Below are 57,671 nucleotides of genomic sequence, written 5' to 3' on the forward strand. Positions count from 1 at the left end.
GAAATTCGCGATCCAGCCGGTTCTTGGATCGGCCTTTGCCCGCAAGCTCTACAACCTGACCAGCAACCTGAACGGTGGCCGCCGCGCGATGGTACCCACGGGCACGTTCGAAGAGCTGATGCCGCAGGACTATCTGCCGACCCAGCTGCTGCGGGCGCTGCTGGTGATGGACACTGATACCGCTCAGGCACTGGGCGCGCTGGAGCTGGACGAAGAGGATCTGGGCCTTGTGGGCTTTGCCTGTCCGGCGAAATATGAATACGGGCTGGCGCTGCGCGACTGCCTGACCAAAATTGAAAAGGAGGGCTGATCCGAATGGGTTTGCGCAGCTTCTTTGACCGGATTGAGCCGAACTTTACCAAGGGCGGCAAGTACGAGAAGCTTTTCCCCATCTACGAGATGGTCGAAAGTTTCATCTACACTCCGAAAACCGTAACCACCGTCGCCCCACATGCGCGGTCCTATGTGGATATGAAGCGGATCATGACCTACGTCGTGATCGCGACGATCCCCTGTATCCTGTGGGGGATGTGGAACACCGGCTATCAGGCGAACTCGGCCATTGCCACGCTGGGGCCGGAGTCGGCCACCGGCTGGCGGATCGCGCTGCTGCAGATGTTCGGCATTTCACTGGACCCGTCCAGCATCTTTGCCAATGTCATGCACGGGCTTTTGTACTTCCTGCCGATCTATATCGTGACACTGGTCGCAGGCGGTATTTTCGAGGTCATCTTCGCGACCGTACGCGGGCACGAGGTAAACGAGGGTTTCCTTGTGACATCAATGCTTTACACGCTGATTATGCCCGCAACGACGCCCCTGTGGCAGGTGGCATTGGGCATTATCTTTGGCGTCGTGATCGGCAAAGAGGTGTTTGGCGGGACCGGCAAGAACTTCCTCAACCCCGCGCTGGTGGGCCGCGCGTTCCTGTATTTCGCCTATCCGGCGCAGATGTCGGGTGATGCGGTCTGGACCCCGGTTGACGGGTTCTCGGGCGCCACGGCGCTGGCCGTTTCTGCGGCTGACGGGATGCAGGCGCTAGCCGCCGAGGGCATCACCTGGTGGAGCGCCTTCTACGGCACCATTCAGGGCAGCTTTGGCGAGACCTCGACGCTGGCCTGTATTATTGGTTTGGCCTTCCTGCTTGTAACCAAGATTGCCAACTATCGCCTGATCGTGGGCTGTCTGGCCGGGACGATCGTGTTCACCTGGCTGCTGAACCTGATCGGGTCGGACACCAACCCGATGTTCGCCATGCCCTGGTACTGGCACATCGTGCTGGGCGGATATGCGTTCGGTCTGGCCTTTATGGTGACCGAACCGGTATCGGCAAGCCACACCAATCTGGGCCGCTACATCTATGGCGCGCTGATCGGTGTCATGGTTGTGCTGATCCGTGTCCTCAACCCGGCTTTCCCCGAAGGCATGATGCTGGCCATCCTGTTCGGCAACGTCTTTGCACCGCTGATCGATTATTTCGTCGTTCAGGCCAACATCAAACGGAGGGCGCGTCGCCATGTCTGATACGCAATCCCAAGAACCAAAAGGCGCGATTGCCAAGTTTCTGGCGGCCTCGCCGGATTCGGTTGGCAAGACGATCTTCATCGCCGTGGCTGTCTGCCTTGTGGCCTCGATGGTTGTGTCCGCCGCTGCGGTTAGCCTGCGCCCGGTGCAGGAAGCAAACGCGCTGAAGGACAAACAGGTGAACGTTCTGCAGGTGGCGGGCGTTTACGAGCCCGGCATCGACGTGTCCGAAGCCTTTGCCGCATTTGAGCCGCATGTGCTGGAGCTGGCCACAGGCGAGTTCGTCGATGATCAATTCGACCCGACCACGTTCGATGATATCGCCGCCGCCAGCGACCCCGAGCTGAGCGTCGCGCTGGATGACGATCCGGCAGGCATTGGCCGCAAGGCAAAGTACCGCGTGATCTATCTGCTGCGCGACGATGCAGGCGCGCTGGACAAGGTGATCCTGCCGCTGCACGGCTATGGCCTGTGGTCGACGCTCTATGGCTTTATCGCGCTCGAAAACAACGGCAACGATATCTTCGGCCTGCAGTTCTATCAGCATGGTGAGACCCCGGGCCTGGGTGCCGAGGTGGATAACCCGCGCTGGAAAGCGCTGTGGAGCGGTAAGAAACTGCGCGATGACGCAGGCGATCTGCAGATCACCGTTGCCAAATCGCAACCCGCCGCAGGTCCCGACTTCTATGTCGACGCGCTGGCCGGTGCCACGCTGACGTCCGTGGGTGTCGATAACCTGGTGAAATTCTGGATGGGCGATGCGGGCTACGCTCCGTTCCTGGCCAAACTGCAAGCAGGAGAACTCTGATGTCTCAGACCAAGAAAGAGATGCTGGTCGACCCGCTTGTCGACAACAACCCGATCACGCTGCAGGTTCTGGGCATCTGCTCGGCGCTGGCGGTGACCTCATCGCTGCAGGTGGCCTTTGTGATGGCGCTGGCGGTGACCTTTGTGACCGCTTTCTCGTCGATGTTCATCTCGATCCTACGCAATCAAATCCCGGGCTCGATCCGGATCATCGTGCAGATGGTGATTATCGCCTCGCTGGTGATCCTGGTGGATCAGGTTCTCAAGGCCTATGCCTTTGAGATTTCAAAAACCCTGTCGGTTTTCGTTGGTCTGATCATCACCAACTGTATCGTGATGGGCCGCGCCGAAGCGTTTGCGATGAAGAACCCGCCGATGGCGTCCTTCATCGACGGTGTGGGCAACGGCATGGGCTATGGCCTGATCCTGATGCTGGTTGGCTTCATTCGTGAGCTGTTCGGTGCCGGGTCGCTGTTTGGTGTCACCATTCTGGAGACCATCAACAACGGTGGCTGGTATGTGCCCAACGGCATGTTGCTGCTGCCGCCGTCGGCGTTTTTCATCATCGGTCTGATCATCTGGGCCTTCCGCACATGGAAGCCGAACCAGGTGGAAGAGCGTGAATACAAAATTCAGCAGGTAGAGGCCCACTGATGGAAGGTCTGATCTCACTGGCCGTAAAGGCCATCTTTGTCGAAAACCTTGCGCTCAGCTTCTTCCTGGGGATGTGTACCTTCATCGCCGTGTCGAAAAAGATTTCGACCGCGCTGGGTCTGGGCATCTCAGTCATGGTCGTTCAGGCGATCACCGTGCCTGCCAACAACCTGCTGCTGAACTACCTGCTGAAGCCCGGCGCGCTGGCCTGGGCCGGGTTCCCGGATGTGGACCTGACCTTCCTCGGCCTGATTTCCTACATTGGCGTGATTGCGGCGATGGTTCAGATTCTGGAAATGGTGCTCGATAAGTATTTCCCGCCGCTCTACAACGCGCTGGGGATTTTTCTGCCGCTGATCACGGTGAACTGCGCCATTCTGGGCGGTTCGCTGTTCATGGTCGAACGCGACTACAATTTTGCCGAGGCCACCACCTACGGTCTGTCCTCCGGCTTTGGCTGGGCGCTGGCGATCACCGCAATGGCCGGGGTTCGGGAAAAGCTGAAATACTCGGACATTCCCGACGGATTGCAAGGTCTGGGCATCACCTTCATCACCGCGGGGCTGATGGCGATGGCCTTCATGTCCTTCTCGGGCGTGAAACTGTAAGGAGGGCGCAATGGAAACTTTTAGCCTTGGCGTAATCCTTTTCACGCTGATCGTTCTGGCGCTGGTCGCCATCATCATGGCCGCACGCTCGCGGCTGGTCTCGACCGGCAACGTGAACATCACCATCAACGGTGAGAAAACCATCTCGGTGCCGGCAGGCGGCAAGCTGCTGCAGACACTGGCAGCCGAGAAACTGTTTGTCCCGTCGGCTTGTGGGGGCGGCGGCACCTGCGCGCAATGCCGGGTGAAGGTACATTCCGGTGGCGGCTCGATCCTGCCGACCGAGGAAAGCCATATCACCAAGCGCGAAGCCTCCTGCGGTGACCGTCTGTCCTGTCAGGTTGCGGTCAAGCAGGACATGGATATCGAAGTTCCGGAAGAGGTCTTTGGCGTTAAGAAGTGGGAATGCACCGTACGCTCGAACGAAAACGTTGCGACCTTCATCAAGGCACTGACGCTGGACCTGCCCGAGGGTGAGGATGTGAATTTCCGCGCCGGTGGTTACATCCAGATCGAGGCCCCGGCGCACGCGCTGAAATACACTGATTTCGACGTGGAGGAAGAGTACCGTGAAGATTGGGATCGCTTCAATCTGTGGCAGTATGAATCGGTTGTGAACGAACCGATCGAGCGCGCCTATTCGATGGCCAACTACCCGGATGAAAAGGGCATGATCATGCTGAACGTCCGGGTCGCCTCGCCGCCTCCGGGCTCCGAAGGTATCCCTCCGGGTCAGATGTCGTCATACATCTTCAACCTGAAGCCGGGCGACAAGGTTACGATCTCAGGCCCGTTTGGTGAATTCTTCGCCCGCGAGACTGAAAAAGAGATGGTCTTTATCGGCGGTGGCGCCGGTATGGCGCCGATGCGCAGCCACATCTTTGACCAGCTCAAGCGTCTTGAGAACCGCAACCGCAAGATCAGCTTTTGGTACGGTGCGCGCTCGAAGAAAGAGATGTTCTTTGTCGAGGATTTCGACACTCTCGCCAAGGAATTCGACAATTTCGAATGGCACGTGGCCCTGTCGGACGCGCAGCCCGAGGACGATTGGAAAGGCTACACCGGCTTCATCCACAACGTCCTGTTCGAAGAATACCTCAAGAACCACCCCGCGCCCGAAGATTGCGAGTTCTACATGTGTGGCCCACCGATCATGAACCAGTCGGTCATCAACATGCTGCTGGATCTGGGTGTGGACCGCGAAGACATCATGCTCGACGATTTCGGCGGGTAAGGAACAAAGAGCCGGCGCATCCAGCGCCGGTTTTTTACAGGCGCAGGTCGCTAGCCTCTTTGGGAAGGCAGGATTTGACGTCGAACACGACGCTCTGACCTTTGCCGTAGGCGCGCACCTGCGCAGGATCGAGGTCCAGAAACTCCCGATGCGCCACCGCCAGCACCACGCCGTCATAGGTGGCGTTCTGGGGGTCATCGATCAGTGAGATCCCATACTCGGCCTCAGCGGCGCGCGGATCGGCGTGGGGATCATAGACATCCACGGTAACGCCGTATTCCTGCAGTTCTTCGATGATATCGACAACGCGTGTATTGCGCAGGTCCGGGCAGTTTTCTTTGAAAGTCAGCCCCATCACCAAAACCCGCGCCGCGCCCACGTTGATCCCGTCGCGCATCATCCGCTTGACCAATTGTGAAACCACATAGCCGCCCATGCTGTCATTCAGCCGCCGTCCAGCCAGAATGATCTGCGGATGATGGCCGACGGCCTCGGCCTTGTGGGTCAGGTAATAGGGATCGACCCCAATACAGTGCCCGCCAACCAGACCGGGACGGAAGGGCAGGAAGTTCCATTTGGTGCCCGCCGCCCGCAAAACGGCATCCGTGTCGATATCCATACGGCCAAAGATCATCGCCAATTCATTGACCAGCGCGATGTTCAGATCGCGCTGTGTGTTCTCGATCACCTTCGCGGCCTCGGCCACACGGATGCTTTCGGCCTTATGGGTGCCGGCCGCGATGATCCGGGCGTAAAGCGCGTCCACCAGATCGGCCACTTCGGGGGTCGAGCCGGAGGTCACCTTGCAGATATCGGAAATCCTGTGCGTCTTGTCGCCGGGATTGATCCGCTCGGGGCTGTATCCGGCAAAGAAATTGCGGTTGAAATCCAGCCCCGATGCGCGTTCCAGAACCGGCACGCAGTCTTCCTCGGTCGCGCCGGGATAGACAGTAGATTCATAGATCACCAGATCACCGGGTTTCAGAAGCCCGCCAACCATTTCAGACGCCGCAAGCAAGGGGGACAGGTCCGGCTGCTTGCCGTCGGTGATCGGCGTAGGGACCGTGACGATGTACGTGTCGCATTCCGCCAGGTCGGACCTGTCGGTTGTGAAAATCAGCCCGGAGGCTGCCGTCAGGTCTTCGGGCTCGACCTCTTGCGTTGCATCCAGCCCCACGCGCAAAGCTTTGATCCGGTCCGGGTTGATATCATAGCCCACAACCGGGCCGATCTTGCCGAAGGCCACAGCCAGCGGCAGGCCGACATAGCCCAGCCCAATAACAGCGATCCGACGGGAATTCGGGTTGGTTTCAAGCATCACAGCCCCTCGGGTCACTTTTGGTGATAGTCGCGGAACCATTCAACAAATCGTGCGATTCCGTCTTTGAAATCCGTCTGCGGCCGGTAGCCGGTCAGCCGTTGCAACAGGTCGTTGTCGGCCCATGTCGCTGGTACATCACCCATCTGCATCGGCATATAGTTGCGGATGGCCTTTTTCCCCAGCGCTTCTTCGATGGCTTCGACAAAGTCCATCAGCCGGACCTTGTCGCCGTTGCCGATATTGACCACACGCCACGGCGCCGCGGGGGAAAGGCTGTCGCCTTCCTCGATTTCCTCGGCGCTGGCCGGACGCTCGGGCGGGACATCGATTAGCAGCCTGATCCCGCGCACGAGGTCTTCCACATAGGTGAAATCCCGATACATGTCGCCGTGGTTGTAGATGTCGATGGGTCGCTCATCCAGAATGGCGTCCACGAATTTGTAGAGTGCCAGATCGGGCCGCCCCCAGGTGCCGTAGACGGTGAAGAACCTGAACATCGTGGTCGGCAGGTTCCACAGATGGGCATAGGAATGCCCCATCGCCTCATTCGCCTTTTTGGTCGCGGCGTAGATGGTCAGGGGGGCGTCGGCCTTTTCCACCTCGGTAAAGGGCATGACCTCGTTGGCGCCATAAACCGAGGAGGTGGAGGCCATCAAAAGATGTTCGACCTTGTGCTGCCGGGCGGCCTCCATCACGTTGAACGTGCCGACCACGTTCGAGCTGACATAGCTGCGCGGATCTTCGAGGCTGTATCGCACCCCGGCCTGCGCGGCGAGATGGACGATCACCTCGGGCTGGAACTCATCAGCGACCTGCATCAGGCGTTCGTGGTTTTCCAGCAGGTCCTCGGTCGCGGAAAAACCGGGCGTCTGCAACAGCATCTGGTGCCGGCGTTGTTTTAGGGTGACGTCATAATAATCCGTCATCCCGTCATAGCCATGCACCCGGAATCCTTCAGACAGCAGCAGCTTTGTCAGATGGAACCCGATAAATCCCGCCGTACCCGTGATCAGAACTCGTTTCATGTAACCCTCGACCTTAACGCAATCTTTGACGCATCAGGGATACCGTCGCCGGGGCAAGGTCAAGGGGATTCTGGGCGAAATCGCTTAGCCGACGATCATCTGTTTCATTCGAAGCGCTTCGTATTCCAGCTCTTTCAGGCGGAAATGCACAACGTCTCCGATGGTGATGACACCGACAAGGGTGCCGTCGCGCAGAACCGGCATGTGGCGGAACCGGCCTTCGGTCATGGATTTCAGAACGTCGTTCAGATAATCATCCGGCGTACAGGTCTTGACCTCGCGGGTCATCAGGTCTTCGACCGCTTGCGGCAGGGTCTGGCCCGGCGTGTCCGCCATGCGCCGCACGATGTCACGCTCGGACAGGATGCCCTGCAACGCGCCGTTCTGATCAGTCACCAGCACCGCACCGATCCGCTTTTCCTTCAGCGTATTGACGACCGAGTGGATCGTCTCGTTCGGGCGCACCGAAAACACCGCATCCCCTTTACCTTCCAGCAACTTGGCCACGGTTGTCTGCGAGTGCGACAGGTTCGAGTCCGTCGATTGGCTGTACGTGGACTTGTCAGCCTTGTCGCCACGCGATGGCGATTGGTAAGAGGTTGGGGCCATGGGCAATCTCCTTCATGGTTATTGCAAAGTCTTTCCCTTTCACCTTAGCGCAGCTAAACGACCTGTATAGGGTGCATTTGCACTGATCGGCGGAAACTGCCGCCAGCAGAGGAACCTTAAGCCTTTGAACGAACTGTATCTCACCCCGCCCCTGGCCGCGTTGATTTTCTTTGCGGTGGTCGTATGCGGCCATAATTTCCGCATGGCGTGGAAACAGCAGGTGCCGGGATGGCAGAAACGGGCATGGCTGTTCGGGGTGCCGGCGGGGATCGGCCTTTTGGTTCTGGGCTTTTTGCCGCTGAAGCTGTGACGCCGGTTTGACTCCGGCAAGGGTGGCTGGCATATGCCGGGCACTGAATTTTCGGAGACCACCCCATGCGTCTTGTGCCTGTACTGGCTGTTGTCACACTCCTGTCCGGCTGCCTGTTCGATAAAGAGCCCGAAGTGGTCCGCCTGTCGGGCGAGACCATGGGAACGACGTTCAACATCACCGCGATTGGCGAGGATCTGGACGAGGGCGCCTTGGCTGCCGCAGTCCAAGAAACCCTGGCCGAGGTCAACGCCAAAATGTCGAACTGGGACCCGAATTCCGAGGTCTCGACCTTTTCCGCCGCAACCGGCACTGACCCGATGCCGGTATCCGCCGAATTCGCACAGGTGCTGACGGCGGCGAATGAGGTTCATGAGAAAACCGGTGGCATTTTCGACGTCACCCTTGGCCCGCTGATCGAACTGTGGGGCTTTGGCCCGCGCACGCCGGAAGATCCTGTGCCCTCGGATGCTGATATTGAGGCCGCGCTGAGCGGTGTCGGCCAAACCCGGTTGCTGTCCCTGGATGCCGAAGCCGGTACACTGGCGAAATCCGAACCCGGCGTCGGCATTAACCTGTCTGCGATCGCCAAGGGCTATGGTATCGACGCCGTCGCCGAGACCCTGCGCGAAGCGGGGATCGAGGACTATCTGGTCGAGATTGGCGGCGATCTGGTCACAAAAGGCCAGAACGACAAGGGTGAGGCCTGGCGCATCGGCATCGAAAAACCGCAGGCCGGTGCGCAGACCCCGCAGTTGATCGTATCGGTGGGTGATCTTGGGATGGCCAGCTCGGGCGATTACAAGAATTTCTTCGAACAGGATGGCGTGCGCTATTCGCATATCATCGACCCGACGACGGGCCGCCCGATCACGCACCGGACCACATCGGTCACCGTTCTGGCCGAAAACGCGATGATGGCGGATGCCTGGGCCACGGCGATGCTGGCTTTGGGGCAGGAAAAGGGCCTTGAGCTTGCCGAAAAGCATGAACTTGCCGTGTATTTCATCTCGCGGGATGTGACAGGCGGCGAAGAAGCCTATATCACCGTACACAGCACCGCATTCAAAGACGCGCTTGGCACCAACTAACCGGTAGGACCCACGATGAGCACTTTTATTCTGGCCTTCATTTTGCTGACCCTCGTCGTGGTGGGCATGTCGTTGGGCGTGATGCTGATGGGCAAGACCATCAAGGGCAGCTGCGGTGGCCTGAACGCGATCTCGGGCGCAGATAAATGCGTGGTCTGCCAGAAAGACGTCGATCCGAACTCGCCGCTGCGCGACAAGCTCCAATGCAAACGCGCCAGAAAGATGCAGGAGCAGATGGAACGTCAGGCCGAAGCGTAATTTGCACTTCGCCCCAAGCCGGGAATTGGCTAACTAGGTCCCTGAATACTGGGGGTACCGCATGGCCAAAGCCAAAAACATCCTGTTCATCATGTTCGACCAGCTGCGCTGGGATTACCTGAGCTGCTACGGCCACCCGCATCTGCATACCCCTAATATTGACCGTCTGGCCGCGCGGGGTGTGCGCTTCGAGCGGGCCTATATCCAATCCCCCATTTGCGGCAGCTCGCGTATGTCCACCTATACCGGGCGCTATGTGCATTCGCATGGGGCCTCGTGGAATGGCATCCCGCTGAAAGTGGGCGAGATCACCATGGGCGATCATCTGCGCAAGGCGGGCATGGGCTGCTGGCTGGTTGGCAAAACCCATATGAAGGCGGATGCCGAGGGGATGGCGCGGCTGGGGCTGGAACCCGACAGCCTGATCGGCGCCCGCGTGGCGGAATGCGGGTTCGACGTCTTTGAACGTGATGACGGAATGCGCCCCGAAGGCCCGGATGGGTTCTATGACCCGGACGGGGCGAAGAAATACAATCAGTACCTCACTGACAAAGGCTATGAGAGTGACAACCCCTGGCACGACTTTGCCAATTCCGGATTGGATGCGGATGGCAACGTGTTGTCGGGCTGGTTTCTGAAGAACTCGTCCGAAGCGGCCAATATCGCGGAAGAGGATAGTGAAACGCCCTATCTCACCGGCCGCGGCATCGAATTCATGGAAAGCCATGACGCCCCGTGGTGCTGTCACCTGAGCTTTATCAAGCCGCATTGGCCCTATATCGTGCCGGAACCCTATGCCTCGATGTACGACCCCGAGCATGTGCTGCCTGTGGTCCGGTCCGAGGCCGAGCGTGAGAATGCCCACCCGGTGCTGCGCGCATTCATGGATACGAAAATCGGCCAGACCTTCTCGCGCCAGGACGTGCGCGAGGCGGTGATCCCCGCCTATATGGGCCTGATCAAACAGGCCGACGATCAGATGGGGCGCCTGTTCGACTGGATGGAGAAAACCGGCCGGATGGAGGACACGATGATCGTGCTGACCTCGGATCATGGTGACTTTCTGGGCGACCACTGGATGGGCGAGAAGACCTTCTTCCACGACGCCTCGACCAAGATACCGCTGATCATCTACGACCCGTCGCCCGAGGCCGACGCGACGCGCGGCACCGTCAGCGATGCGCTGGTGGAATCCATCGACCTTGCCCCAACCTTTGTGGAGATGGCGGGTGGAGAGGTCGCTTCGCATATCCTCGAAGGGCATTCTTTGCTGCCGATCCTGCATGGCCGGCAAGATGAAACGCCGCGCGACTTGGTGATCTGCGAATATGACTACTCGGCCTCGCCCATCGCTGACATGCTGAACGCCTCGGTCCGGGATGCGGTGATGTTCATGGTCGCCAACAAGAAGTGGAAGCTGATCCATTGCGAAGGCGGCCACCGGCCCATCCTGTTTGATCTGGAAAACGACCCGGATGAACTGACCGATCTGGGCGATAGCGCTGACCACGTGGATGTCATCGCGGAAATATACGACCACCTCTTTGCCTGGACCCGCCGCCCGTCGCAGCGCACCACCCGGTCCGAACAGCAACTGATCGAGATGCGCACAAAAAGCCGGGGCAGGGGGGTTGTTCTGGGGATCTATGACGAAAACGAGGCTCCGCTGGACCTGACGGTCAAATACCGCGGGCGCAAAGCCTGGCCGTTTGCTGAATATATCGGCAAGGACAAATCGTCCGAGCATTAAATCTGTCCGGACGTGACCAAAAGGCGGTTCACCCTAGGCAGGTCAAGCGATACAAGACGGGCCAAGAGCAGAAATCCGGAGAGCCGAAATGACCGCCCCCAAACCCGTTGTCCTGTGCATTCTTGATGGTTGGGGCCTGTCCGAGGACACCAAGGCCAACGCACCTTATCTGGCCAAGACGCCGACCTTCGACGCGATCATGGCCGACGGTCCGCACGCGACCCTGATCACCCACGGGCCGGATGTGGGCCTGCCCAGCGGTCAGATGGGCAATTCCGAGGTCGGCCACACCAATATCGGCGCGGGCCGCGTTGTCGCCATGGACCTGGGACAGATCGACCTGGCGATCGAGGATGGCTCGTTCTTCGATAACGCGGCGCTGCAGGATTTCATTGCCAAGGTGAAGGCTTCGGGCGGCACGGCGCATCTGATGGGGCTGGTGTCGGATGGTGGGGTGCATGGTCACCTGAACCACATCGTTGCTGCAGCCAAAGCGGTCACCGACGCGGGCGTGCCTGTTGCGTTGCACACGATCACCGATGGCCGCGACGTGGCCCCGAAATCCGCCTTCACTTATGCCGCCGAACTGGAAGACCGCCTGCCTGAAGGCGCGCGCATTGTCACCGTCAGCGGGCGCTATTTCGCGATGGATCGCGACAACCGCTGGGAACGCGTCAGCGAGGCTTATGAGGCCATGATCAAGGGGCAGGGCCGGACGGCTGCCACTGTGCACGGTGCGATTGACCACGCCTACAACCAATCGGAAACCGATGAATTCATCGTGCCCACCGTGCTGGATGGCTTTGACGGGGTGAAAGACGGCGACGGAGTCTTCTGTCTCAACTTCCGCGCCGACCGCGCCCGTGAGATTCTGCGGGCGATCGGTGAGCCCGGTTTTACAGATTTCGACACCGGCGCGCGCCCGCAATTGTCTGCGCTGCTGGGCATGGTCGAGTATTCCGACGGCCACAACGCCTATATGACCACCGTGTTCCCCAAACGCGATATCGTGAACACCCTGGGCGAATGGGTCGCCAAACAAGGCCTGCGTCAGTTCCGCCTGGCCGAGACCGAGAAATACCCGCATGTCACTTTCTTCCTCAACGGCGGCAAGGAAACACCCGAGGTGGGTGAAGACCGCTTCATGCCGAAATCCCCCAAAGTTGCGACCTATGACCTGCAGCCCGAGATGTCCTCGGCCGAGGTGACCGCCAAATTCGTCGAAGCGATCGAGGCGGGCTATGACCTGATCGTCACCAACTATGCCAACCCGGATATGGTCGGCCACACGGGCGACCTGCAGGCCGCGATCAGGGCCTGTGAGGCCGTGGATCAAGGTTTGGGACTGGTCGTAGCGGCGTTGAAAAAAGCAGGCGGTGCGATGATCGTGACCGCCGACCACGGCAATTGCGAAATGATGGTCGATCCGGAAACCGGCGGGCCGCATACCGCACACACACTTAACCCGGTCCCCGTGGCATTGGTGGGCGGGCCAAACGGCGCCACGCTGCGTAACGGGCGTCTGTCTGATCTGGCGCCAACCCTGTTGCAACTGATGGGTCTGGAACAGCCGCCGGAAATGACTGGAAAGAGCCTGCTGTCATGACCATGCGCGCGCTTGTTCTGGCGCTGCTGTTTGCGGCCCCGGTCCATGCACAGACCGACCCGTCCACAGCCGCGCTGAATGCGGCGCAGATGCTCGAGGACGCCTCGGTCGCATTGACCGAAGCCGACAGCGCCCGTGATCGCGTGCGCGCCCTGACCGAAACCATTCAGGCCTATGAGGCCGGTCTGACCGCCATGCGCGAAGGCCTGCGCCGCGCCGCCACGCGTGAGGCGCAGTTGACTGCCGAGCTGCGCGCCCGCGAAAAGGAAATCGCGCAGTTGCTGGGCGTGTTGCAGACCATTGAAACCACCGCACCTCCGGTTCTGATGCTGCACCCGTCGGGGCCGTTGGGATCGGCCCGGGCAGGGATGATGCTGTCCGAGGTCACACCGGGCCTCAACACCCGCGCGCAGGCTTTGGCCCATGATCTGCAAGAAGTGCAGACCCTGCGCCAATTGCAACAGAGTGCTGCGGAAACCCTGACCGAAGGGCTGACGGGCGTCCAAACCGCTCGCACGCAGCTCAGCGCCGCGATCGCCGATCGCACCGATTTACCCAGCCGTTTTGTCGAAGACCCGGTGCGGACCGCAATCCTGATCTCGTCCACTGAGACACTGGAAGGGTTTGCCAGCGGCCTGTCCGAAATTTCCGAAGGTGAAATCGCGGAAACCAATGCAGACATCTCGGACCGCAAGGGTGAGATTGCGTTGCCCGCGCAGGGCGTTCTGCTGCACCGCGCAGGGGAAACGGATGCGGCTGGTGTCAAACGCCCCGGTGTGATCTTGGGCACGCGACCCCGCGCGATTGTGACTTCGCCGACAGCCGCCACGATCCGCTATCGCGGACCCCTGCTGGATTTGGGGAATCTGGTGATACTTGAGCCTCAACCCGGGCTTTTGTTCGTGTTTTCGGGCCTGCAAGAGGTTTACGGCAACACAGGGCAGGTGATCCCCGAGGGCACGCCGGTCGGGTTGATGCCCGGTGAAACACCCGAAATAGGCGCTATTTTGTCAACAAGCGGTGATGGCACTGGAACTGACCGGTCAGAAACGCTCTATATAGAGGTAAGACAGGATAACAGCCCCGTGGACCCGGAATCGTGGTTTCGGACCAGCAAGGATGGATGAGTACGTATGAAGAAATTTGTGATGGCCGCTCTGGCCGGAACCGTGGCAGGCGTAATCGCAACCACTCAGATCGCAGGCCCTTTGCTGGCGCAGGAGGCCGAGAACAATGCCACCGTCTATGAGCAGCTGGATCTGTTCGGCGACATTTTCGAACGCATTCGTGCGCAATATGTCGAAGAGGTCGAACCCGAAGAACTGATCGAAGCCGCGATTGACGGCATGCTGACCTCGCTGGATCCGCACTCCAGCTATCTGTCGCCGGATGATGCCGAACAGATGCGCGTGCAGACCCGGGGTGAGTTCGGCGGGTTGGGCATCGAGGTTACGCAGGAAGAGGGCTTTGTGAAGGTTGTCTCGCCCATCGACGATACGCCCGCGGATGCGGCGGGGATCGAAGCCGGGGATTTCATCACCCATGTCGATGGCGAAAGCATTCTGGGCCTGACGCTGGACAAGGCGGTTGATCTGATGCGCGGCCCGGTCGGGTCCGAAATCGTGATTACCGTCGTGCGCGAAGGTGAACAGGAACCCTTCGACGTCACCATCATCCGCGACACCATAAAACTGACTGCCGTGCGCGCCCGCACCGAAGGCACCAGTGTCGTGCTGCGGGTCACCACGTTCAACGATCAGACCTTCCCCAACCTTGAGGAAGGTTTGAGCGAACAGATCGAAGAGGCTGGCGGCATCGACAAGGTCAACGGTTTTGTTCTGGACCTGCGCAACAATCCGGGCGGTCTGCTGACTCAGGCGATCAAGGTCTCGGATGCGTTCCTGAACGAAGGTGAGATCGTCTCGACCCGTGGCCGTGATCCGGGCGAAGGCGAGCGGTTCAACGCGACCCCCGGCGATCTGGCCGAAGGCAAGCCGCTTGTGGTTCTGATCAATGGCGGGTCGGCTTCGGCCTCCGAGATCGTGGCCGGTGCGCTACAGGATCATCGCCGTGCCATCGTGGTCGGCACCAAGAGCTTTGGCAAAGGCTCGGTGCAGACGGTCATGCCGCTGCGCGGAGACGGTGCGATGCGCCTGACTACATCGCGGTATTACACGCCGTCTGGCCGCTCGATCCAGGCACTCGGCGTAAGCCCCGACATCATCGTCGAACAACCACGCCCGGCGCCCGCAACGGACGACGAGGACGCGAACCGTCCAACCCGCTCCGAGGCCGACCTGCGTGGCAGCCTGAACAATGACAGCCTCAGCGAGGATGAAATCCGTCAGATCGAAGAAGACCGCGCCCGCGCCGAAGCAACTGCGGAACTGCGGGAAGAGGATTATCAACTGGCCTATGCCATCGACATCCTAAAGGGTCTGTCGGCCTTCAACCCGAACGGGCCGTCTCAGTGATATACTGAGGCCGCCTCATGAGCGGCCTCTGATACAGGATATTGAAAGCCCCGCTCGTTTTCGGCGGGGCTTTCTGTTTGGTTTGGTTTGTCCGGGACGCGTTCTCTGACAGGCTCAGATTGGCTTCCAGCCAGCTTTCACCCAGTTTGCAAACTCTGTTTCATCAATTTGACCTGCCGCCAGACCTTCCATCATCAGAACACCCTTGGTTGGGTCAGGAAGGAAGGCATGCCCGTTAAGTCGCAGAAAAGTAAGAGCAGTCACAAAGGCTGTTCTCTTGTTGCCGTCGACGAAAGCATGCGCCTTGGCGATGCCAAACGCGTAGGCGGCTGCAATTTCGGCAAGATCGGCATCGGCATAGGCCGCAAGGTTCATGGCTCTTGCACAGCCCATCTCCAAAAGGGCGCGATCCCGCATTCCGGGGGCGCCGCCATGTCGTGATATCTGTCTGTCGTGAATAGCGACAACCGCCGCCCGAGGAACCCAGGTCAGGGGCTTCACGCCAGCGCCTGAAGCAGATCGCGGTTCTCATCCATGACAATTTCTGCGGCCTCAAGCGCCTCGACGACCGAAGGGTCGTGGGCCATGATTTTCAGCGTGCCATCATCACCGCGCAAGACGAAAAGGGTATCACCCTCTTTGGCATCAAGGATGGTCAACATCTCGGTGGACAGCGTCATGACGGCCGAATTTCCGACCTTGCGGATCTTGGTTTCGATCATTGGGTTCTCCTGGTATATATTAATGTATATACCCATCTGAAGTGAAACTGGCAAGTTTCAGCTGACTCATCCGGAATTGACCTTTGGCCAGAGGGGTCAGCCTTCCACCTTATGCAGCTTTTCCTCATCCAGCATTATTGCCAGCAAGACCCCGACCGAAACGGAAAGGGTCGCGAAGATGAAGGCCATGTTCATTCCGGTGTCAAAGGAAGCGGCGATGGCGGATTTAACCTTTTCGGCCTCGGCGGAACTGAGTTTTTCCATGACGACCTTGGCTGAGGGCGTGGTCAGCGTTCCCCCGTTTATGGCTCTCTGGCTGGCTTCCGAGAGGTCAATTCCGGCGGATGTCAGCCGCTCACCCAGGCTGCGCAGGCTTACCAGATACATGATCGCGGTGGCGCAGGCGACCGAGATGGCGCCGTAGACCAGATGGGTCATGAAACTCAGCCCGCCGACCAGACCCGCCCGTTCCGGTTTCACCGCACAGACGGCGGCGGTGCCGGATGGCCCGACCGTCAGCGTCGCGCCCAAACCGATCATCGCCATGCCCGGCAGGATCTGGAAATATCCGAGCCCTGCGGGCATCACCACAACGCTGGCGGCCCCGGCTGTGGCACAGAGATACCCCCAGAGCAAAAGCCGTTTTGGGCCGAAATCGTTATACAACCGGCCCGACAGGATGGACCCCACAGCCAGAAGAACCGTCAGCGGTGCCAGCCCAAAGGCTGATTGCAAGGTCGACCAGCCCAGAACCTTTTGCATGTATTGCGGGAAATACATCAAACCGACGAAGGCTGCCGACACGTTGAACATGTTCAGCCCCAAGGTGATGCGAAATTCGCGGTTCGCCATCATCTGCGGCAGCAACAGCGGCTCTTTCACCCGCTTTTCCACCCGCGGGAACAGAACGAACAACACCGCGCTGACGAAGAACAGCAACAACAACGGGGCCGAGGTCCAGCCCCAATCCGCGCCCACATCCAGCCCGTAGAGCAACAGCAAAACGGCAAAGGACAGCACGGCCATCCCGGCAAAATCGATATGCTCTCCCTGCTTGTGCTGGGTTTCGCGCTGCATCAGCAGCAGAGCGGTCAGCATCGAGATGGTGGAGAACACCACATTGGCGAGGAAAAACAGCCGCCAGTCCCCCAGGTTGACCACCATTCCGCTGATCAGAGGCCCAAAGACGTTGCCGCAGGTCACACCAGCCAATATCAGCCCCATGATCATGGCCCGATGTTCGGGCCGCGAGACCTTGGTCGCCCCGAACGCCAGCGTGCAGGGCCAGACACATCCCGCGCCGATCCCCTGCAGGGCGCGTGCAATAATCAGAAAGTCCAGGCTGGGCGAGACAAAGCACATGACGGACGAGAACAGAAAGATCGACAGCCCGATCAGCATCATCTTGCGGTGTCCGAACATATCGCCCATGCGTCCTCCGGCGACCATGGTCATGGCGAAGAACAGCGCGTAGATGTTCAGAACCCACTGTGTGCTGGTGATATCCGCATCAAAGCTGTTTTCGATGGCCGGAACCAGAATCAGCGCGCCGGTAAAGTCGATGCCGATCCCAAACCCCGTCACCATCAATGCAATGACTTTGACGATGCTGCTGCGATCCATGAGCTTGCCCAGACTGCTGCGGGTCACCCTAGGATGCACGGAATCTCACTGAAAAGATAGAGACTTGCCCGGAAAGGATCACTTGTCGGCGCTTTGCGCCCGGCGAAACGCGCGTTTCAGCATGTCCAGCTCGGCGCGCAACAGCTCGACCTCGGCACGCAGATCATCCGCGGCGGGAGTACCTGCGATGATTGTGAAATCGCCAAGCTTTTCCGAGGTCGCCGCATCCACGATCACAAAACAATGCACACCGTCGGACAGCGCAGCCACGGGCACGGGAACCGTCAGGTTCCACCCGTCCTCAGACGCCGAAATACGCGCATCATCGACATTCTCACCCAAATAGCGCACTTCGACCTGCGGCTCGGTGTCGGCTTGCAGAAACCCCTGCCAGAGGCCGTTTTCAAACCGGATCGGCGTCAATGTCGGCAGTGTCATGGTTGGATCTCTCACAAATCGGCGCGGTGGTGGCGGCAGAAGGTCAGGTCGCGCAGCGTGGCACGGTTCATCCGGGGATTGTCAAAAATCAGGTCCAGCCAGATCTTCTCGATCCGCGACTCGTTCAGGGGCAGGTGGGCCAGATCAAAGTCAACAGAATTGGACGGGGTGGGCAGGTCCAGCTTGCGCAGCACCTGTTCGGTGTTGGGGCCGTGCTGGATGTTGAGGCGGGCAAACATCTCGAGCGGCTGTTCCAGTTCGATCTGCACGTCAACGCGCATCAGATGCTGCTTGGTCAGACCCTGCGCGGCTTCGGACGGCAGCTCAACGGACAGCGACAGGAACGAGCCTGAAAACCCGAACACATCGACCGTCAGCCCGAACGCGGCCAGATCCTTGTCGCGGGAATTCCGGGTCTGCCGCATCCCGATCTCGGCCAAGGGGCAATCGTGGAACAGCGTCACCTGCCGATCCATCTGCGCCCTGCGCGGGGCCGAGGCCACACCGGGGCGCGGCAACGGTCCACGCCACAAATCCGGCCGCCAGCACCAATCCGTACCCAGAGGTTTGGGAAACTGCAGCGACCCGATTCTGGGCCGGGCCAAACGGCCATCGGCTTCGTGGATCAGCATGTCCAGTTGGGTGCGCAGCTTGCGAGCTTCGTCACGCTGTAGTCGCAGCTGCGGCTCGGGTGCTTCGGCCGCGCCACGCAGCGCCGCGCGCCAACGCGCGACAACCCGGTGGTGAATATAGCGATCCAGAAGTCTGCCCATGGTCCTATCATTCAGAATGTGACCCTGTTTAGTCAAAGACCGCGCAGGGGTTAAAGGTGAATAAACGATATTGAGGATCAAAACTCTCAAATTCGTGAACGGCCGGGCGGATGGTCAACCCGGCGGCAATCTGTTACCGCGCCGTATTCTTGCAATCGCCGGGGTCAGTGCGTACCGTCTGTCACCTGATTGCGTTGGATCATCCCAAAATCGCATCCAAGAGATTTGAGGCACGACCGGGGCATGGAACCCACTCTGTTCGCATTCATCTGGAAACATTCCAGGAAACAACAGCTTGTCCTGCTGTTGCTGACGATCCTGTCGTTCCCGTTCCTTTATGCCTCGCTTGAGCTGCCCAAGCAGATCATCAACGGAGCCATTGGTGCCCCGGGTGACTCGGTCACGGTGCTGGGGTTCACGGTGACGCAGGTGCAGTATCTGATGATCCTGTGCTTTGCCTTTCTGGGTACGGTGATCGCCAGCGGGTTGATGAAGATGCGCATCAACACGATGAAGGGCATTCTGGCCGAGCGTATGCTGCGCCGCCTGCGGTTCACCCTGATCCACCGCACCATGCGATTCCCGAAATCCTATTTCGCCACCACCAGCCAGGGCGAGCTGGTGTCGATGATCACCTCCGAGGCGGAACCGATGGGCGGGCTGATGGGCGACGCCATCGCTCAGCCGGTGTTCCAGTTCGGTCAGATGATGACCATTGTCACCTTCCTGTTCATGCAAAGCGTCTGGTTCGGGCTGGCCAGCATCGCGCTGATCCCCTTGCAGGCGTGGCTGATCCCGAAATTGCAACGTCAGATCAACCTGCTGAACAAGGAACGTATTCAGGAGGTTCGGAACCTCAGCTCCGAGATTGGCGAAAGCGCGGCAGGCATCAGCGATCTGCGCACCAATGGCGGCTGGCGGTATCGGCTGGCGCAGTTCAGCCACCGGTTGGGGCTCTTGTTCGAGATCCGGTTCAAGATCTACAACAAGAAATTCTTCATGAAATTCCTCAATAACCTGATCACGCAGATGACGCCGTTCCTGTTCTATTCGGTCGGCGGCTATCTGGCGATTACGGGAGAGGTGACGGTAGGCGCACTGGTTGCGGCGCTTGGGGCCTACAAGGACCTGAGCGGCCCGTGGAAGGATTTGCTGACCTATTACAATCAGGTTCAGGACATGTCCCTGCGGTGGGAGGTGGTGACCGAACGCTTTGCGCCCTCGAACATGATCCCGGAAGAACTGTTCGTGGGTCAGCCCAAAGTGATCCCGCATCTGACCGGCGAGATTGAGCTGCGCAACGTGACCGTGCGCGACGATGACGGCAAGACCGTTCTGGAAGATATCGACCTGACCATTCCGAAAGGCGCCCGCGTCGCCATCCAGTCCGGTCAGGCCTCGGAACGCAACGCGTTGGCGCAGGTGCTGACCCGTGAGGTTCTGCCGGTGCAGGGTGAGGTCATCATGGCGGGTCATAACCTGAAAGACCTGCATCAGGCGGTGATCGCAGCCCGGATCGGCTATGCCTATTCCCGGCCTTACCTGTTCAACGGCACGCTGGGCGACAACCTGTTGATGCCGCTGCGCCCGCATCCGCAACACGAAACCGACGCCGCACAATCGCCGAACCGCTGGCAGATCGAGGCCGACCGGGCGGGCAACCCGACAGATTCGCTGACCGACGAATGGATCGATCCCGGGTTGGCCGGGCTGGACGATATCGACGACATACGGGACTGGTGGTTCAAACTGGTCGAAGCGATGGGGATCGACGAGTTCATGCTGCGCCGCACCCTGCGCACGCGGTTCGACCCGCAATTGCACCCGGTTCTTGCACAAGGGATCGTTGACCTGCGCGACACCGTTGCAGAGCGGCTTCGGGAAAAGGGGCTGGACCGCCATCTCTATCGCTTTGACCCCGACCGCTTTAATCCCGCTGTACCGCTTGGCGGCAACCTGCTGTTCGCCACCCCGTCGCGCGATATCACGCCGGACTCTCTGGCCAGTGACAGGCGGTTCAGAGACATGTTCGGGATGCATGAGCTGGCCGACGATGCCATGACCATGGCCAGCGCCGTGCTTGAAACGCTGGATCAGGCTTTTGGGCGCGACGGAACGGATCACCCCCTGTTCCTGCGTCTGGGGATGTCGAAGGACATGTTCCACCGTCTGCTTGACATCAAGGACCGCCGTAAATCCAAGGGGGACAGCAGCATCACCGAGTCTGAACGCTCGCTGTTGCTGACCATCCCGTTCCTGCTGACGGCCGAGCAGATCGGCCCCGATTTCCCCGAGGAATACAAGGACAAGATCCTCTCGATCCGAAAGGACCATGCCGAACGGCTGCGTGGGGCCTTGGACGGCATGTTCGTGCCGCTGTCTCCGGACAGTTACCTGCCGCGGCTGACGGTGATGGAAAACGCGCTCTATGGCCGGGTCTCGCTGATGGCGGGTGCCCATGCAGAAGAGATCGAGGACGTGGTGGCGCAGGCCATCAACGAGGCCGGTTTGCGGCGGCGGGCCGCGTCCACCATGTTCGACTTGCCCACCGGTCTGGGCGGGAACAACCTGCCGACCGTGTTTCAGGAGCGCGCGGCGTTTTCGCGAGCGGGGATCAAGCGCCCCGATATTCTGATCCTCGACAAGGCGCTGGCCAGCCACGATTCCCAAAGCCGCCTGCGCACGCGTCTGCGATTGCGGGAATTGCTGCCCGAATCGGTCATGGTCTTCATGGAAGATCACTTTGCCCACCCCGAGGCCTATGATCTGTTCATCGAAATCAAGGACGGGCGCATCGACGGTGTCGCCCGGACCCAGGACCACCACGAAGAGGGAACCTCGGCCGATCTGAGCCGAAAACTGCAGATTATCGCCTCGACCGAGCTGTTTTCGGGCATCGACGCGCGCAACCAGCGGCTGCTGGCGTTTTCGGCACAATGGTACGAGGTGGCCGAGGGGCAGATGATTTTTTCCCGCGGTCAGGTGCCCGATGCGGCCTATCTGTGCATCAAGGGGCAGGCCAAACTGATCTGGACCGAAGAAGGCGGCGGCAGGCGGCCAATTTCGATTATCGAGCCCGGCCGCCTGATTGGCGATCTGTCGATCATCACCGGTGATCTGCGCCAACTGGATCTGGAAGCCATCACGGATTGCACCTTTCTGCGCATCGGCGCCGAGGAATTGCGTGCCGTGATCGAAAGCGACGCCTCGGTCGCGGTTCAGCTGTTGCAGACCGTCGCGGGATATCTGACCACTTTGTCGACCAGGCTGAACAAGGTCCAGAAAACCGCCGATGTCTTCCCGGATTTACCGCAATCCATCGAAGGCGAGAGCACCGGCAACAATGCGTGAACCCGCCGCCTATTCCGCCCATGAGCTGCTTGTGGCCGATGCCCGCGCCCGGCCCGAGCTTTGGCGCCTGCTGGTCGGGCTGGTCATTGTCGGCGTGCTGTATGTGACGCTGAATTCGGTTTTGTTTGCCCTCATCGGAGGTCTGATCCCTCCGGATCAGGCGCAGGGTTTTCTGCGCGGAACCTCTGTAGTGGCGACGCTGGTCTTATTGTTGAGTTTCGGATTTCTGACGCTGGGCGTCGCTGTTGCCGCCCGGCAAATGCAACAGCGGTCGCTACGGGCGATTCTGGGGCCGCGCAACCTGTTCCGACAGCAATTCATTCTTGTGGCGCTGGCCCTCACGGTTCTGGGCGTGGTCATGGCCGTTTTGCCGCCATACGGGATGGGGAAACCGCTTACCCAGAACCTCGCCTTGCCCACATGGCTGTTGCTCCTGCCAGTGTCGGCATTTGCAGTACTGATTCAGGCCAGCGCCGAGGAAGTGTTATTTCGAGGGTATATCCAGCAATCCCTTGCGGCCAGATTTCGGTCTCCGGTGATCTGGATGGGCCTGCCCTCGGCGCTGTTTGCAGCCGGGCACTATGCGCCGGGTGTGACCGGGGATAATGCGCTGCTCGTGACGGTCTGGGCCTTTATTTTCGGCCTGCTGGCGGCGGATCTGACCGCAAGGTCCGGCGCGCTGGGACCCGCTATCGCCTTGCATTTCCTCAACAATACCGTCGCACTTCTGTTCATTTCGCTGCCTGACACTCTCAGCGGGCTTGCGCTTTACCTGCTGCCATATGAGATGACCGAGACAGGAATGCTGCGACAATGGCTGTTCGTGGATTTCGCGGTGATGATTGTCTGTTGGCTAACAGCGCGTCTTGCGCTCAGGCGTTGATTGCATTTCCTTCCGTTGCGTCTTATTTGACGTCAACGCCGCTCAAGCAAGGTTCCGACATGAACTGGATCACAAACTACGTCCGCCCCCGGATCAACTCGATCTTCTCGCGCCGGGAAGTGCCCGAAAACCTTTGGCACAAGTGCGACGAATGCGGCACGATGCTGTTCCACCGCGAGTTGGCCGAAAACCAGAATGTGTGCACCCAGTGCGACCATCACATGGCGATCACCCCGCGCGATCGGTTCAAGCACCTGTTTGACGGTGGCATTTTCGCCGAAGTCGAGGTGCCCGCACCAAAAGACGATCCGCTGCAATTCCGCGATCAGAAGAAATACCCTGACCGTATGAAAGCCGCGCAGAAAAAAACCGGCGAGAAAGAGGCGATGCTGGTCGCCAGCGGAGAGATTGGCCGCACGCCGATCATCGCCGCCGCGCAGGATTTCTCGTTCATGGGCGGGTCGATGGGCATGTATGTCGGCAACGCCATCATCGCCGCCGCGCAAGAGGCGGTGAAGCTGAAGCGCCCGTTGATCCTGTTCTCGGCCGCGGGCGGCGCGCGGATGCAGGAAGGTATTCTCAGCCTGATGCAGATGCCACGGACCACCGTGGCCGTCGAGATGCTGAAAGAAGCGAACCTGCCCTATATCGTCGTTCTGACCCACCCGACCACGGGCGGCGTGACGGCGTCTTATGCGATGCTGGGTGATGTGCATATTTCCGAACCCAACGCACTGATCTGCTTTGCCGGGCCGCGCGTGATCGAACAGACCATCCGTGAAAAACTGCCCGAAGGGTTCCAGCGCGCCGAATATCTGCTGGATCACGGGATGTTGGACCGCGTCACCAAACGCACCGAGATGCGCGAAGAGCTGATCACCATCACCCGCATGTTGATGAACCAGCCTCCGGCCGTCAAAGGCGACCTGCCTGCGCCCGAGCCCGAAGAAACCCCCGCTGAAACTCCGGCTGAGGACGCGGGCGAGAAATGACCGGCCAGACATCCGACCTCATCCTTGACCGGATGATGGCGTTGCATCCCAAGATCATTGATCTGACCTTGGATCGTGTCTGGCGTCTGCTGGCGGCTTTGGACAACCCGCAGACCAAACTGCCACCGGTGATCCATATTGCCGGAACCAATGGCAAAGGCTCGACCCAGGCCATGATCCGGGCCGGCCTTGAAGGGGCAGGGCTGTCAGCCCACGCCTATACCTCGCCGCACTTGGCCCGGTTTCACGAACGCATCCGTTTGGCCGGAGAGCTGATCTCGGAACCCGACCTGACGGCGGTTCTGGATGAGTGCTACGCCGCCAACAATGGCGAGAACATCACCTATTTCGAGATCACGACCTGCGCTGCCCTGCTGGCCTTTGCCCGGGCGCAGGCGGATTACACATTGCTTGAGGTCGGTCTGGGCGGCCGTCTGGACGCCACCAATGTCATCCACGAACCGGCCGTCACGGTGATCACACCAGTTTCGATCGACCACGAACAGTTTCTGGGCGACACGCTGGGCAAAATCGCGGCCGAAAAGGCTGGCATCATCAAGCCGGGTGTACCCTGCATCGTCGGCCCGCAACCGGACGAGGCGCTGGAGGTCATCGAGTACACCGCCGCGCGTCTGGGGGCTCCGCTGCTGATCCACGGCCAACACTGGCACGTGCATGAGGAAAACGGGCGCCTGATTTATCAGGACGAAACCGGCCTGCGCGACCTGCCGCTGCCAAACTTGCTGGGCGCCCACCAGATCCAGAACGCCGGCGCCGCGCTGGCCGTTCTGCGCCACCTGAACCTGGGCGATGACGCCTATGAGGCCGCCGTGACCCGCGCCGAATGGCCCGCGCGGATGCAGCGCCTGAAAACCGGACCTCTGGTCGAGGCCGCCCCGCAGGCCGAGCTGTGGTTAGACGGTGGCCACAACGCCGCAGCCGGGATTGCGCTGGCTGACGTACTGGCCAAGCTGCCAGACCGCCCGACCCATATGATCTGCGGTATGCTCAACACCAAGGACGTCACCGGCTATCTGGCTCCGCTGGCGAAGCGCGCCCAAAGACTGACAGCCGTCTCCATCCCCGGAGAGGCCGCCACGCTTAGCGCCGCAGACACCGCCGCCGCTGCAGCCAGGGTCAACCTGTCTGCGACCACCGCCGACAGCGTTGCCGATGCGCTGAACACAATCGTGGCGACAGACCCGCAGGCCCGCGTGCTGATTTGCGGCTCGCTTTATCTGGCTGGTAACATCCTGCGCGAAAACGGCTGAAAAAGCCCGCAAAGCTTCATCTGGCCAAAAATATCCCGGGGGAGGCGCGCAAAGCACGGCGGGGGCAGCGCCCCCTATCTCCCCCAGTCCTGATCCTGCATTTCCCGAAGGCGCGAGGCGGTGCGTTCAAATTCAAACGTCCCTTCGCCCTCGACATAAAGCATCTCTGGCTCGGCTGCGGCGGAACAGATCAGACGCACCTTTGCTTCATACAGCGCATCAATCAGCGTCACGAACCGCTTGGCTTCGTTGAAGTTGTTCCGCGACAGGCGCGGGATATCTTCCAGCACCAGAACCTTCAGTTCCTCTGCTATCGCCAGATAATCTGCCGGCCCCAGCATCCGTCCGCACAGATCATAGAACGACGCCCGCGCAACCCCGTTGCGAAACGCAGGCAGCTCAACCGCGCGCCCCTTGACCTGCAGGATCAGCGGCTCGGCCGTGCCCCCGGACAAGTCTTGCCAGACACTGCGAACGCTCTGTCGCGCTTCTGGGCCGATCGGCGTGAAGTAAACCGGTGACCCTTTCAACCGGTTCTGGCGATAATCGGTGGGCGAGACCAGCTCCCATACCCGTAGCTGCTCCTTGATATGCGCGATGAAAGGCAGGAACAGCTGCCGGTTCAGCCCGTCCTTATAAAGATCGTCGGGATGCCGGTTCGAGGTCGTCACGACCACAACCCCTCCCTCGAACAGCAGGTCGAACAGCCGCCCCACGATCATCGCATCGGTGATATCGGTGATCTGCATCTCGTCAAAGGCCAACAGCTTGACCGTCTTCACAACCTCCTGCGCCACCGGGGCCAGCGCATCCTCGACCCCCTCCTGACGGGCCTTGTGCATACCCGCATGGATTTCTTGCATGAAAGCGTGGAAGTGTACGCGCCGCGCAGGGATATCCCCCAGCGCATCAACGAACATATCCATCAGCATCGACTTGCCACGCCCGACGCCGCCCCACAGGTACAGCCCTTTCGGCGGCGGCGGAGCCTTGCGAAACAACCCCCGCTTGACCGGAGCGGCAAGGGCTGTGCGGATGCGCTCGAAATGCGGCAGCACGGCCTCTTGCGCGTCATCCCGTGTCAGAATGCCCTCAGCAATGCGGTCGTTATAAAGCGAAATCAAATCCGTCATGAACCCGAGCCATAGCGCCCCCATTAAGGCTTGAAAAGCAGCCATTTTGTCGACGCATCAATTTTCCTTAACCGCGACCGCAAAACTGCTGATTTGACGCTGTGTGCAAAATCCATAACGTCCACCAGACCTAACCCCGAGATCCCGATGCCGCAATCCACCCGCCTGCTGAACCCGATCCTGATCGTTGGATGTATCATCATCGCGGTCAGTTTCGCCGTGCGCGCCTCATTCGGGGTGTTCCAGATTCCGATTGCCAGCGAGTTCGGCTGGCTGCGCACCGATTTTTCGCTGGCGATTGCGATCCAGAACCTCGCCTGGGGGATCGGGCAACCGATCTTTGCCGCGATCGCCGAAAAGGTCGGGGACCGCAAGGCGATCATTCTGGGCGCGCTGACCTACGCCGCCGGGATGGTGCTGTCGGCCTGGTCGGTCACGCCGTTTGGTCACCAGATGTACGCATGGCTGGTGGGCTTCGGCATCGCTGGCACCGGGTTCGGCGTGGTGCTGGCCGTGGTTGGACGCGCATCGTCGGACAAGAACCGCTCGATGTCTCTGGCCATTGTCACGGCGGCGGGCAGTTTCGGTCAGGTGATCGGTGCACCAACGGCCGAGTGGCTGCTGACCTTCCTGCCCTGGCAACAGGTTTTCATCGTCTTTGCCGCCGCAATCCTCGCCCTGGTGCTGACGCTGCCCTTCATGCGCGCACCGCAGCCGGTCAGCAAGGCGGAGCTGGAAGAGAGCATGAGCCAGATCTTAGGCCGGGCCTTCCGTGACCCGTCTTATGCGATGATCTTTCTGGGCTTTTTCAGCTGCGGCTACCAACTGGCCTTCATCACCGCGCATTTCCCCGCCTTCGTGACCGAGATGTGCGGCCCGATCCAGCCCGGTGGGGTCCTGCATTCGCTGGGTATCACAACCACATCCGCCTTGGGTGCCGTGGCCATCTCGTTGGTGGGATTGGCCAATATCGGCGGTACGCTTCTGGCAGGCTGGGCGGGCAACCATTTCCCCAAGAAATACTTGCTGGCAGCCATTTATACCGGCCGCACACTGGCGGCCGCCACCTTCATCATCATGCCGATCACCCCGATGTCGGTCATCGTGTTCTCAATCGTCATGGGCTCGCTCTGGCTGGCCACAGTTCCGCTGACCTCGGGCCTCGTCGCGCATCTCTATGGGCTGCGCTACATGGGCACGCTCTACGGCTTTATCTTCCTCAGCCACCAGATCGGAGGCTTCCTCGGGGTCTGGCTCGGCGGTCGTATGTATGACGTCTACGGCGACTATACGATGGTCTGGTGGATCGGCGTGGCCGTCGGCGCCTTTAGTGCAATCGTCCACCTGCCCATCCGCGAGAACAGACCTCAGATGGCCGTCGTCGCCTAATCACGCTTGGTATTTGCTGATAATGTACTGGCTGGTCATCAGATCCAGATGCGCCCCGCCACCATTCTTGAACAGCGTGATCGCGGTTGGATCGGGGGCAAACAGGTCCAGATCGTAATAGTCGGCCACCAAGTCGCCACGCGTGATCACGCCCTTTTCAATCGGAATCTTGATCTCACCAATATGATCAACGGTTGAATCAAAGCTGTCCATGTAGATACGGGCGCGTTGCAGCGCCAGGTCTTCGGCCTCGCGCATTTCTGGCCGATACGCACCGACAAGGTTCAGATGCTGACCGGGGCGCAACCATTCGCCCCTGATGAAAGGCTGGGTGCTCATTGTAGCGGTCAGGATAATGTCGGCCCGGTCCACCGCATCGGCCAGATCATATTCAACGTCGATTTGACCCAGTTTCGTGGCCAAAGCTTCGGCCTTGGAACTTGTGCGGTTCCACAATCGTATTGCGGCCTGCCGGAAACCGGCGGCAAAAGCTTCGCACAGGGATTCGGCAACCGGGCCCGCGCCGACAATCAGAATGTCGCGGCTGTCCGGGTTGGCCAGCCGCAGCGCACCCAGCAGACTGTCCCCCGCGGTCTTCCACTTGGTCACCAGGAAAAAGTCGACCAGCGCCGCCAATCGCCCATCTGCGTCGTCATAAACGCAGACAGACCCATCTATCGCAGGGCGTCCGGCCTGCACATTGCCCGGAAAAATGGTGGTGGATTTCACCGCAATGCCCAGCCCGTCAACCCAGGCAGACCGCGACAGCAGCGTATCCGCACCGCGATACAGAAACGTGTCCTCTATCTGGGCCTTGGGCCGTTGATGTCCTTCGGCGATGGCACGGGTCAGTTCCAACCAGTCCAGATTTGCCTCTCCGTCAGCAAACGGGATCTGTAGCACATTCACCGCGCCTCATCCTTGGTCAACAGGCCCTCGGCGACCAGGCGATCTGCCCAACCTTGCGGGTCAGTGAAGTGATGCGTCTGCCACCCGCGCGCCCGCGCCGTTTCGATATTGTCGATCCGGTCATCCGCGAACAGCAGGGCCCCGGGTGCGACCCCACAATCGGCCTCGACCATTTCATAGATCGGAACATGCGGTTTCACCGCCTTCATACGGCCCGAGACATACTGCCGGTCGAACTCGTTCAGGAATGGGTAGACCGTGGTGGCATAGTCGAAATTCTGCACCCCGAAATTGGTCAGCGCAAAAACAGGAATTCCTTTGGCACGCAAGGCCCGCTGCAGACGAACCGAGTGCGGGATCTCGGGTGCGGCCAGCTCGATCCACTTGTCATGCCACATGCGAATCTCGTCGCGCCATTCAGGGTATTTCTCGGCCCAGTCATAGATCGTGTCGGTGAAGTGGTGACCCTGGTCCACCAGGTCGTTCATACCGTGCAGATCGACCTCGGCGAACATGGCCCGGCGGCGCTCTTCCCCGATCACCTTGTCGTAATAGCGTTCTGGCTGCCATTCGATCAGAACGTTCCCGATGTCGAAAATCACGGCTTCAATCGGCATGGTGTGCCCCTGTCAAAACAATCCTGCTAGCGCCGACTGAACCAATCCCCGCTCGGATTTACAAGGGCCGAACCGCAGCGCGCAGCGCTGCCCGGCCCAACCGGAGGAGGCGCATCTTTGATGCGTCTCTGACGGGCCGGAGGGTTACCCCATCAGGGCCGACCTGAGTTCCCGCTCCAGCGCGTCCAAAAACCGGGACCGGTCCGCCTTGCCAAAAGGCTTGCCGCCACCGCCAGCTCCCAGCGGATTGGCCGCCCGCAGGTCCGCCATCAGATCGCGCATCGCCAGTTGCTGGCCAATATTGGCCGCAGTGAACGCCTCACCATTGGGGCGCAGCACCCGCGCTCCGGCCTCGACGCATTTCGCAGCCAGAGGAATGTCCGAGGTCACCACCACATCCCCATGCCCGCAGCGCTCGGCAATCCACTTGTCGGCCTCATCCGCGCCTTCCGCCACGATGACGACCTGCACCAAAGGGTTCGCCGATGGCCGCAGCCCGCCGTTCGAGACCAGCGCCATCGGCACCTTATGCCGTGCCGCTACGCGCTCGGCCTCGGCCTTTACCGGGCAGGCATCGCCATCGACATAGAGCGTGGTCACGCCTTCTTGACCTGTTTCTTCGCAGGCTCGGCGGATATCTTGCGCACCTTGAACTCTTCGGGGATCGGCATCCGGTTGAATGCGTCCAGACCTGCGATCTTGTAGGCCTCGGCCAGCGTCGGATAGTTGAACGTGTTCTGCACGAAGTAGTCCACCGTACCCTTCAGGTTCAGCACCGCCTGCGCAATGTGGATCAGCTCGGTCGCGCCTTCGCCGACGATCTGCACCCCAAGAACCCGGCGGGTTTTCAGCGAGAACAGCATCTTCAGCATGCCGTGCTCCAACCCCATGATATGCCCGCGCGAGGTTTCGCGGAAACGCGCAACGCCGACCTCATAGGGAATGCCGCGCTCCTGCAACTCTTCCTCGGACATGCCGCAGGTGGAAATCTCGGGCACCGAGTAGATCCCGTAAGGATACCATGGGCTTTCGGGCAGGGTCGGGGTGTCCAGCGCGTGACAGGCGGCGACGCGGCCTTGCTGCAGCGAGGTCGAGGCCAGTGACGGGTGGCCGATCACGTCGCCTGTGGCGTAGATATGCGGCACAGCGGTCTGATAGGTCTTGCGATCCACCTTGATCCGGTTGCGGTGGTCCGTTTCCAACCCGACGGCATCCAGATTCAGCTTGGATGTGGCACCCATCCGCCCCGCGGCGAACAACAACATTTCGGCCCTGACATGGCGGCCGTTATCCAGCGTGACTTCGACATGCTCGCCTGCGTCTTCGATCTTTTCGACTGCAGACCCCAGCCGCAGATCAACGCCGTTTTCGCGGATCTGATGGGTGAAATCATGGATCAGGCGGCTGTCGATGAAATCCAGAAAGGTGTCGCGCGGTTCGATCAGCGTCACCCGGACATCCAGCGCCGAAAACATGGTGGCATATTCCACCCCGATCACCCCGGCGCCGATCACGACCAGCGAGCGGGGGATTTCGGCCATTTCCAGAAACTCATCCCCGTCCACGACTGTCTTGCCGTTGAAGGGCACGTAGTCCGGGCGATAAGTCTTGGTTCCGGTTGCGATCAGGAACTTGGCGGCCGTCAGGCGTGTGGTTTCGCCCGCGTCCGTGGCGACCTCGACCTCATGCGGGCCGACGAACTTGGCTAGACCGTCCAGAGTTTCCACGTGGTTGCGGTTGAACTGGTGCTCCAGCACATCGACCTCGTGATCCAGCGTCATGTGCAGGCGCGCCTTGAGGTCCTCGGCCCGGATCTGATCCTTGACCCGGTAGGAGCGGCCGTAAAAGCTGCGTTCGCGCCAGCCGGACAGGTTCAGCACCGTTTCGCGCAGGGTCTTGGACGGGATCGTTCCGGTATGCACCGACACGCCGCCGAACCGGTCCTTGCGGTCGATCACCAGAACCCGGCGTTTCAGCTTACCCGCCTGAATCGCCGCCGAACGTCCCGAAGGCCCGGACCCGATGATGATCAGGTCATAGTCGTATTTGCTCATGCCTCAGTCCCCGTACAGTGCTTCGGCGTGGAAGGTGATGTGGTCTTCCATGAAGGTCGACACAAAGAAATATGAATGGTCGTAGCCGGGCTGCAGACGATAGGTGGCCTGTTGGCGACGTTCGGCAATTGCTTGCGCCAGTGCCTCGGGGCGCAGCAGATCGATGAACTGGTCATTTGCGCCGGTGTCGATCAGGATGGGGCCGTCGAACCCCTTTTCCTTCATCATCATCGAGGCGTCATGCTTGGCCCACGCGGCCTCATCCCCGCCCAGATAGGCGCTGAGCTGCTTGCGCCCCCAATCCGCCCCGGTCGGGTTCGAAATCGGCGCAAAGGCCGAGACCGACCGGAACCGCCCCGGCAGGTTCATCGCCAGTGTCAGCGCGCCGTGACCGCCCATCGAATGGCCGGTGATGGCCTGACGGTCCATGTCGATGGCAAAGTTTTCGGCCAGCAGGGCGGGCAGTTCTTCGGCCACGTAGTCCCACATGTTGAAATGCGGCGCCCAGGGCGTCTGTGTTGCGTTCACATAAAACCCCGCGCCCTGACCAAGATCGTAATCCTCGTGGTCGGCCACGCCTTCGCCACGCGGCGAGGTGTCTGGAAACACCACGGCGATGCCCTGTTCTGCCGCCCAAGCCTGCGCGCCGGCCTTGGTCATGGCGTTTTCGTGGGTGCAGGTCAGGCCAGACAGGTACCACAGAACCGGAACCGGGCCATCCTTGGCTTCGGCGGGAAGAAACAGGCCAAAAGTCATGTCGCATTGGCAGGCCGCAGAGGTATGGCGGTAAACGCCCTGCACGCCACCGAAACAGGCGTTTTCCGAAAGGGTTTCCATCTGGCAGAGTCCTTAGCTTTGGGTCGCGACATGGCTAACCCTCCAAGGACGCGGCGTAAAGGCCGCGCGCCTTCGGCGAGAGTATTTTTTAAAAGATGAAGCTCAGAGTGTTGCGACCCAGGCGATCACGACCGGTACGGTCAGGATACTGGCCGCCGTAGACAGCAGGATGGCCGCCGACGCCCGATGCGGGGCCACGCCGTAATGGGCTGCCAGAATGTAGACATTTCCCGCCACCGGCAGAGCGGCCGCTGCAATGGCCACCGCAGCCGGAAACGCGGCCACCGGAATCACCCACAGCAACGCCACGGCAACGCAGGCCGGGTGGATGACCAGTTTGCAAAAACTCAGCCAGGCGGCGACCTGCACGCGTTCTGCCGACTTGGAAGCCAGCGAAGCGCCGATTGCAAACAGCGCCCCCGGTGTAGCGGCCCCGCCCAAAATGGTCAGAAAGTCGTTCAGAGGCCCCGGAACCGGCACCTGAAACGCCGACCACAACATCCCGGCGGAAATCGATACGATCATCGGATTTTTGATCAGTCCCAACCCGATCAACCGCAGAGTCGCAGGTGTTAATCGCCCGTCGCGCCCGGCATTGATCAAAATCACGATCAGGGACGAAAACACCACCAGATCAACCGTCAAAACCAGCATCACCGGTCCAATGGCGGCCTCGGACAACAGCAGGGCCAGCATCGACAGGCCCAGAAATCCGACATTGCCGATTGCGGCGCATTGGGCCTCGACTGCGGCGGTGGGGATGTCGAGCCCCCGCATCCAGGCCACCAGTGTCGCCAGCACATAGACAACGACCGTGCCCAGCAAATAGCCCATGACAAGGCGGCCGTTGAAAATCTCGGCAAAGGGCAGGGTGGCGGCAAAACGGAACAACATTGCCGACAGCGCAAAGAAGAACACGAATTTGGTCAGATAGGCCGTCGCTTCCTCGGTGAAAAACCGGCTGCGCCCGGCCCAGTACCCCAGGCCGATGATCGCAAAAAACGGAAGCGTGCGTAGAAAGATATCGACCATGGCCAGAGTGTTAGCATTGTTTGACGGGGCGGCAAGCCTTTAGCCGACGCAATGAACTGACACGGGGTTCTGACGGGAAAATGAACGGATTTCACAACGTCACACCGGTGGAGTTCACGCGAATCGTTGTATCTGAACTGAACGGTTTATAGTTTCAGGGGATCACCTAACCCAGGAGAGCCCATGACCGATACAGCCGCCATCCTTCGTACGGGTCGCAAATTCGATCAGGTTTTGCGTGGCGCCCGAGAGGTTTTCATGGCGGATGGGTTCGAAGGTGCAAGCGTCGACGACATCGCACGCGCCGCTGGTGTGTCCAAGGCAACGCTTTATAGCTACTTCCCCGACAAACGGCTGCTGTTCATGGAAGTCGCGCAGACCGAATGCAAACGTCTGGCCGAAAACGTCATCTCGATGATCGATGACTCCAAACCGGCGCGCGAAGTTCTGACGATCACCGCCACGCAACTGACCTCTTTTCTGGTGTCGGATTTCTCGCAACAGGTCTTTCGGATTTGCGTGGCTGAACGTGACCGGTTCCCCGAGTTGGGCATGGCGTTTTTCGAAGCCGGGCCTCAGAACGGCCAGCGCCACATGGTGGAATATCTGGAAAAGGCCGTCCAAAAGGGTGAGCTGGCCATTGAGGACGTCCAGATCGCGGCGGAACAATTCTCGGAGCTATGCAAGGTGCGCATCTGGACCAAGGCGGCTTTGGGCATCCAGACCAGTTTCAGCCAGCCGGAAATCGACGCAATCGCACTGCAGGCTGTGGACATGTTCATGGCCCGCTACGGGGTCTGATCAAGATTTGGGCAGGCGCGCGGGCATTTGTCCGAAGAAAGGCCAATCAATCAGTTGAAGTTTGACAGGTGGGCCGTTCTGGAAAACCATCGGGCGGATACAGCGAAGGCCCTGTGACCCTTGACCAGTGCGAACACCAGCTTTTCCCGCCGTCTGACCGATCTGCTTGTTCAGATCTATCCTGATCATGACCAAGCCGCACTGGCCCGTGAAATCACCGAGGCCTTTTGGCCAGCGGGAACGCACCGGCGCAAACAAGGGCGCAAGCCGGGCAACAAGCTGTGGTCAGAGAAAGACAGCGTCCTGATCACCTATGGCAACTCGATCGAGAACCAGGCCCACAAACCGCTGGACCTGCTACATGATTTCCTGCTCAGACATCTGAGCGGCGTGGTGAACGGGGTCCACATCCTGCCGTTCTTTCCCTTCACGTCGGATGACGGGTTTGCGGTGTCCGACTACTATTCCGTCAGCCCGCAATTGGGGGATTGGGCGGATATAACCCGGATCGCGGGAGATTTTCACCTGATGTCCGATCTGGTGCTGAACCATGTCTCAAGCCAGGGCGCGTGGTTCACCAACTTCCTGCAGGGGAAACCTCCGCACAACCGGTTCTTTTACGAAGCCTCGCCCGAGGATGATCTGTCTCAGGTCGTGCGCCCGCGCACCACGCCTTTGCTGCGGCAGGTCGAAACCGATCAGGGCGAGAAACACGTCTGGTGCACATTCAGCCATGATCAGGTGGATCTGGATTTCTCGAACCCCGAAGTGCTGATCGAGATGCTGAGGATCATCCGCCTGCATATCGACAAGGGGGTGCGTATCCTGCGGCTGGATGCGGTGGCCTTTGTCTGGAAAGAGATCGGCACCAATTGCATTCACCTGCCGCAGACCCATGCCATCGTGCAACTGTTGCGGCTGCTGTGTGACTACGCCACCGAAACGCTGGTGCTGCTGACCGAGACCAACGTGCCGCGCACCGAGAACCTCAGCTATTTCGGCAACCGGAATGAGGCGCACGCGGTTTACAATTTCCCTCTGCCGCCGCTGATCCTGCACGCGATGCAGTCGGGTACTGCGCGATACTTGCGTGAATGGCAGGCCGCGATGCCGCCTGCGCAGCTGGGCTGTGCCTATCTGAACTTCACCGCCAGCCATGACGGCATCGGGATGCGTCCCGCCGAAGGCGTTCTGCCCCCGGACGAGAAAGACCGCATGATCGACACCGTGCGGCGGATCGGCGGGCTGGTGTCGATGCGGGCACTGCCGGACGGGCGCGAGGAGCCATATGAGCTGAACTGCGGGTATTTCGAGGCGATGTCCGAGACCTTCCACGGTCCCGATCAATACCATCTGGCCCGGTTCATCTGTTCCCAGACCATCGTCATGTCACTTGAGGGCATACCGGCCTTCTACATCCACTCTCTGCTGGCCACCCCCAACGATCACGAGGCGGTTGCGCGGCGCGGGATGAACCGGGCGATCAACCGGCACCGCTGGCATTACCCCGATCTGCTCGCACGGCTGGCCGATCCGGGCTCCAATCAGGCGCTGGTGTTGTCGGAATTGTCCCGCCGCCTGCGCCTGCGGGCGCGGCAACCGGCGTTCCATCCCAATGCCACGCAATTCACCCTTCGTCTGGACGACCGTGTCTTTGGCATCTGGCGGCAGAGCCTGGACCGCAGCCAGTCGATCTTTGCGCTGCACAATGTTTCGGCCGAACCGGTCCATGTCAGCCCTGCCGAGATCAACATGATCGCCGACGAGGTCTGGACCGATGCGCTGACCGGAGAAATCCTCGCCACCAACGGCCCCGATATCGTGTTGGCGCCGTATCAGTGCCGCTGGATCACGAACGCGGCGTGAATTGCGCTAAATCTTCGGACACCGCCGCTTTCAGGCGCAGCAGGAATTCAGGGTCCGCCGAATGGACACGGTTCCATGTCGGGATGAACGGCGTCTCGTGCGGGTTGTCGAGGAAGATCTGCCCGGCGCGAATGATGTTTTCGGCGAATAGCTCGATGGATTTTTCTTCTTTGTGCCGGTCCAGTTCCAGCCCGTTCATCTTGGCGTCGGTATAATAGCCCTCGAGCAGGTCCAGCGCGGATCGATAGTAGGTGGCCTTGAGCGTGCGGAAGGTGTTGGGTGTGAACACGGTGCCATCAGCCGCCAGCTTGCGGAAGATCGCCTTACAGATATCGGTGGACATGCGCGACAGGCCGCGGTTGGCATCCTCGGGCGACAGGTCCTGATGTTTGTGGTCGTAATTGTCGGCGATCTCGACCTGACAGACGGATTTCGGCGCCAGATTGCGCCACGCCTCGGACAGAACGCCGATTTCCAACCCCCAGTCCGATGGGATGCGCAAATCGGGCAGGGTCGGGGTGCGGATGGCGAACTCACCCGACAGCGGATAGCGGAAGCTGCGCAGGTAATCGAGGTAATCACGATCCCCGATCACTTTTTTCAACGCGATCAGCAACGGGCTGACCAGCAGGCGGGTGACGCGGCCATTCAACTTGCCCTCGCCAACGCGGGGATAAAACCCTTTGGCCATCTGGAATGGAAAGGTCGGGTTGACGACCGGATAGACCAACCGGTCCAGCATCTGGCGGTCGTAAGTCACGATATCGCAATCATGAATTGCCATCACCGAACTGTCGGCACAGGCCAGCAGGTACCCGATGCAGGACCAGACGTTCTTACCTTTGCCCGGCTCCTGAGGAGCCAGCCCCAAGCCCTGCAGTTGGGTTTGCAGTTCAGTCAGGCGCGGGCTGTCATTCCAGATCACTGCGTGGTTTTGTGGCAGATCGGCAAAAAATGCGCGGGCGTGGCGGTACTGCGCCTCATCTGCCTGATCCAGACCGATGATGATGCGATGCAGATAGGGAACCTGTCTCAGCTCCTTCAGAATGCCCGCCAATGCCGGGCCTTCCAGTTCGGAATAAAGGCACGGCAGGATCAGGGTGATCTTGCGCGTTTCGGCATAAACCGAAATCTCATGCGCCAGGTGACCCGCCGGTCTGCTGCGCAGGTTGTGCAGGGTGGTGATGTTTCCGTTCTGGTGAAAATCTGCCATGTCTGGAGCCTTTTCCGGGTCAGAGCTCTGCCGTCAGCGTCAGGATCGCTTCGGACCAGCCGCGCGGGCCGCTGTTAGTTGTTCTGAGAATCCGCGCCTCGGCTTCGGGCGGGAAGCGGGGGATGGAGGGGCCGTCCGGATTGGCGATGATCACACCCTGATCGGCCGCGCGGATCATTTCGCTGTCATTGGGCGCATCACCCAGAGCCAAGGTACGGGCAGGTGTCAGATGGCCGACAATATCATCCATCGCATCCGCTTTGGTCTTGCCGAAGGAAAGGGTTAGAAACCGCCCTCCCTGCCGAGCATTTAGCCCGGCATCGGCCACAGCCGAAAGGAACGCCTGCAAACCGGCTTCCGAACCGGTCCAAAGCCCCGGCTCACTGAACCTGCGCTGCTTGGCGAGGGCGGCCTGTTCAGGGCTCAAACCGGTTTTCTGCGCCACTTCCCGCTCGGTCAGATCACCAAAACCCACGAAACCCGACGGCAAGGTGCTAAGCATGGACCGAAGGCGCTGATAGCAATCGCCGCCCTCGTCAATTGCGCCAGGCCAAAGCACCCCGGCCCCGTTTTCGACGATGGCGGGCATCCCGGCCAGGTCCATGTCCTGCTGCAACGGCCGTATTTCCGCAGCTGTCTTGCTGCTGGCCAAAACCAGCCCTGCGCCCAGTTCCTTCAGACGGGCAAGCCCCGGTCTGGCCGCCTCCCAGCTATAATCGTGGTGGTCCAATAACGTGCCATCCAGATCGGAAAACACCAGAAGGGGCAGGGCAGGGGCGGCGGCATTGATCATTTCCATCAAAGTAGAAATCTGCCGATGCGCGATGTAAATCCGTGCCGACGAAAACTCCACCGAACCGAATGCCTGTGCCTATTTATTAGGCACAGGCGACCGAACTCATTCGATGAACGTTCTGGCCAGCCGGTCGCTGATCGGTTGCGACAGATAGCTGATCACCGCACGTTCGCCGGTATTGACGAACAGATCGGCAGGCATACCGGGCACCAGTTCCAGCGCGGCAACGTCCTGCGGTTGCTCGGTATCCAGCTTGACCCGCGCCTTGTAGTAAGGCTCGCCAGTGCGGTCATCCTCGAGCGCATCCGCCGAGATGTCGAATATCCGACCAGTGGCCTCGGGCACATCCGCCTGCGCAAAGGCCGAGAGACGGATGCGGGTGGACTGACCGATCCGCAGCTTGTCAATATCTCCGGTCTTGACCCGCGCCTCGACAATAAGCGCCTGATCGGCGGGAACGATATCCATGATCGGCTCACCCGGGCGGATTACACCTCCGATGGTCGATACACCAAGGTTCACGACCCGCCCGCTGGTGGTCGCCAGAACCTGTGTCCGCTTCAGGCGTTTCAATGTCCCGGCAAATTGCGGACGAACCAGATCAAGCTGAGCCTCAACCACGGCCAGTTCCCCGGCGAGGACCTCATCGCGCAGTTTGTTCTGGCTGAGCAGCGACAGCTCCAATTCCCGCATCTGATCCTCGGCTTGCGCGATCTGGGTGCGCAACGAGGCGTCTACCCCGCCAAGCCGTTCCAGTTCGATTTGCCGTGCACTGACCCGCGTCACGGCCACCAAACCCTTGGCCAACAAGGCTTGCAGGTTGGTCAGTTCGGTCCGCGTGATCTCTTGCTGGTTCCGAGCGGCCTTTCGTTGCTCGTTCAGGCCTGCGATCTGATTGCGCAGCCCGGTGATGCGTTGCGCATTGATCTGTGCCTCGGTCCGGCGGGCTCTCGCCTCGGCGTCGAACAGTTGCTTTTGCGTCAAGTACGGAGACACCCAGTGCAAACGCTCCATCCCTTCGCGGAACCCGGACAAAGCGGTGGCCTCGTCAAATTCGGCCTGCCCGCTCATCTGCGCCAACAGGCGCGCACGGCGGACGGACAATTCGCCAAGCTGACTGCCTTGCACACTGAGATCGACGTCGATCTCGGTCGTGTCGAGCTGCACCAGAGGTTGCCCGGCCTCAACGAATTGCCCGTCTGCCACCAGAATGGACTGGATGATACCGCCATCCAGATGCTCGACCGTCTTGCGGTCACCTTCCACCACAAAAGAGGCGGGCGCGACGACGGCCCCGTCCAGCTTCGAGGCGAAAGCCCAATAGGCGCTACCCCCGACGAACACCGCCAGAGTGAACAGACCGAACAGCACATACCGCCCGATGCTTGAGGACGTATCGGTGATCTCCTGCAACTGCGCCTCGTGGAAACCGACAGCGTTGCGGGAAGAGGTATACTTGATCAGGTCCGTCATTGGGCCGCTCCTGCGATCTGAGTTTCATTTGCCGGGCGTTGAGCAGTCTGCAGCACGTTACGGCTGTTCACCTTCAACACGTCCTGTTTGTCGCCAAACTGTGTCTGGCTGCCATTGCGCAGAACCAGCACCTTGTTGGCGGCCTGCAACGTTGCCGGGCGATGGGTCATCACGATCGCAATCGCGCCCCGTTCGTGAACGGCCAGCAGCGCGTCGCGCAGGGCCTGCTCGCCCTCGGCATCCAGGTCCGAGTTCGGTTCATCCAGAACCAGCACAAACGGATCGCCATACAGCGCCCGCGCCAGAGCCAGCCTCTGACGCTGACCGCCGGACAGAAAGAACCCCTGACCGATCCGGGTTTCGTAGCCATCAGGCAAGCTGCTGATCAATTCATGCACTCCGGCTTCCCGGGCCGCGCGCAGCACTTCGGCATCGTCGATGGCCGTTGAAAACCGGCCAATGTTCTCGCGAATGGTGCCGTCGAACAGCTCTACATCCTGCGGCAGGTAACCGATCTGATTGCCCAGATCTTCGGCATTCCATTTCGACATCGGGCTGCCATCCAGCAAAACCTCGCCCCGTTGCGGATGCCAGATGCCGGCCAGCATCTTGCCCAAGGTGGTCTTGCCCGACCCGCTCTGGCCGATGACGGCCAGAATGTCACCGGCTTTCAGGTTGAAATCGATCCCGCGCAGCGTCGCGCTCAATGCCCGCGGGGGTGCCGCCTGCGCGATACGGACGTCCATAGATTTGAACGCACGCGGCAGATGCAGGTTGGGCGGTGTTTCGGCAAAATCCTCGGTCAGTCGTTTGATTTTGCTGTACGATCCGCGCGCAGCCAGAAACGAGCGCCACTGGCCGATCAACTGATCGATCGGAGCCAGCGCACGGGCCAGAACGATGGTTGCGGCGATCATCACACCTGCCGTGGACTCTCCGGTGATCGCCAACGCAGCACCAAGGCCCAGAGCCGCAGATTGCAGCCCCATTCGAATGGTCTTGGACATCACCGAAAAGCTGGCGATCCGATCTGCGGCGCGGGTTTTGTGGTTATGCGCGTCCGCCTGCAGGGCCGTCCAGCGGCGCACCAGATCGCCTTTCATTCCCAGCGCGTGAACAACTTCGGCGTTTCTGTCCCCGGTTTTGAACAAAGCATCTGAACGTCCGCGCGCCTGCGATGCTTGCCGCATCGGTTCACGGGCGCGGGCGTTGTTGATCAGCGCCATTGTGGTCAGGGTGAGTGCTCCGATCAGACCCAACAGTCCCAGAAACGGGTGCAGAACATACAGCACCAACAGGTAAATCGGTATCCACGGCGCATCGAAGAAAGCGGTCAGGGTAGTGCCCGAAATGAACTCGCGAAAGCCGTTCACATCCTCAACCAGGTTTTCTCCGGCCTCGCTTTCGCCCTGCACCCGGCGTTGCATGGCGGCACCAAGAACGGGGGCGCCCACGCTCAGCTCGAACCGGGCGGCCAGACGGCCCAGGATGCGCATACGCATCAGGTCAAGGCAGGCGATCACGACGAAAACCCCAGCCAGCAGCAGCGACAGGGCAATCAGAGTGTCGGCGTTTTGGCTGGTCAGCACACGGTCGTAAACCTGTAGCATGTACAGCGGTCCGGCCAGCATCAGAAAGTTCAGAAACAGGCTGAAGACCGCAACCGCAACAAAGCCTTTACGCAGCGACCCCCAGGCGGATTTGACGGGATTGGTGTTCTGGAACATGTCATGGGCCCTTTCCGGTATGGCAAACGGGGCGACCGAAAGACCGCCCCGTCGTTGCTTGTTTATGCGACGAAGTCGTCTTCATTCAGGTCAGCGCTGTTGACGCCGGCCAGACGGACCGAACCTGCGTCTCCAAACGAGATCAGCGCATCTTCGCCATCCTGAGAGACGTTGACGTTGCCGCCAAAGTCAGGACCGAAGTCACCGAATTGCAGCTGGTCAATGCCGACCTCAAAGTCCTGAATGACGTCGTCCCCGAAATTGCCTGCAAAGACGAACGTGTCCTGGCCCGCGCCGCCGATCAGGATGTCATTGCCACCCTCACCGTTCAGCACATCATCACCGGCCTGACCGTTCAGGGTGTTGGCCCCTGAGTTGCCGGAAAGGATGTCATTGCCGCCATTCGGGCTGCCTGCATTGTTCGAGCCGTTGATGTTTTCGAAGCCGAACACCTGATCCAGCGTGGCCTCGTCCGGTGCGTTGACCGTGGCGACACCGTTGCCGTCTTCGTCAAGGTCCAGAATAACGCCCGGCCCTGCGGTGAACAGCGCAGTATCGATGCCTTCGCCTCCGATGATGATGTCAGCCCCACCGAAAGAGTGGATGGCATCATTTCCGGCACCACCGTCGAGCACGTTGAACTCGTTATTGCCCAGGATCAGGTCATCCCCGCTGGAACCGACAACGTTTTCGAAGTCATCGACTTCGGCGACGATCTGACCGTCGACGATAATGGCACCGTCCTGCGGGCCTTCATCACCATTGCCCGCTGCGTTCGGTGCAGGGCCGCTCAGGTCCAGATCAACGGTCACACCATCAAAGCCGGACACGTCGATCGTGTCGCTGTCATCCGAGCCGACAACCCGCTCGATCGAGCGCAGAACGTCGACCTCAATCTGGTTATCGATGACGTCCTGGCCGATGACACCGGTACCGCCTGTGGCTTGGGTATCCAGCGTGGCGCCTGCGTCGACCAGCGTGTCCTGCACGACCGCGCCATTCTGACCAGCGGGTGCATTGTGCAGATGAATGGCCGAGACAACACCCGGGATCGGCGTGTTCAGGTCGGCCTCGTTCAGGCCAACAACGCTCAGTTCGCTGGAATAGGTGACGACACCCGTGTTCAGGTTCTGAGTGATGACGACTGTGGCCTGCCCGGTGGCTTCGCTGTCCGACAGCGGCCCCGGTTCCTGCGACGCGTCCAGACCACCGCTGAGCGTGACTGTCCGGATGCCGTTCACGGTTTCAACACTGTCCACCAGCAGTTGCCCGCGGATTTCACCGCCCGGGAAATCCGAAGTGTGGATGTTGTAATACAGGTTGCCCAGGATGGCTTCCTCAACAAACCACGAGGGGTCCGGGATGTTTGACCCAAACTGGTCCGGGTCATCAACCACCGCATCGGTGACCGTGACGGTGAAGCCGGTGTCGCGGGTTGCGGTGCCATTGCCGTTGGCGTCCAGAGACACCTCGACCGCAACATCCAGATCCGAGAAATCCGCCGTGTCGATGCCGTCGCCGCCGTCGATGAAGTCATTACCCAGGCCACCGGTCAGAACATTGTCAGCTTCGCCTGCGATCAACACATCATCGCCCGCGCCACCGACGATGTCGCCGTTGGTGGTGCCCAGATCAACAAAGATGTCATCGCCCGCGCCCAAAAGAACGTTGCCGTTGATCACGCCTTCGTCGTCATTGACGATGGTCACCGAGCCGGCATCCGATGCGTCGATTGCGTTGACTGTGCCGCGAATCTCACCTTCGTTCAGGATTGCACCCAGAAGGTTCAAACCACCATCCACGCGAATACCTGCGGCGGCATCCGAATCTTCGGACCCGGCGATCAGGCCTTCGTTGATGACCACACCTGCAAAAGCCGCATCATCCTGGCTGGTGAACAGGCGCAGACCGTCTCCGACCTGATTGCCTTCAACCGCGTCGCCGCGCCCCTGAAAGGTACCTTCGTTGACCACAACTGCTGATACAACGTCACCCGAGACATCGCCGGTTTGCAGCGAAACGGCCGAACCGTTATTGCCTTCGCCCGCATCGACGCGGCCGGTGTTGGTGAAGCTGTAATTGTCAGCCGTGCCATCGGCATAAACGGTGCCGTTGCGCTGATTCCCCGTGCCGAGGATGTCGCCTTCGTTCACGACCTCAAGCCCGTCACCGTCAATGTTCAGCGCCCGGCTGTCCGACGTCACAGTGCCGCGGTTGACGAATGACCCGCCTGCGTGATCCCCGGTGCCGAAATACACACCGTTCTGACCGCCCGCGAAGACGCCGGTTTCTTCGTTGATCAGCTGACCGCGGAAGTTGACGTTATTCACCGCGCGGAACGCACCCACGGTGCCATTTGCGCCCTCGGACGAAACCGTGCCGGTGTTGGTGATGGTGCCTTCGAACAGGGCAGGGCCAAAGCCGCCGCCTTCCAGACGTGCGCCCTCCAGGCGGATGCCGTCCCCGGCTGTGCCCAGACCCGCACCTGCATTGCCGCGCCCGGCGATGGTGCCGTCGTTGGTGATCTCGACTTCGCCATTTCCATCTTCGGCCAGCGACAGAGAGATACCGGCGCCGTTATTGTGCTCACCAGCGTCAATGCGGCCCGTTGCCAGGTTGTTGATCGTGAAATCCGACGCCGTGTCGTCGGCATAGACAGTCCCGTTGCGCTGATCACCGGTGCCCAGAATGTCTCCGCCATTGACCAGATCAACGCCCGAGCCGTCGATATTCACCGCCCGGCTGCCCGACTGGATGGTGCCAAAGTTCAGCACGTCCAGATCATGTTCGCCGTTGCCAATGTAAAGGCCATTGCGCGGGCCTTCGATCACACCGGTCGAGGTGTTCAGGATTTCGCCTTCGGTGTTCGCACCATCTGCAATGCGGATACCGGCGGCGGTGCCCTGATTGCTCTCGGTCGAGATCAGGCCGCTGTTGACGATTTCGGTTTCCAGAATAATGCCTTCCGCGCCATCATCGATGCGGATCCCGTCCCCGGCCAGCGCGGTGTTCGACGCGGCCTGACCTCGGCCCTGAATGGTTGCGCCAAAACCGTTGAATACATCGGTCTCCACGCGGTCGCCGACCTCGTCACCGACCTGCAGCGAAATACCGGCGCCCTGGTTGCCTTCACCCGCATCAATGGTGCCGCCCGTGAAGTTCGAGATCGAAACATCTTCGGCGGTGCTGTTGGTGTAGATCGTACCATTGCGCTGATCGCCGGTGCCGATGATGTCGCCGAAGTTGCGCACATCAATACCCTGGCCCTGAATGTCGACCGCGCGACTGTCTGAGCTGATCACGCCGCCGCGGAAGTTATCGAGGCTGCCCGAACTGCCTGCACCCGCAAACTGCACACCGTTGAATTCACCCGCGATCTCGCCAAAGTTGCGGACCGAGGCACTGCCGGTGACCTGAACGCCGGTGGCCAACGCGTCGGGGCCAGAGTTGGCCTCGATCCGGCCCGAGCGGAAGTTGAAAACATCGACATCCTGACCCTGCGCCAGAACCGCCGCGACCGCGTTATTGGTGACGATTTCTCCGAAGTTCAGCAGACGCGAGAAATCATTGGCCAGAACAAAGGCCGGAGTGTCGTCGACAACGGTGCTTTGGAAGAAGTTGTTGATAAGGGTTTGGCCATCGCGGGATGTCTCTTGGGCCAGTGAGGACGTGGTCAAAAGACGGGCGCGTAAGCCTTCAAGGAATTGGGACAGCATGGGGAACTCCATCATGGGTTTGCAATTTGCGGCCCGCCCGCTGGTCTGGGCGCTCCACGTAGCAAAGGGGTAGTCACCGCTGCCGGTCAGCTAAAATTCATCCTGCGAATTGGGGGTATAACCAAAGCAAATAGTCACGGCTTCCGTGATAGCTGGTTTCAGCGCAATGCGTGTTTTCAACAGGTTACGTGACCTCCGGCAAACACGCAGAGCTATTCAGTGGCGCGTTTTGACGGTTTTGTCAGTGATTGTGATCCGGATTTCCTTCTGCTGTGTCCAGGTCGGCGTATGTTAAGACCATCCCCGCGGGGTCGAAAAAGCAGCACCGGTTTACGGCCATGAATTTCAGAGATTTGGAATATGTCCTCGCCATCGCCAAACATGGCCAGTTCAGCCAGGCCGCCGTGGCCTGCAATGTCTCGCAGCCCGCCTTGTCCAATCAGGTCAAAAAGCTCGAGCAGGATTTGGGGACCGACCTGTTTCTGCGCCTCAACAACGAGGTACGCCCGACCGCCTGCGGTGATCGCGTGATCGCAATTGCCGAGCGCATCCTGAAAGACGCCCAGAACATCCGGGACACCGCGACCCAGTTCCGCGACCCCGAGGCCGTCCCGTTCCACGTGGGTATGACCCCGACACTGGCCCCATATCTGACGCAGTATTTCTCGGAGTTGTTCAGCACGCTGTTCCCCAACATGCGTGTAACGATGGTTGAAGACCTGCCGCAGAACATGTTGCAAATGGTCGAAGATCACGCTCTGGACGTGGCCCTGGTGGCCAAGGCCAACACCGCGGCGACGCTTGATTTTACTTCGATCTGGACCGAGCCCCTGTTTCTGGCCGTCCGCGAGGGGCACCCGCTGTGCCATCTGCCGTCCATCGCGCCCGAGGACGTGCCCGCCCATGATTTTATCCGGTTACCGCACAGCTTTGGCTATGAGCTGGAAGACCGCCTGCCCAAATCGGACCCCTCGCGCCGGGTCAGCAAACGGTTCGACCTGAGCGCCCTGCGGTTCGAGACGATCTGCCGCCATATCTGCCACTCGGACGATTGCACCATTGTCTCGGCGCTGGCGGCTGAACAGTTCAGGCGTGACAGGTGGCCGCTGTGCTTTGTGCCCTTCGATGCGCCCGGCAACATGCGCGATCTGGGGGCGGTAACGCGCCGCGGCTGTCCGCGCCGGCCGCTGCTGGACCGCATCGGTGCCTTTATCAATGAAAAACCGCCCGTAGGTGTCACACCAACCTTTTCCGGGTGATATCCCACCGAAAGTCGTGACCTTGCCCCGGTGGGGACACAACTGACAGCCCAAAACCTGCATCTAAAACACTCGTTTTTAGACAGGTTTGTGCAGTTCGTCGACTTGAAATTCTTCTTGCCCATATGTTCCAAAAGGCCGAACTTATCAGAGTATCCAGCCTGTTTGCCGACGGCTCGCAACTACGCGCGCAAGCCGGTTGACAATGGATTTTGTATTTTGGATACATTGGCCAGAGATTTCGCGGCGAACAGAGTCGTACAAGAATGCTCTGGCCACAAAGAGCAACGCGAATGTCTGAATAAAATCATTTCTGGGAGACCCACATGAAACTGAAATTAATGGCCGCAACTGCTGCGATCGCCCTGTCGGCTGCCGCAGCACAGGCGAACACGCTGGTCTATTGCTCGGAAGGCTCGCCTGAAGGGTTCGACCCGGCGCTGTTCACCGCCGGCACGACCTTTGATGCCTCTTCGCACCCGATCTACAACCGCCTGCTCGAGTTCGAAACCGGCACCACCAACGTGATCCCCGGTCTGGCCGAAAGCGTCGAAGCCAGCGATGACGGTCTGGAATACACCTTCAAGCTGCGTCAGGGCGTCAAGTTCCATTCGAACGACGAATTCACCCCGACGCGCGACTTCAACGCTGATGACGTGATCTTCTCGTTCATGCGCCAGAAGGACGATGGTCACCCGTACAACCAGATTTCGGGCGGCACATGGGAGTACTTCAAGGGCATGGGCATGCCGGAACTGGTCGAGTCCATCGAGAAGGTCGACGACTACACCGTGAAATTCACCCTGACCAAGCCCGAGGCGCCTTTTGTCGCCAACATGGCGATGGATTTTGCCTCGATCCTGTCCGCCGAATACGCGGATGCGATGATGGCGGCAGGCACGCCTGAAAAGCTGAACACCGCGCCGATCGGCACCGGCCCGTTCTCGTTCGTGGCCTACCAGAAGGACGCGGTGATCCGCTATGCGCAGAATGCCGACTACTGGAAAGACCCGGCAGCGGTTGAGAACCTGATCTTTGCGATCACTCCGGATGCTTCGGTGCGCTATCAAAAGCTGAAGGCTGGCGAATGCCACATCATGCCTTATCCGAACCCCGCCGATATTCAGGCGATGAAGGATGACGCGGACATCAACATGATGGAGCAAGAGGGCCTGAACGTCGGCTATCTGGCCTACAACACCACCATGGAGCCGTTCGACAATCCGAACGTCCGCAAGGCGCTGAACATGGCGATCGACAAGAATGCCATCATCGACGTGGTGTTCCAGGGCTCGGGCCAGGTTGCAAAGAACCCGATCCCGCCAACCATGTGGGGCTATAACGACGCCATCACCGACGACGCCTATGATCCCGAAGCGGCCAAGGCAATGCTGGAGGCCGAAGGTGTTTCCGATCTGTCGATGAAAATCTGGGCAATGCCGGTTCAGCGTCCGTACAACCCGAACGCGCGCCGTATGGCCGAACTGATCCAGGCGGACTTCGCCAAGGTTGGTGTGGACGTCGAAATCGTGTCCTATGAATGGGGCGAGTACCTGTCGCGCTCGAAAGAGCTGAACCGTGACGGTGCTGTTCTGCTGGGCTGGACCGGTGACAATGGCGACCCAGACAACTTCCTGGCGGTGCTGCTGGGCTGTGATGGCCGCGAAGCTTCGAACCGCGCACAATGGTGCCACCAGCCGTTCGATGACCTGATCCTGCAGGCCAAGCAGACCACCGATCCCGCAGAGCGCACCAAACTGTACGAAGACGCTCAGGTGATCTTCAAAGAGCAGGCGCCCTGGGCGACCATCGCTCACTCGGTTGTATTCATGCCGATGCGCAATGAAGTGCAGGGCTACAAGGTGCACCCGCTGGGCGGCCACATCTTCTATGATGTAAGCGTCGAGTAAATCACCACTCACTGGCCGGAGCCGCCATTGGCGGCTCCGGTTTTCTATTTTGGAGGTCGGCGTCAATGCCGGATTTGTCCGAATACCGCCAACTGGCAAAGGACATGTCAGTGGATGCCGTGGCGCTTGTGCCCGGTCCGAATTTCACCCGCGCTTTGGAAAAACCCTTCATGAGCCACGAACGGCCCTTTGTGGTCGTGATCCCGGCCGAAGGGGCGCCAGCTGCGGTAGTCCCCAATCTTGAGCTTGGTTCATGGGAACTGGTCGGGTTCGAAGGCGCTGTCTTCGACTGGTTCGATCAAACCGGCTATGACGATGCATTTGCCGCGCTGGCCGATCACATGCCGCTGACATCGCTGGCCGTCGAAGGGCAGGTGATGCGGGTCTTCGTGTCCAAGGCATTTACCAACGCGCTGCCGGACTTGCGCATTGTCGATGCCGAGCGTGAGATTTCCGGCCTGCGGATCTGTAAAACCGACGCTGATATCGCGGCGATGCAAGCCGCGGTAGATATCTCGGAACGCGCCTTGGAGCGTGTGATCGCCGATGTACGCGTGGGTCAGACCGAAGTTCAGATCGAGCAAGCCCTCATTCAGGCCCTGTTTGCTGAAGGCGCGGCCTCGCTGGCCTTTGCGCCGATCGTCGCGGCAGGGGACAACTCGGCGCGGCCCCATGGCAAGGCACGCGCGGATTACCGGATCAAGCCGGGCGACGCGCTGCTCTTTGATTTTGGTGCCCGCAAACACGGGTTCGCCGCCGACATTACCCGAACCTTCTTTGTTGCCGAAGCCTCGGACGAGGGAAGGGACGTCTACGACACCGTACTGCGCGCCAACCTCGCCGGATTCGCGGCTTGTCGCCCCGGCGTCACCGCCCACGATATCGATGACGCGGTGATCGGCGTGCTCGAGGCCTCGCCCTATGCAGACCGCATCCGCACCAAAACCGGCCACGGGCTGGGCCGCGACGTGCACGAAGCACCGTACATAATGCGCGGAAATAACCAGAAAATCCTGCCCGGCATGGTCTGGACCAATGAACCGGGGCTTTATGAACTGGACAATTTCGGCGTTCGCATAGAAGATGTAGTGCTTGTAACGCAGGATGGCTGCCAGTCTCTGACCAGCTTTCCCAAAGATCTCACAATCATAGGTCGCTGATGTTTGGCTACTTACTCACACGCCTTGGCATGTTCGTTCCGACATTTCTGGGCGTAACGCTGATTTCCTTCATGTTCATCCGGGTCCTGCCGGGCGATCCCATCATCGTCATGGCCGGTGAACGCGGCATGACCGAAGAACGCTACCAGGAAATGGTCGAGAAGCTGGGCTTCAACAAACCGGTCCTGCAGCAATACTGGGATTACCTCGTCGGCGTCATGCACGGCGATCTGGGCGAAAGCTTTGTCACCAAGAAACCAGTCTGGGACGAATTCTTTGCCCTGTTTCCTGCAACGCTGGAGCTGTCGATCTGTGCGATGATCTTTGCCGTGGCGCTTGGATTGCCTGCCGGTGTGATCGCAGCGGTCAACCGCGGCAAGTTCTTTGACCGGGCGCTGATGTCCTCGGCGCTGGTCGGGTATTCGATGCCGATTTTCTGGTGGGCGCTGCTGCTGATCATCGTGTTCTCGGGCAATCTGGGCTGGACGCCGGTCTCGGGCCGGATCGACCTGCTGTACTATTTCCCCAGTGTCACCGGGTTCATGCTGATCGACAGTCTGCTGTCGGGGCAGGCCGGAGCGTTCGGGTCTGCCGTCCGTCACCTGATCTTGCCAACCATCGTTCTGGGGACCATCCCGCTGGCGGTGATCGCGCGCCAGACACGCTCGGCCATGTTGGAGGTGCTGGGCGAGGACTATATCCGGACCGCCCGCGCCAAAGGCCTTTCACCATCACGGATCAACGGTTTGCACGCACTGCGCAACGCTCTGATCCCGGTGATTACCGTGATCGGTCTGTCTGTCGGCACTCTGCTGGCGGGCGCAATCCTGACCGAAACGATCTTTAGCTGGCCCGGCATCGGCAAGTGGATGGTCGACAGTATTTTCCGCCGCGACTATCCCGTGGTTCAGGGCGGTCTGCTGATGATCGCCGTGATCGTGATGCTGGTGAACCTGCTGGTCGATGTCCTTTACGGCATCATCAACCCCAAAATCCGGAGGCGGTGATGGCTGAACTGTCTGCAAACGCACCTAAAACCGAAGACCGCCCCAGCGCCCTGCGCGAGTTTTGGTACTATTTCAGTGAAAACCGCGGTGCGGTATTCGGGTTATGGGTGTTCACGGCCTTTGTCTTCTGCGCTGCTTTCGCGCCGCTGCTGGCGCCCTATGACCCGACCGAGCAATTCCGCAACCACATTCTGCAACCACCGGCGTGGCAGGAAGGCGGCAGCTGGGCTTTCCCGCTGGGCACCGACCCACTGGGCCGGGATATGCTGTCACGGCTGATCATGGGATCGCGCTATTCCTTCTTTGTCGGCATCGTCGTGGTCTGTGTGGCCGTGACGGGCGGCGTGATCATTGGCCTGCTGTCCGGCTTCGCTCCGAAATGGGTCGATACGCTGATCATGCGGGTGATGGATATCATCCTGTCCTTCCCCTCGCTGCTGCTGGCGCTGGTGCTGGTGGCCATCCTTGGCCCGTCGCTGACCAACGCGATGATCGCCATCGCCATCGTGTTCCAGCCGCATTATGTGCGCCTGACCCGCGCCTCGGTGCTGTCGGAGCGGCAGAAAGACTACGTCACCTCGGCCCGCGTGGCCGGGGCAGGCAAGGCCCGGCTGATGTTCAAAACCGTGCTGCCAAACTGTCTGGCGCCGATCATCGTGCAGGCGGCGCTGTCGTTCTCGACCGCCATTCTGGACGCCGCCGCCCTTGGCTTTCTGGGCATGGGCGCACAGCCGCCCACGCCGGAATGGGGCACCATGCTGGCCGAAGCGCGTGAGTTCATTCTGCGCGCCTGGTGGGTGGTGACCTTCCCCGGCCTTGCCATTCTGGTCACGGTGCTGGCCATCAACCTGATGGGCGACGGTCTGCGCGACGCGCTGGACCCGAAACTGAAGCGGAGCTAACGACATGAGCCTGTTGGATATCCGAAACCTCACCGTCGAATTCGCCACCGCTTCGGGCAAGTTCCGCGCCGTGGACGGGGTGGACCTGTCCGTCGACAAAGGCGAGCTGATGGCCATCGTCGGCGAAAGCGGCTCGGGCAAATCCGTGTCGATGCTGGCGCTGATGGGCCTGCTGCCCTGGACCGCTACGATCACTGCCGATCAGCTGAGCTTCGAGGGCATCGACCTCACCAAAATCTCGGCCCGCGACCGGCGCAATATCATCGGCAAAGACATCGCCATGATCTTTCAGGAGCCGATGTCGTCGCTGAACCCCTGTTTCACGGTCGGCTTCCAGATCAAGGAAGCGCTGCGTATCCATCTGGGTTTGAACCGCAAAGACCGACACCAGCGCGCGATTGAGCTGTTCGATCAGGTCGGTATTCCCGCTCCGGAAAGCCGTCTGAACACTTTTCCGCACCAGATGTCGGGCGGGATGAACCAGCGGGTGATGATCGCCATGGCCATCGCCTGCAATCCCAAGCTGCTGATCGCGGATGAGCCGACAACGGCGCTGGACGTGACTATTCAGGCGCAGATTCTGGATTTGCTGGTCCGGCTGCGCGATGAGCAGGGCATGGGGCTGGTGCTGATCACCCATGACATGGGTGTGGTTGCTGAGACGGCCGAGCGGGTACAGGTTCAGTATGCCGGCCAAAAAGTCGAGGAACAGCCCGTCAAGGACCTGTTCCGCACGCCGCGCCATCCTTACACCTCGGCGCTTCTGAGCGCATTGCCGGAGAGGGCGACATCCAAGATGCTGCCGACCATTCCCGGCGTCGTGCCGGGGCAGTTCGACCGGCCCAAAGGCTGCCTCTTCAGCCCCAGATGCCAGTACGCGGACGATCTCTGCCGGTCCTTGCCACCAACCCCGCACAGCGCCGATTTCGGCAAGGCCCGATGCCACCATGTTGAAAAGATAACCGCCGGAGAAATGGCATGACCGCACCCATCGTTCAGGCCAACGCATTGGCCCGACACTACATCGTCAAGGGCGGGCTGCTGTCGAAACCGGCGACGGTCAAGGCCCTGTCCGGCGTGGATTTCGACCTGAAACCGGGCAAGACGCTGGCCATTGTCGGAGAATCCGGTTGCGGAAAATCAACCCTGGCGCGGGTGGTGACGATGATCGAGGAGCCAACCTCGGGCCATCTGACCATCGATGGCGTCGATATCACGCCATCGAAATGGGCACAGATGCGTGAAACGGTGCAGATCGTGTTTCAGGACCCTTACGGCTCGCTCAATCCGCGTCAGCGGATCGGACAGATCCTGCAGGAACCGCTGATCATCAACCGCCCCGACATGTCCGCCGCCGACCGCGAGGCGCGGGCACGCGAGATGATCGAACTCGTCGGTCTGCGCCCCGAACATTACGACCGCTATCCGCATATGTTCTCGGGCGGGCAACGCCAGCGAATCGCCATCGCGCGTGCACTGATGCTGAATCCCAAGGTTCTGGTGCTGGACGAGCCCGTCTCGGCGCTGGATGTCTCGATCCAGTCGCAGATTCTGAACCTGCTGGTCGAGTTGCAGGAGCGTCTGAACCTGGCCTATCTGTTCATCTCACATGACCTGTCGGTGGTGAAACACTTCGCCGACGACGTGATCGTCATGTATCTGGGCCGGGCCGTCGAAAAGGCCCCAAAAGAGCAGCTTTTCGCGGCCCCTCAGCACCCTTATTCCAAGGCGCTGCTCTCGACCACGCCCCGGGCCGATCCCGAAGCGCGGAAAGAGCGGATCAAGCTGGAAGGTGAGTTGCCTTCACCGATGAACATTCCCCAGGGCTGCGCCTTTGCGCAACGCTGTTGGCTGGCGACCGAAGAATGCCGTGCCGCCCCACCCGAACTGAGCGGTGAAACCCATCAGGTGGCCTGTCTGCATCCTCTGGATTGACCGGGCTTATTCGCCTCCGCGCGTGGCAATGACCATGTCCAGCAACTGGTCCTTGGTGCGCTGAATATGCCGGGTCAGCAGGGCGCAGGCATCCTCGACCCGACCGTCGCGGGCCAGTGACAACAGCTCGCGGTGGTCTTTCTTGGCCGGTTCGCGCTGTTCCATGACGCTGAGATGCATCCGGACATACCGGTCGGATTGCACATTGACCCGCTGTAGGATTTCATTGCTCAGACCGCGCCCGGCAGCCGCATAAAGCGCCATATGGTATTCGTTGTTGAGGCTGCCCCATCTGCCGACATCATAAGCGTCGTAGGACTTTTCCATGTCATCCAGAATCCGGTCGCATTCGATGAAATCGGCCGCGCTCATCTGCGGGATAGCGCGTTTGAACAGGTCCACTTCCAGCAAAACGCGCAGATCGAAAATCTCACCGATTTCCGACAAGGAATGCTTGATGACCGATGCCCCGCGATTGTTGGTCAATTGCACAAGACCTTCGGCATCCAGCCGCTTCAGCGCCTCGCGGATCGGCATGCGAGAAACGTCATAGTCCTCGGCCAGCGCTTCCTGGCGGATGGTCTCGCCTTCGGCCATTTCACCACTCAGAATCCGCTCGCGCAGGTCGTTGGTGATGACTTCGGGCAGGCTTTGTCGGGGGATCGCGCGGGTTCTGGGCATTCGGTCAGTCTCGGGTGCAGGCAACTTGTATCCAAAATACAAAATGAGTGATGGATTTCCAAGTCCCTTGCACGCCACGATTGCAATCAGGTGAAACACCGCATCTGGTGGCATGGTGGACGAAACTTCATCCCTGTTTCACATCCTTTGTCCAAACCGGTTTCAGGCGTTGGCCGAAATGGCCGGGATGATCGCTTGTTTGCAGAAAAACGAAAACCCCGGTCATCTGACCGGGGTCTCTGTTTCAGTCCGGCGGGTCATCCCTGCACAACGTTCTGACGCTGCACACCCAACCCTTTTATGCCCGGCTCCATCTTGCCGCCAGGCTTCAGATAGGTCTGCGGGTTCTGCCCCATTCCCACGCCCGGAGGTGTTCCGGTCGAGATCACATCACCCGGTTGCAATGACATGAATTGCGACAGGTGCGAGATAACGGTGGCCACACCAAAATGCATCGTGTTCGTCGACCCGTCCTGATAACGGTGGCCGTTCACCTCAAGATACATCGGCAGGTTCTGCGGGTCGGCGATTTCATCCCGCGTCACCAGCCAAGGCCCGATCGGGCCGAACGTGTCCGCTGATTTGCCTTTGACCCACTGACCCGAGCGGTGCAGCTGAAAGTCACGCTCTGACAGGTCGTTGACGACGCAATACCCAGCCACATGGTCCAGCGCCTCGGCCTCGGACACGTATTTTGCCTTTTTGCCGATCACGACCCCCAACTCGACCTCCCAATCGGTCTTGGCCGAGCCGCGCGGGATTTCGACAGTGTCGTTCGCGCCAACGATAGCAGAGGTGGCTTTGAAAAAGATCACCGGTTCGGCGGGCAGCTCCATGCCGCTTTCGGCAGCGTGATCGGCATAGTTCAGACCGATGCAGATGAACTTGCCGACGTGACCGACACAGGCACCGATACGCGGGTCGCCCTCGACAACCTGGCCATAGCGTAAAAGCTTCATTTACTGTTCCTTTTCAATTCAGGTGGTCCAGCCGCCCTCGATGGCAAAGGGCTGTCCTGCGGTGTCGTTGCTTGCGTCGCTTGCAAGATACAGCGCTGGTTCTGCCATTTCCTCGGCGGTTCGACTTCGACCCATCGGCTGGCGCGCGATGAAATCCGTCATCGCGTCTCTCACACATGTTCCGGCAGAAGATCAGTCGGCAGGTTCTGGTAACAGACCGGCCTCAAAAAACGCCGGATCGACAGGGTGCCGACCGAGGTTGCGCCGAAATTGGTCGAGGCTGGGTAGGGGCCGCCATGCACCATGCTGTCACAGACCTCGACACCGGTAGGGAAGCCGTTGGCCAGCAGCCGCCCGGCCTTGCGTTCCAGCACGGGCACCAGTTTGCGCGCGGTGTCCGCATCCTCGGCGTCCATATGCAGGGTGCAGGTCAGTTGCCCTTCGACTGCGCGGGCGATGTCAGTCATCTGATCGACATCACGGGTTCGCACGATGATGCCGGTGGGGCCAAAGACCTCTTCATGCAGGCTGTCATCGGCCAGCCAATTGTCGCCGGAAACGACAAACAGGTTCGGGGCGGCGCTGCGGGGTGCGCTGTCTTGGCTGACGATCTGGGTGACTCCGACGCCTTCAGCGAATTGCGCCACGCCCTTGCGGTACGCGTCCGCGATACCGTTGGTCAGCATCGTTTGTTCGCCCGTCCCGGCCAATGCGGACTGCGCTGCCGCCTGCAGGGCATCCGCGTCCGGTCCATCAACCACAATGGCGATGCCGGGATTGGTGCAGAACTGGCCCGCGCCCATGGTCAATGAACCGGCCCAACCGGTGCCGATTTCGGCGCCCCGCGCCGCAGCGGCTTTGGGCAGAACGAACATCGGGTTGACCGAGCCCAGCTCCCCAAAAAACGGGATGGGTTCGGGGCGTTGGGTGCAGATGTCAAACAGCGCGCGACCGGCGCGCAACGACCCGGTGAAACCGACGGCCCTGATCAGAGGATGCTGGGCCAGGGCCGTTCCGACCCCAATCCCGTCGCTTTGGATCAACGAGAACGTACCAGCGGGGGTGCCGGTTGCCTTGATTGCGGCATCAATCGCCTGCGCGACGATCTCACCGGTGCCGGGATGCGCCGGGTGGCCTTTGACAACCACGGGACAGCCCGCAGCCAGAGCCGCCGCCGTATCTCCACCGGCGACCGAGAACGCCAGCGGGAAGTTCGACGCCCCAAACACCGCAACCGGGCCTATCGGGCGCTGGATCATACGTAGGTCGGGGCGGGGCAGGGGCGCGCGGTCCGGCAGGGCGGGATCGTGGCGTTGGTCCAGATATTCACCGGCTTCGATATGATCGGCAAACAGGCGCAATTGGCCAACAGTCCTGCCCCGCTCACCCTGCAGCCGCGCCTCGGGCAGGCCGGTTTCCTGGCACCCGATTTCGGTAATAGCATCACCGCGCGCGTCAATTTCATCCGCGATCTTCCGCAGCAGCGCGGCCCGTTCAACCCGCGTGGACCAGCCGAAAGTGGCAAAGGCCTCCTCTGCGGCCTGAACGGCGGCGTCCGCATGCGCAGGCGTCCCCACAGAGAAATCATGGCTTGGCCCGTGTGCAGGGTCCGACGCGAAAGTGGCCTCGGTCCCGACCCATTCGCCAGCGATCAGGTGTTTTCCGGTCAACATGTTCAAATCTTCCTTAAATCAGCCCGCGCCGGGCGAGGTTTCGCATCAGGTGGGACGCCCCGAACTTCCTTTCCTGATATTCGGTCGACAGGCGCACCGTGTTGGTCAGCGCGCCCAGCTTGTCGTTTGAAATCGTGACGATATCACCCAGTTTATGGGTGAACCCACCCCCCGGAGTATCGCGATCCTGGGTCGGTGCAAAGAGGGTTCCAAGAAACAGCATCAGTCCGTTGGAATATTGGTAATGCCGCCCGATGGTCTGGGCCACCAGATCGACCGGGTCGCGGCGGATATGCTCCGACGGGGCTGTGTGCGGCAGAACGAGCCAAATGGAAACCGACCCACCTGAAACAAGCGGGTCGGTTCGCCGGGTTCTGTCGCAAATTCCTTTGAAGGGTGGGTAGATGGTGCAGGCGGGTCGATTATCCTGCCAGGTGGGCGAACTGCTGATACGGCAAGAGTCCGGGCGTGGACCAACCTTTCCCGATCATGTTGGCCAGTTCAATTCCAGCCAGAGCGGATGCCGCTGAATCAAACGACTTGAATCCCAACATGGGCCGGATCCGACGTTTGATAAACCGGTGATCGTGTTCAATGATGTTGTTGCGAAACTTCCGCCTCACCATCTCGATTGGTACAGGGCAGCCAAAACCAGTCGGCATCTTGTTTATCGCTTTGATGCCAGCGGTGTTGGCCTGCTTTTGTCGATGACAATCTTCCGTGGCAAACCGTTCGCCTCAAGCGCACGAGCGAAGAACTTGGTCGCGGCCGCTTTGTTCCGGCGCTTGGATAGCATGAAGTCCAGGGTTTTGCCGTGTTTGTTGATGGCGCGATAGAGATAAACCCACTCACCCTTCACTTTCACATGGGTCGCATCCATGCGCCATGAACGGTCGGCAGGACGCTTTTTGTACCGCGAAGCATCAGCTACGAGACCGGCGTATCTGCTCACCTAAGAATTCAGCGTCGCGTGATCCAGTTCAACGCCTCGTTCCGCCAGGGTTTACCTCAGGTCCCTGTATGAAACGCCGCAACGAAGGTAAAAGAAAACCGCGAACAGGATCACATCCTTTGGAAAATGCGCGCCCTTAAATGAAATCGTCACGGCCTACTCCTGTCATGCTCTAGTGTGGGCTACCAGAAATGCTCGCGACCTGACAGGCAGGGGCGACGTTTGTGACAGAGCCCTGACCGGGTACTCTCTGGATGGCTGGGAGTACTGGTTCCGATAAACCGCAGCTGCGGGATGGGTTCATGGGGCGCAGATGGTCCCTTGATATTCTCCGCAGAATGGTATA

At 60.1% G+C, this 57,671-nt stretch carries 52 protein-coding genes and 1 pseudogene (1 of these 53 cut by a window edge); 27 read left to right on the forward strand and 26 right to left on the reverse strand.

Going from position 1 to position 57,671, the window contains the following annotated elements:
- The 6 genes in view from ACR0NT_RS11060 to nqrF are tightly spaced (at most 10 nt apart) and all read left to right on the forward strand, a layout consistent with a single transcriptional unit that may run on beyond the window.
- Positions 1–310: the 3' end of a Na(+)-translocating NADH-quinone reductase subunit A gene (locus ACR0NT_RS11060; RefSeq protein WP_170673802.1), read on the forward strand. The gene continues 1,034 nt to the left of window position 1, outside the view; only the last 310 of its 1,344 coding nucleotides appear in the window; the start codon falls outside the window, past its left edge; it ends in the stop codon at positions 308–310.
- Positions 311–315: 5 nt separating this feature from the next.
- The gene (locus tag ACR0NT_RS11065) at positions 316–1,524 is read left to right on the forward strand and encodes an NADH:ubiquinone reductase (Na(+)-transporting) subunit B (protein ID WP_170673799.1); all 1,209 of its coding nucleotides are present in this window, start codon (positions 316–318) and stop codon (positions 1,522–1,524) included.
- On the forward strand, positions 1,517–2,332 hold the full coding sequence (locus ACR0NT_RS11070) for a Na(+)-translocating NADH-quinone reductase subunit C (protein WP_170446550.1): 816 nt from the start codon (positions 1,517–1,519) through the stop codon (positions 2,330–2,332). Before ACR0NT_RS11065 ends, ACR0NT_RS11070 begins: the two co-directional genes overlap by 8 nt.
- Positions 2,332–2,985, forward strand: coding sequence for an NADH:ubiquinone reductase (Na(+)-transporting) subunit D (locus ACR0NT_RS11075; protein WP_170326472.1), 654 nt, complete (start codon positions 2,332–2,334; stop codon positions 2,983–2,985). Before ACR0NT_RS11070 ends, ACR0NT_RS11075 begins: the two co-directional genes overlap by 1 nt.
- Positions 2,985–3,593 (forward strand): NADH:ubiquinone reductase (Na(+)-transporting) subunit E, encoded by a 609-nt coding sequence (gene nqrE / locus ACR0NT_RS11080; RefSeq protein WP_039526851.1) that lies wholly within the window; start codon positions 2,985–2,987, stop codon positions 3,591–3,593. Before ACR0NT_RS11075 ends, nqrE begins: the two co-directional genes overlap by 1 nt.
- A gap of 10 nt (positions 3,594–3,603) precedes the next feature.
- Positions 3,604–4,827, forward strand: a complete 1,224-nt coding sequence (nqrF, locus tag ACR0NT_RS11085; protein ID WP_170446548.1) for an NADH:ubiquinone reductase (Na(+)-transporting) subunit F — start codon at positions 3,604–3,606, stop codon at positions 4,825–4,827.
- A 34-nt stretch (positions 4,828–4,861) separates the two neighbouring features.
- Here nqrF and tviB read toward each other — a convergent pair whose 3' ends face one another.
- From tviB to ACR0NT_RS11100, 3 genes are all read right to left on the reverse strand, one after another.
- A complete protein-coding gene (gene tviB, locus ACR0NT_RS11090) occupies positions 4,862–6,145 on the reverse strand; it encodes a Vi polysaccharide biosynthesis UDP-N-acetylglucosamine C-6 dehydrogenase TviB (RefSeq protein ID WP_170446546.1) in 1,284 nt (427 codons plus the stop codon).
- 14 nt (positions 6,146–6,159) lie between these two features.
- A complete protein-coding gene (locus ACR0NT_RS11095; RefSeq protein ID WP_170446545.1) occupies positions 6,160–7,173 on the reverse strand; it encodes a GDP-mannose 4,6-dehydratase in 1,014 nt (337 codons plus the stop codon).
- An 84-nt stretch (positions 7,174–7,257) separates the two neighbouring features.
- Positions 7,258–7,782 (reverse strand): CBS domain-containing protein, encoded by a 525-nt coding sequence (locus tag ACR0NT_RS11100; RefSeq protein WP_170446544.1) that lies wholly within the window; start codon positions 7,780–7,782, stop codon positions 7,258–7,260.
- A gap of 124 nt (positions 7,783–7,906) precedes the next feature.
- Between ACR0NT_RS11100 and ACR0NT_RS11105 the strand changes: the two genes are divergently transcribed.
- The 7 genes from ACR0NT_RS11105 to ACR0NT_RS11135 all read left to right on the forward strand — a co-directional run bounded on the left by ACR0NT_RS11105 (position 7,907) and on the right by ACR0NT_RS11135 (position 15,271).
- Complete coding sequence (locus ACR0NT_RS11105) at positions 7,907–8,092, forward strand: hypothetical protein (protein WP_170446543.1); 186 nt, start codon at positions 7,907–7,909, stop codon at positions 8,090–8,092.
- Positions 8,093–8,157: 65 nt separating this feature from the next.
- Entirely contained in the window at positions 8,158–9,183 is a 1,026-nt protein-coding gene (locus tag ACR0NT_RS11110; RefSeq protein WP_170446542.1) for an FAD:protein FMN transferase, read from the forward strand.
- A gap of 15 nt (positions 9,184–9,198) precedes the next feature.
- Entirely contained in the window at positions 9,199–9,441 is a 243-nt protein-coding gene (nqrM, locus tag ACR0NT_RS11115; protein ID WP_170326465.1) for a (Na+)-NQR maturation NqrM, read from the forward strand.
- A gap of 61 nt (positions 9,442–9,502) precedes the next feature.
- Positions 9,503–11,191, forward strand: coding sequence for a sulfatase-like hydrolase/transferase (locus tag ACR0NT_RS11120; protein ID WP_170673796.1), 1,689 nt, complete (start codon positions 9,503–9,505; stop codon positions 11,189–11,191).
- Between the two features lie 88 nt (positions 11,192–11,279).
- Positions 11,280–12,797: a 2,3-bisphosphoglycerate-independent phosphoglycerate mutase gene (gene gpmI / locus ACR0NT_RS11125; protein WP_170673794.1), complete on the forward strand. Its 1,518-nt coding sequence runs from the start codon at positions 11,280–11,282 to the stop codon at positions 12,795–12,797.
- Positions 12,794–13,924: a peptidase M23 gene (locus ACR0NT_RS11130; protein WP_170673791.1), complete on the forward strand. Its 1,131-nt coding sequence runs from the start codon at positions 12,794–12,796 to the stop codon at positions 13,922–13,924. Before gpmI ends, ACR0NT_RS11130 begins: the two co-directional genes overlap by 4 nt.
- Before the next feature lie 6 nt (positions 13,925–13,930).
- A complete protein-coding gene (locus ACR0NT_RS11135) occupies positions 13,931–15,271 on the forward strand; it encodes a S41 family peptidase (RefSeq protein WP_170673788.1) in 1,341 nt (446 codons plus the stop codon).
- A 114-nt stretch (positions 15,272–15,385) separates the two neighbouring features.
- Here the strand turns inward: ACR0NT_RS11135 and ACR0NT_RS11140 are convergent, their stop codons facing one another.
- The 5 genes from ACR0NT_RS11140 to ACR0NT_RS11160 form a co-directional block, all read right to left on the reverse strand.
- Positions 15,386–15,772 carry a type II toxin-antitoxin system death-on-curing family toxin gene (locus tag ACR0NT_RS11140; RefSeq protein WP_170446534.1) on the reverse strand — a complete coding sequence of 129 codons (387 nt, stop codon included), beginning with the start codon at positions 15,770–15,772 and terminating at the stop codon, positions 15,386–15,388.
- Positions 15,769–15,993: an AbrB/MazE/SpoVT family DNA-binding domain-containing protein gene (locus tag ACR0NT_RS11145; protein WP_170446531.1), complete on the reverse strand. Its 225-nt coding sequence runs from the start codon at positions 15,991–15,993 to the stop codon at positions 15,769–15,771. The genes ACR0NT_RS11140 and ACR0NT_RS11145 overlap by 4 nt, the downstream gene beginning before the upstream one ends.
- Before the next feature lie 96 nt (positions 15,994–16,089).
- Entirely contained in the window at positions 16,090–17,616 is a 1,527-nt protein-coding gene (locus ACR0NT_RS11150; RefSeq protein WP_170446530.1) for an MFS transporter, read from the reverse strand.
- Between the two features lie 78 nt (positions 17,617–17,694).
- Positions 17,695–18,054, reverse strand: coding sequence for a hypothetical protein (locus ACR0NT_RS11155; RefSeq protein WP_170446528.1), 360 nt, complete (start codon positions 18,052–18,054; stop codon positions 17,695–17,697).
- Between the two features lie 11 nt (positions 18,055–18,065).
- Positions 18,066–18,827: a DUF6478 family protein gene (locus ACR0NT_RS11160; protein ID WP_170673785.1), complete on the reverse strand. Its 762-nt coding sequence runs from the start codon at positions 18,825–18,827 to the stop codon at positions 18,066–18,068.
- 243 nt (positions 18,828–19,070) lie between these two features.
- Between ACR0NT_RS11160 and ACR0NT_RS11165 the strand changes: the two genes are divergently transcribed.
- The 4 genes from ACR0NT_RS11165 to ACR0NT_RS11180 are packed head-to-tail and all read left to right on the forward strand — an operon-like array spanning position 19,071 to position 25,324.
- The gene (locus tag ACR0NT_RS11165) at positions 19,071–22,178 is read left to right on the forward strand and encodes an ABC transporter transmembrane domain-containing protein (protein WP_170673782.1); all 3,108 of its coding nucleotides are present in this window, start codon (positions 19,071–19,073) and stop codon (positions 22,176–22,178) included.
- On the forward strand, positions 22,171–23,061 hold the full coding sequence (locus ACR0NT_RS11170; protein ID WP_170673780.1) for a type II CAAX endopeptidase family protein: 891 nt from the start codon (positions 22,171–22,173) through the stop codon (positions 23,059–23,061). Before ACR0NT_RS11165 ends, ACR0NT_RS11170 begins: the two co-directional genes overlap by 8 nt.
- A gap of 59 nt (positions 23,062–23,120) precedes the next feature.
- Entirely contained in the window at positions 23,121–24,053 is a 933-nt protein-coding gene (gene accD / locus ACR0NT_RS11175; protein WP_170446520.1) for an acetyl-CoA carboxylase, carboxyltransferase subunit beta, read from the forward strand.
- On the forward strand, positions 24,050–25,324 hold the full coding sequence (locus ACR0NT_RS11180) for a bifunctional folylpolyglutamate synthase/dihydrofolate synthase (RefSeq protein WP_170446518.1): 1,275 nt from the start codon (positions 24,050–24,052) through the stop codon (positions 25,322–25,324). The genes accD and ACR0NT_RS11180 overlap by 4 nt, the downstream gene beginning before the upstream one ends.
- A gap of 74 nt (positions 25,325–25,398) precedes the next feature.
- Here the strand turns inward: ACR0NT_RS11180 and zapE are convergent, their stop codons facing one another.
- Entirely contained in the window at positions 25,399–26,457 is a 1,059-nt protein-coding gene (gene zapE / locus ACR0NT_RS11185; RefSeq protein ID WP_170446516.1) for a cell division protein ZapE, read from the reverse strand.
- Positions 26,458–26,604: 147 nt separating this feature from the next.
- Between zapE and ACR0NT_RS11190 the strand changes: the two genes are divergently transcribed.
- The gene (locus ACR0NT_RS11190) at positions 26,605–27,846 is read left to right on the forward strand and encodes an MFS transporter (protein WP_170446515.1); all 1,242 of its coding nucleotides are present in this window, start codon (positions 26,605–26,607) and stop codon (positions 27,844–27,846) included.
- On the opposite strand, the gene ACR0NT_RS11195 is transcribed toward ACR0NT_RS11190, so the two are convergent.
- The 6 genes from ACR0NT_RS11195 to ACR0NT_RS11220 form a co-directional block, all read right to left on the reverse strand.
- Positions 27,847–28,755 (reverse strand): NAD(P)-binding domain-containing protein, encoded by a 909-nt coding sequence (locus tag ACR0NT_RS11195; RefSeq protein WP_170446512.1) that lies wholly within the window; start codon positions 28,753–28,755, stop codon positions 27,847–27,849.
- On the reverse strand, positions 28,752–29,372 hold the full coding sequence (locus ACR0NT_RS11200) for an HAD family hydrolase (protein WP_170446511.1): 621 nt from the start codon (positions 29,370–29,372) through the stop codon (positions 28,752–28,754). The genes ACR0NT_RS11195 and ACR0NT_RS11200 overlap by 4 nt, the downstream gene beginning before the upstream one ends.
- Before the next feature lie 144 nt (positions 29,373–29,516).
- Positions 29,517–29,972 (reverse strand): YaiI/YqxD family protein, encoded by a 456-nt coding sequence (locus ACR0NT_RS11205; RefSeq protein ID WP_170673777.1) that lies wholly within the window; start codon positions 29,970–29,972, stop codon positions 29,517–29,519.
- Positions 29,969–31,426, reverse strand: coding sequence for a Si-specific NAD(P)(+) transhydrogenase (gene sthA, locus ACR0NT_RS11210; protein WP_170446507.1), 1,458 nt, complete (start codon positions 31,424–31,426; stop codon positions 29,969–29,971). The genes ACR0NT_RS11205 and sthA overlap by 4 nt, the downstream gene beginning before the upstream one ends.
- Positions 31,427–31,429: 3 nt before the next feature.
- Positions 31,430–32,263 (reverse strand): S-formylglutathione hydrolase, encoded by an 834-nt coding sequence (gene fghA, locus ACR0NT_RS11215; protein WP_170673774.1) that lies wholly within the window; start codon positions 32,261–32,263, stop codon positions 31,430–31,432.
- A 102-nt stretch (positions 32,264–32,365) separates the two neighbouring features.
- Positions 32,366–33,295 (reverse strand): AEC family transporter, encoded by a 930-nt coding sequence (locus ACR0NT_RS11220; RefSeq protein WP_170673771.1) that lies wholly within the window; start codon positions 33,293–33,295, stop codon positions 32,366–32,368.
- Positions 33,296–33,478: 183 nt separating this feature from the next.
- Here ACR0NT_RS11220 and ACR0NT_RS11225 point away from each other — a divergent pair, with 183 nt between their 5' ends.
- Together ACR0NT_RS11225 and ACR0NT_RS11230 are read left to right on the forward strand one after the other, a co-directional pair.
- Positions 33,479–34,096 carry a TetR/AcrR family transcriptional regulator gene (locus ACR0NT_RS11225; protein ID WP_170446500.1) on the forward strand — a complete coding sequence of 206 codons (618 nt, stop codon included), beginning with the start codon at positions 33,479–33,481 and terminating at the stop codon, positions 34,094–34,096.
- 120 nt (positions 34,097–34,216) lie between these two features.
- Positions 34,217–35,962, forward strand: a complete 1,746-nt coding sequence (locus tag ACR0NT_RS11230) for a sugar phosphorylase (protein WP_170446498.1) — start codon at positions 34,217–34,219, stop codon at positions 35,960–35,962.
- Here ACR0NT_RS11230 and ACR0NT_RS11235 read toward each other — a convergent pair.
- The 5 genes from ACR0NT_RS11235 to ACR0NT_RS11255 form a co-directional block, all read right to left on the reverse strand.
- Positions 35,946–37,175, reverse strand: a complete 1,230-nt coding sequence (locus ACR0NT_RS11235) for a glycosyltransferase family protein (RefSeq protein ID WP_170673768.1) — start codon at positions 37,173–37,175, stop codon at positions 35,946–35,948. The genes ACR0NT_RS11230 and ACR0NT_RS11235 overlap by 17 nt on opposite strands.
- Positions 37,176–37,194: 19 nt before the next feature.
- Positions 37,195–38,028: an HAD-IIB family hydrolase gene (locus ACR0NT_RS11240; protein ID WP_480443073.1), complete on the reverse strand. Its 834-nt coding sequence runs from the start codon at positions 38,026–38,028 to the stop codon at positions 37,195–37,197.
- A gap of 45 nt (positions 38,029–38,073) precedes the next feature.
- Positions 38,074–39,444 carry an HlyD family type I secretion periplasmic adaptor subunit gene (locus ACR0NT_RS11245; protein WP_170673765.1) on the reverse strand — a complete coding sequence of 457 codons (1,371 nt, stop codon included), beginning with the start codon at positions 39,442–39,444 and terminating at the stop codon, positions 38,074–38,076.
- Positions 39,441–41,171: a type I secretion system permease/ATPase gene (locus ACR0NT_RS11250; protein ID WP_170673762.1), complete on the reverse strand. Its 1,731-nt coding sequence runs from the start codon at positions 41,169–41,171 to the stop codon at positions 39,441–39,443. The genes ACR0NT_RS11245 and ACR0NT_RS11250 overlap by 4 nt, the downstream gene beginning before the upstream one ends.
- Before the next feature lie 62 nt (positions 41,172–41,233).
- The gene (locus ACR0NT_RS11255) at positions 41,234–44,887 is read right to left on the reverse strand and encodes a CHRD domain-containing protein (protein ID WP_170446490.1); all 3,654 of its coding nucleotides are present in this window, start codon (positions 44,885–44,887) and stop codon (positions 41,234–41,236) included.
- Between the two features lie 338 nt (positions 44,888–45,225).
- Between ACR0NT_RS11255 and ACR0NT_RS11260 the strand changes: the two genes are divergently transcribed.
- From ACR0NT_RS11260 to ACR0NT_RS11290, 7 genes are all read left to right on the forward strand, one after another.
- Entirely contained in the window at positions 45,226–46,146 is a 921-nt protein-coding gene (locus tag ACR0NT_RS11260) for a LysR substrate-binding domain-containing protein (protein ID WP_170446489.1), read from the forward strand.
- 326 nt (positions 46,147–46,472) lie between these two features.
- Entirely contained in the window at positions 46,473–48,056 is a 1,584-nt protein-coding gene (locus ACR0NT_RS11265) for an ABC transporter substrate-binding protein (RefSeq protein WP_170673760.1), read from the forward strand.
- Positions 48,057–48,121: 65 nt separating this feature from the next.
- On the forward strand, positions 48,122–49,216 hold the full coding sequence (locus ACR0NT_RS11270; protein ID WP_170673757.1) for a M24 family metallopeptidase: 1,095 nt from the start codon (positions 48,122–48,124) through the stop codon (positions 49,214–49,216).
- On the forward strand, positions 49,216–50,223 hold the full coding sequence (locus ACR0NT_RS11275) for an ABC transporter permease subunit (protein ID WP_170446484.1): 1,008 nt from the start codon (positions 49,216–49,218) through the stop codon (positions 50,221–50,223). Before ACR0NT_RS11270 ends, ACR0NT_RS11275 begins: the two co-directional genes overlap by 1 nt.
- Positions 50,223–51,125, forward strand: coding sequence for an ABC transporter permease subunit (locus ACR0NT_RS11280; protein WP_170446482.1), 903 nt, complete (start codon positions 50,223–50,225; stop codon positions 51,123–51,125). The genes ACR0NT_RS11275 and ACR0NT_RS11280 overlap by 1 nt, the downstream gene beginning before the upstream one ends.
- A gap of 4 nt (positions 51,126–51,129) precedes the next feature.
- Positions 51,130–52,107 (forward strand): ABC transporter ATP-binding protein, encoded by a 978-nt coding sequence (locus ACR0NT_RS11285; RefSeq protein ID WP_170446480.1) that lies wholly within the window; start codon positions 51,130–51,132, stop codon positions 52,105–52,107.
- Positions 52,104–53,060 (forward strand): dipeptide ABC transporter ATP-binding protein, encoded by a 957-nt coding sequence (locus ACR0NT_RS11290; RefSeq protein ID WP_170446478.1) that lies wholly within the window; start codon positions 52,104–52,106, stop codon positions 53,058–53,060. Before ACR0NT_RS11285 ends, ACR0NT_RS11290 begins: the two co-directional genes overlap by 4 nt.
- A 6-nt stretch (positions 53,061–53,066) precedes the next feature.
- Here the strand turns inward: ACR0NT_RS11290 and ACR0NT_RS11295 are convergent, their stop codons facing one another.
- The 6 genes and pseudogenes from ACR0NT_RS11295 to ACR0NT_RS11320 all read right to left on the reverse strand — a co-directional run bounded on the left by ACR0NT_RS11295 (position 53,067) and on the right by ACR0NT_RS11320 (position 57,478).
- Positions 53,067–53,741: a GntR family transcriptional regulator gene (locus tag ACR0NT_RS11295; RefSeq protein ID WP_170446476.1), complete on the reverse strand. Its 675-nt coding sequence runs from the start codon at positions 53,739–53,741 to the stop codon at positions 53,067–53,069.
- A 257-nt stretch (positions 53,742–53,998) separates the two neighbouring features.
- Positions 53,999–54,700: a fumarylacetoacetate hydrolase family protein gene (locus tag ACR0NT_RS11300; protein ID WP_170446474.1), complete on the reverse strand. Its 702-nt coding sequence runs from the start codon at positions 54,698–54,700 to the stop codon at positions 53,999–54,001.
- Positions 54,701–54,718: 18 nt separating this feature from the next.
- A complete protein-coding gene (locus tag ACR0NT_RS11305) occupies positions 54,719–54,862 on the reverse strand; it encodes an SDR family oxidoreductase (protein WP_170446472.1) in 144 nt (47 codons plus the stop codon).
- An 8-nt stretch (positions 54,863–54,870) separates the two neighbouring features.
- Positions 54,871–56,373: an aldehyde dehydrogenase (NADP(+)) gene (locus ACR0NT_RS11310; protein WP_170446470.1), complete on the reverse strand. Its 1,503-nt coding sequence runs from the start codon at positions 56,371–56,373 to the stop codon at positions 54,871–54,873.
- Between the two features lie 13 nt (positions 56,374–56,386).
- Complete coding sequence (locus ACR0NT_RS11315) at positions 56,387–56,641, reverse strand: hypothetical protein (RefSeq protein WP_480443081.1); 255 nt, start codon at positions 56,639–56,641, stop codon at positions 56,387–56,389.
- Between the two features lie 154 nt (positions 56,642–56,795).
- Positions 56,796–57,478, reverse strand: a pseudogene (locus ACR0NT_RS11320) (IS6 family transposase).
- Positions 57,479–57,671 lie beyond the last annotated feature (193 nt).

The sequence above is a fragment of the Ruegeria sp. AB10 genome (assembly GCF_056542745.1).

Coding starts and splice junctions, on each gene's coding strand:
- ACR0NT_RS11065 (WP_170673799.1), top strand. CDS start 316: ATGGGTTTGCGCAGCTTCTTTGACCGGATTGAGCCGAACTTTACCAAG.
- ACR0NT_RS11070 (WP_170446550.1), top strand. CDS start 1,517: ATGTCTGATACGCAATCCCAAGAACCAAAAGGCGCGATTGCCAAGTTT.
- ACR0NT_RS11075 (WP_170326472.1), top strand. CDS start 2,332: ATGTCTCAGACCAAGAAAGAGATGCTGGTCGACCCGCTTGTCGACAAC.
- nqrE (WP_039526851.1), top strand. CDS start 2,985: ATGGAAGGTCTGATCTCACTGGCCGTAAAGGCCATCTTTGTCGAAAAC.
- nqrF (WP_170446548.1), top strand. CDS start 3,604: ATGGAAACTTTTAGCCTTGGCGTAATCCTTTTCACGCTGATCGTTCTG.
- tviB (WP_170446546.1), bottom strand. CDS start 6,145: ATGCTTGAAACCAACCCGAATTCCCGTCGGATCGCTGTTATTGGGCTG.
- ACR0NT_RS11095 (WP_170446545.1), bottom strand. CDS start 7,173: ATGAAACGAGTTCTGATCACGGGTACGGCGGGATTTATCGGGTTCCAT.
- ACR0NT_RS11100 (WP_170446544.1), bottom strand. CDS start 7,782: ATGGCCCCAACCTCTTACCAATCGCCATCGCGTGGCGACAAGGCTGAC.
- ACR0NT_RS11110 (WP_170446542.1), top strand. CDS start 8,158: ATGCGTCTTGTGCCTGTACTGGCTGTTGTCACACTCCTGTCCGGCTGC.
- nqrM (WP_170326465.1), top strand. CDS start 9,199: ATGAGCACTTTTATTCTGGCCTTCATTTTGCTGACCCTCGTCGTGGTG.
- ACR0NT_RS11120 (WP_170673796.1), top strand. CDS start 9,503: ATGGCCAAAGCCAAAAACATCCTGTTCATCATGTTCGACCAGCTGCGC.
- gpmI (WP_170673794.1), top strand. CDS start 11,280: ATGACCGCCCCCAAACCCGTTGTCCTGTGCATTCTTGATGGTTGGGGC.
- ACR0NT_RS11130 (WP_170673791.1), top strand. CDS start 12,794: ATGACCATGCGCGCGCTTGTTCTGGCGCTGCTGTTTGCGGCCCCGGTC.
- ACR0NT_RS11135 (WP_170673788.1), top strand. CDS start 13,931: ATGAAGAAATTTGTGATGGCCGCTCTGGCCGGAACCGTGGCAGGCGTA.
- ACR0NT_RS11145 (WP_170446531.1), bottom strand. CDS start 15,993: ATGATCGAAACCAAGATCCGCAAGGTCGGAAATTCGGCCGTCATGACG.
- ACR0NT_RS11150 (WP_170446530.1), bottom strand. CDS start 17,616: ATGGATCGCAGCAGCATCGTCAAAGTCATTGCATTGATGGTGACGGGG.
- ACR0NT_RS11155 (WP_170446528.1), bottom strand. CDS start 18,054: ATGACACTGCCGACATTGACGCCGATCCGGTTTGAAAACGGCCTCTGG.
- ACR0NT_RS11160 (WP_170673785.1), bottom strand. CDS start 18,827: ATGGGCAGACTTCTGGATCGCTATATTCACCACCGGGTTGTCGCGCGT.
- ACR0NT_RS11165 (WP_170673782.1), top strand. CDS start 19,071: ATGGAACCCACTCTGTTCGCATTCATCTGGAAACATTCCAGGAAACAA.
- ACR0NT_RS11170 (WP_170673780.1), top strand. CDS start 22,171: ATGCGTGAACCCGCCGCCTATTCCGCCCATGAGCTGCTTGTGGCCGAT.
- accD (WP_170446520.1), top strand. CDS start 23,121: ATGAACTGGATCACAAACTACGTCCGCCCCCGGATCAACTCGATCTTC.
- ACR0NT_RS11180 (WP_170446518.1), top strand. CDS start 24,050: ATGACCGGCCAGACATCCGACCTCATCCTTGACCGGATGATGGCGTTG.
- zapE (WP_170446516.1), bottom strand. CDS start 26,457: ATGACGGATTTGATTTCGCTTTATAACGACCGCATTGCTGAGGGCATT.
- ACR0NT_RS11190 (WP_170446515.1), top strand. CDS start 26,605: ATGCCGCAATCCACCCGCCTGCTGAACCCGATCCTGATCGTTGGATGT.
- ACR0NT_RS11200 (WP_170446511.1), bottom strand. CDS start 29,372: ATGCCGATTGAAGCCGTGATTTTCGACATCGGGAACGTTCTGATCGAA.
- sthA (WP_170446507.1), bottom strand. CDS start 31,426: ATGAGCAAATACGACTATGACCTGATCATCATCGGGTCCGGGCCTTCG.
- fghA (WP_170673774.1), bottom strand. CDS start 32,263: ATGGAAACCCTTTCGGAAAACGCCTGTTTCGGTGGCGTGCAGGGCGTT.
- ACR0NT_RS11220 (WP_170673771.1), bottom strand. CDS start 33,295: ATGGTCGATATCTTTCTACGCACGCTTCCGTTTTTTGCGATCATCGGC.
- ACR0NT_RS11225 (WP_170446500.1), top strand. CDS start 33,479: ATGACCGATACAGCCGCCATCCTTCGTACGGGTCGCAAATTCGATCAG.
- ACR0NT_RS11235 (WP_170673768.1), bottom strand. CDS start 37,175: ATGGCAGATTTTCACCAGAACGGAAACATCACCACCCTGCACAACCTG.
- ACR0NT_RS11245 (WP_170673765.1), bottom strand. CDS start 39,444: ATGACGGACCTGATCAAGTATACCTCTTCCCGCAACGCTGTCGGTTTC.
- ACR0NT_RS11250 (WP_170673762.1), bottom strand. CDS start 41,171: ATGTTCCAGAACACCAATCCCGTCAAATCCGCCTGGGGGTCGCTGCGT.
- ACR0NT_RS11255 (WP_170446490.1), bottom strand. CDS start 44,887: ATGCTGTCCCAATTCCTTGAAGGCTTACGCGCCCGTCTTTTGACCACG.
- ACR0NT_RS11260 (WP_170446489.1), top strand. CDS start 45,226: ATGAATTTCAGAGATTTGGAATATGTCCTCGCCATCGCCAAACATGGC.
- ACR0NT_RS11265 (WP_170673760.1), top strand. CDS start 46,473: ATGAAACTGAAATTAATGGCCGCAACTGCTGCGATCGCCCTGTCGGCT.
- ACR0NT_RS11270 (WP_170673757.1), top strand. CDS start 48,122: ATGCCGGATTTGTCCGAATACCGCCAACTGGCAAAGGACATGTCAGTG.
- ACR0NT_RS11275 (WP_170446484.1), top strand. CDS start 49,216: ATGTTTGGCTACTTACTCACACGCCTTGGCATGTTCGTTCCGACATTT.
- ACR0NT_RS11280 (WP_170446482.1), top strand. CDS start 50,223: ATGGCTGAACTGTCTGCAAACGCACCTAAAACCGAAGACCGCCCCAGC.
- ACR0NT_RS11285 (WP_170446480.1), top strand. CDS start 51,130: ATGAGCCTGTTGGATATCCGAAACCTCACCGTCGAATTCGCCACCGCT.
- ACR0NT_RS11290 (WP_170446478.1), top strand. CDS start 52,104: ATGACCGCACCCATCGTTCAGGCCAACGCATTGGCCCGACACTACATC.
- ACR0NT_RS11295 (WP_170446476.1), bottom strand. CDS start 53,741: ATGCCCAGAACCCGCGCGATCCCCCGACAAAGCCTGCCCGAAGTCATC.
- ACR0NT_RS11300 (WP_170446474.1), bottom strand. CDS start 54,700: ATGAAGCTTTTACGCTATGGCCAGGTTGTCGAGGGCGACCCGCGTATC.
- ACR0NT_RS11305 (WP_170446472.1), bottom strand. CDS start 54,862: ATGACGGATTTCATCGCGCGCCAGCCGATGGGTCGAAGTCGAACCGCC.
- ACR0NT_RS11310 (WP_170446470.1), bottom strand. CDS start 56,373: ATGTTGACCGGAAAACACCTGATCGCTGGCGAATGGGTCGGGACCGAG.